The organism is Pseudomonas sp. GM102 (assembly GCF_000282555.1).
In the GTDB taxonomy this organism is placed as follows: Bacteria; Pseudomonadota; Gammaproteobacteria; order Pseudomonadales; family Pseudomonadaceae; genus Aquipseudomonas.
The window spans coordinates 1-57671 of sequence record NZ_AKJB01000118.1 but is presented as its reverse complement, the minus strand read 5'-3'; the positions used below and the strand labels follow the sequence as shown (position 1 = coordinate 57671).

Here is a 57671-nt window from a genome sequence, read left to right as displayed (position 1 = left end):
GGTGAGCCGACCTGCTCGACGCGACCACCATTGAGCACGACAATTTTGTCGGCCAGGGTCATCGCTTCAACCTGATCGTGAGTGACGTAGATCATGGTCGAGCCCAGCCGATCATGCAGCCGGGCGATTTCGTTGCGCATCTGCACCCGCAACGAGGCATCCAGGTTTGAGAGCGGCTCATCGAACAACAGAATGTCCGGCTCCCGCGCCATGGCTCTGCCCATGGCCACACGCTGACGCTGCCCACCGGACAGTTCCTTTGGCTTGCGTTGCAGCAGTTTGTCCAACTGCAGGATTTGCGCGGTTTTCAGCACGCGCTCGCGCAGGCTGGTCTTTTCCGTCTTGGCCAGTTTGAGGCCAAAGCTGATGTTGTCGTAGACGCTCATGTGCGGGTACAGCGCATAAGACTGAAACACCATGCCGACGCCACGCTCGCGCGGCTCCAGGTCGTTGACCCGACGCCCGTCGATCAGCAGGTCGCCGCCGCAGATCGAATCCAGTCCGGCGATCAGTCGTAGCAGGGTCGACTTTCCGCAGCCCGAAGGGCCGACGAACACCACGAATTCACCCGCGGCGATTTCCAGGCTGACGTCGCGAAGAATCCGCGCGCCGCCCAATTGTTTGTTCACGTTGTCCAGTTTCAATTTGATCACGATGCTGTTCCTTGTCTTTGTTGGGCATCAACCCTTTAACGCGCCGGCAGTGAGACCGGAAACGATTCGGCGCTGGAAGATCAGCACCAGAATCACCAGTGGGACGGTGACCAGCACCGATGCGGCCATCAACAACCCCCAAGGCAACTCATGAGGGCTGCCGCCGGAAATCAAGGCGATGGCGACCGGCACCGTGCGTTGGGTGTCGGTGAGGGTGAAGGTCAGGGCAAACAGGAACTCGTTCCACGCGGCGATAAAGGCCAATAAGCCAGTGGTGACCAGTGCGGGCCAGAGCAGCGGCAACAGCACTCGGGTCAGCGTGACCCAGGGCGACGCGCCATCCATGATTGCCGCTTCTTCCAGTTCATGGGGCAGCTGCCCCATGAACGTGGTCAGCACCCAGACGGTGAAGGGCAGGGTGAAAATCGTGTAGCTCAGGATCAACGCCCAGGAGGTGTTGTACAGACCCAGGGCGCGGATCACTTCGAACAGCCCCGACAGCACCGCGACCTGGGGAAACATCGACACGCCAAGAACCATCATCAAGACCGTGCCACGCCCACGAAACTTCACCCGGCCCAAGGCATAGGCGGCGGTCAGGCTGAGGAACAGCGCCAGCGTGACCACGCACAGCGCGACCACCAGAGAGTTGCCGATAGCCCGCAGGAATGAGGCTTGATGGAGCACCGCCGCGTAATTGGAGAAGTCGGGGTTTTCGATCCAGTAGCTCACCTCGAACAAGGCGCTGGACAGCTTCAGCGACGTCACGATGGCGTAGTAGAAAGGGAAGACCGCATACAGCAGCAGAACCCCGATCAGGCACCAGAATCCGAGACGCAACAGCGATTTTTTCAGTAGGCGCAGGTTCATGACCGGACCTCCAGTTGACGGCGTCCGAGGTAGAGATAAAGCATGGCGATGACCGCAACCACCAGAAACAACAGCGTCGAGGCCGCGCTGCCGTAACCGACGTCCTGGAACTCCACCAGGTGCTGGCGGGCATACACCGACATACTCATGGTGCTCGATGAGTTCGAGGTCAGCACATAGATGACGTCGAATACCCGCAGCGAGTCGAGGATGCGGAAGATCGCCGCCACCAGCAGTGCGGGCATCAGCAGAGGCAGCGTGACACGCCAGAACACCTTCAGCGGATGAATGCCATCGACCCTGGCGGCTTCGTAGCAATCACTCGGCAACATCTGCAAGGCCGCCAGCATCAGCAGCGTGACAAAAGGCACGGTCTTCCAGACGTCGACGATGATCACTGCCCACATCGACAGATCCGCATCCGCCGTCCAGGCCAAGGGTGCGTCAATCAGGCCGAGGCTCAGCATCAGGTGATTGATGATGCCGAACTGGTCGTTAAGCATCCATGACCAGATCTTCGCCGAGACAATGGTCGGAATCGCCCACGGAATCAGAATCAACGCACGCACCAGCGAGCGGCCGGTGAACTTGATGTTCAGCAACAACGCCACCAGCAGTCCCAGTACGACTTCCAGTCCCACCGACACCACGGTGAAGTGCAAGGTGTTGCGCACCGCGTTCCACCATTGTGGATCGACCAGGATGCCCGACCAGGTGGAACCGTTGTGGAACAGATAATTGCTCAAGCCTATGAAGGTTCCGCCGCCGGTGTCCGCCAGGTTGGCGTCGGTCAGGCTGAACCAGAATGTGCGCAGTAGCGGCCAGGCTGCCACCAGGGCCAGACACAGCAACATCGGCGTCAGAAACAGCCAGGCAGCGCGTACTCGGCGACGTTGTACGGGCGTTTCCCTGGTGAGCAGGAGCTCGTCACAGGGGGCATGGGTAGAAGAGACAGACATGGTGATTTCCTTCCTTGTGGCTTACCAGTTCCGGCGTTTGATGCGCGTGAGTTCGCTTTCCAGTTCGGCCAGCGCCTGATCGACAGGCAACTCGCCCGCGAGCACGCCATGCACTCGATCGAAGAACGCATTGGAGACCCGTGGATAACGATCGGCAGTGATGGAGGCGGGGCGCATCACCCCATCGTTGAGAATGCTGTGCAACTGAGCGTAATAAGGCATGGCCGCGAGCAATTCGGGGTCTTGATACAGCGACTCGATAACCGGGTTATAGGCGCCTATCAGGGCACGGTGTTTTTGCTCTTGGGCACTGGTCAGATAGCTCACCAGCTCGGCGGCAAGTTTTGGATGGGCGCTGTAACGCGATACCGCCAGACCCCAGCCACCGAGGGTGGATGCATGGCTGCCGGCCTCGCCGCCGCGGGGCAGGGGAGCAACCCCGACCTTGTCTTTTACGGCACTGTCCTGGCTTTGGACCAGGGCCCAGACATACGGCCAGTTACGCATGAACAGCGCATTGCCCGACTGGAACACGCCACGGCCTTCCTCCTCGGTGTAATTGAGTACGCCACGCGGGGAGATGTCGCCGACCCAGCTTTTGGCCAGGGTCAACGCTGTTCTTGAAGCCTGACTGTTGACCACGATGTCGCCTCGTGAATTGACCAGTCCACCTTGCGGTTGGCTGCTGATCCACTCCAGCGCATTGCACGTCAGGCCCTCGTAGGCGCGCCCTTGAAAAATGTAACCCCACGCATTGGGATTCCCGGCAGTGCGCTCGGCCTGTTGAATATTCCTGGCAGTAGCGGTCATTTCCTCCCAGGTCTGGGGAACCTGCTGGTTGTACTTCTCGAGCAAGTCCTTGCGGTAATACAGCAGGCCCGAGTCGGTGAACCACGGCATCGTCACCAGCCGCCCGTTCACCGTGGCGTTATCCACCTGTGCCTGGAAGTAGCCTTGGGTCGCGTTGGCGGGAAGCACCTCGCGAAGATCCATCAGATGTTTGGCGAGCATCCCCGGCCACACCATATCGATTTGAATGATGTCGATGTCGGCGGACTGCGCACTGAGGATCTGTTGGTAGAACGACAATCGCTCGGTCGCCGAGTTAGGCGTGGACACCACCTCGACGTTGTTGCCGGTCTGTTTCGACCAGGCCTCGACAGCCTCTTTGCAGAGTTGTAACTCCGCACCTACCGCCCCACACGAGATCGTCAAATCAGCTGCGCTCGAGAGGGATGGAAGCCCGGCGCAGAGGGTAAGCAGTGCTGCTGGAAGAAGAGATTTGAGGTGTTTCATAAAGCCCTCTTTATTTTTGTTTTTAGAAAAGTTAACGTTAACATCGCCAAATGTAGCAGCGTATTTGCGATGAGGCATCCTTTTTTTCGTGGATTTTGACAATTAACAATTCATGAAAAAAAGGCCGGTCGCAGGACAGAAAAATAAAAACAAAACAGGAAATCCCCCATGCAGAAAGCATCAAGCTGGCTACTCGCAGGCGTACTCGGCACCTCGGCGGCCACCTCTCAGGCCGCGACCCTGGAACAACGAATGGCCGCGTTTGAAGCGCGTGCCGCCGCTGCGGAAAAACGCGCCGCCGCAGCCGAGCAGCAAACCCAGGCACTCGCCAGGGAATTGCAGCAGATCAAACTGGCGACTCCCGCCTTGCAGCCGGCGGCATCTACTGCAGCCGCCACTGCGGCGCCCACTTTGGACACTCGACTGGCAAAACTCGAAGCCCGTCAGCAAAGCATGGAAAAGCAGGGCAGCAGTGGACACCTGACTGACGGTTTCAGCTTCAAGGGCTACGCCCGCTCCGGATTGCTGATCAACGATGGGCTGGGTGGTGGTCGTGGCGGCCCTTATACAACCCCGGCCGGTTCAGTTGGTGGTGCCGTCGGGCGACTCGGTAACGAAGACGACACCTACATGCGCATAGACCTGTCGAAAGAACTCTATGCGCAGAACGGCACCCGATCCAAATTCACCGTGTCCATCGCCGACGGTGTGGAAAGTTCCAATGACTGGACCGCCGACGAGAGCAACCTGAACGTGCGTCAGGTATTTACCGAACTCGATCATCTCGCCGCCTTCAAGGGCAATTCAGTGTTCGAAAACTCCACCCTGTGGGCAGGCAAGCGATTTGACAGGGACAATTTCGATATCCACTGGCTGGATTCGGACGTGGTCTTTCTGGCCGGCACCGGGGGTGGTATCTACGATGTGCAGATGAACAAGGATTGGCGCTCGAATTACTCCTTGATCGGACGCAACTACGGGGATTTCAGTGAGGGCGGTGTCAATGCCGATGTGGAAAGCTACATCCTGACCTCCAACCAGTTCTTCGATAATGGTCAGTGGCAGTGGATGTTCAATGGCATTGGCTCAAAGAAAAACGACTTTGGCACTCGCACCAATGAAGCGGGCCTGACGCCTGCGGATTCCGGTTTGCACAGCATGGTCGCGAATCATCAGAAAAACTTTTTCGGCAGGGAAGGCTTCTTCAAAACGGCGCTGCTCTACGGGCAAGGTCTGGGGGCAGAGGTCAAGAACATCGGTTCGGATGGCGAGCTGATCGACGACGCCCGGGCGCTGCGCCTGGCGCTTTATGGCGAGACCCCCATTGCACCCGGCTGGCGCATCGGCCCCAGCTTGTTGGCCGAACAAAGCAAGGACAGGTACGTCAAGGGTGACGATTACCGCTGGATGACCCTGAACGTGCGATTGGCCAATGAAATCAACAGCAATTTCGAGATGGCCTACGAAATGAGCTGGCAAACCATGGACCTCGACCCCAAGGGCTACATGCAACGTAATGCGGTCGACGGTAACTTCTGGAAATTCACCATCGCCCCAACCTTCAAACCCGACGTTGGAGACTTGCTCACACGCCCCGAATTGCGAGTATTCGCAAGCCTCATGAACTGGTCTTCGGACCTGGACAGATACAGTTCCACAGACAACTTCGGCAAGTCGGACTTCAATGCCGGCGGTGTATGGCAGTACGGCATACAGATGGAAACCTGGTTTTAATGTGAGAGCGGGCTTGCTCGCGAAAGCGGTGTGTCAGTCAACATCAAAGCTGAATGACACACCGAATTCGCGAGCAAGCCCGCTCCCACAGGGTTTGCGTCAGGCAGCTCCTACACGTCCATCCTTACCTGGACTTCAACACCTTCGGATTGGAATTACCCCAGATCGTATAGAGGTCGGCCAACAACGCGCCGTTGATGGTCTCGAGCTCAGTCTGGGTAATTTCTTCATCACCCTGTTTGCCATACAGAACCACTTCATCCCCCGCCTGCACGCCCTTGATCCCACTGACGTCAACCATCAGCGTATTCATGGTGACCTTGCCGATCACCGGTGCACGCTGGCCGTGAATCAGCACTGAGGCTTTGTTGGAGAATGCCCTTCGATAGCCGTCGGAGTAGCCAGCCGGGATGTTGGCGATCAGCGAGTCTTTGCTCAGGGTAAAGGTGCGGTCGTAGCTGATGGTGCTGCCCGCCGGGTAAGCGTTGACCGCCGCGACCCGCGACTTGAACTGCATCACCCGTTGAAACTCGTTATGCCCGCCCACTGGATAACCATAAAGCGCAGCACCCGGGCGAACCATGTCCAGCCAGCCTTCCGGCACTTCAAGGGTCGTGAAGGTATTGGCGCAGTGCAGGGTGATCAGGCTGCGGTCCAGTTTGGCGTGCTCGATCAGCCAGACGGACTGCTCCTTGAATGTGGCCAGCCCCCGGAGAACATCCTCGCGTTCCTCGACCGGAAAGTGAGTCATGATCCCGACGATATCCAGGTGATCCAGCCGCGTCACATCCACTGCCTGTTGTTGCCCCTGCGCGGTACTCATTTCCAGGCCATTGCGGCTCATGCCCGCCGAATTCAGCGCCAGGTGAACGGGCAGCTTCACGCCCTTGCGGGTGGCCAGTTCGTTGAGTTGACGTGCAACCTCCAGGTTACCGACCAGTTCCTCAATGTTGTAGCGCAGTGCACTCTCGACTTCATCAACGGTAGCGCTGCGCAAACGCATCAGGCGGCCCTTGAAGCCTTTTGCCCGTGCAACACGTGCCTCCTCGTTGCTCGCCACGCCGATGCAGGTGATGCCCATCCTGATGGCGGAGGGGATCAGTAAACCAATGCCGCTTCCATAAGCGTCGGCTTTCATCACGGCGCACATCTGGCTTTTACCCGCCAGCCGTTGCTGGAGCTTGGCGATGTTTCCTTCGAAGGCGGCCTGATCAATCTCAAGCCAAGTGTTGGCCTGGCCTGATTGATTGTCGGCGCGAGGATGTTCGGGTGTGGGATCGAGTAAAGGGGCGGCATCGACCACAGGCATCATTGCCGAGAAAGCCAGTGCGAGTGTCAGCGTGCTGAGCATAAAACGTGGCATATCGAGTCTTCCATACTGGATGAGGAAAGGCCCCATGCACACATGGATCTGGCATCAGTCAGTTCCCTGTGGCATCGAGCGAACAGCCATGGGATTTTTCAGCAAAGCCCTCGTTTGTTTATGTGGAGTGACAGGCCTGACACAGCGGATGACGCTGTTAAACGGGACCAGACAACCGAGAATCCATCGGCACACTGGCAAGCACGGAATCGGCTGCCGAGGTGAAACTTTCAGCATTCTGAGTCGAGCGGCAATGGGATAACAGCCGAGTCGGCCGCTTGAGTGGAGGGAGAATAACCGCACTCACTTCCCATTCTGGAAAGGCTCCCATGCAAACGACTAATACGATGTTGATTCAGCCTTCGCGGTTCTCCGACCTGCAAAAGCCGCAGGAGGAGGCGGTCGATCGTGGAGATTTCGATCGTGTCATGGTCCCCAACTACGCACCTGCGCCGTTTATCCCGGTCCGCGGAGAAGGATCGCGGCTCTGGGACCAGAGTGGTCGTGAGCTGATCGATTTCGCTGGCGGGATCGCCGTTAATGTGCTCGGCCATGCTCACCCCAAACTGGTCAGTGTGTTGACGGAGCAAGCGAACAAGCTCTGGCACATCTCCAACGTATTCACCAACGAGCCCACATTGCGTCTGGCGCGCAAGCTGGTGGATGCAACCTTCGCCGACCGCGCGTTCTTCTGCAACTCGGGTGCCGAGGCGAATGAAGCGGCGTTCAAGCTCGCGCGACGGGTGGCCCATGACCGTTACGGCGAGGAAAAATTTGAAATCATCGCCGCGGTGAACAGCTTCCATGGTCGAACACTGTTTACCGTGTGTGTGGGCGGCCAACCCAAATACTCCGACGGCTTCGGCCCGAGAGTTGAAGGGATCAGCCATGTACCGTTCAATGATCTGGCGGCATTGCAGAACGCAATCTCGGATAGAACCTGCGCGGTCGTCCTTGAGCCGATACAGGGCGAGGGCGGTGTGCTCCCGGCTGAACGTGCTTACCTGGAAGGTGCCCGCACGCTCTGCGATCAATTCAATGCGCTGTTGATCTTTGACGAAGTGCAGACAGGCATGGGGCGCAGTGGAGAACTGTTCGCTTACCAGCATTACGGCGTTGAACCGGATATTCTGACCAGTGCCAAGAGCCTGGGGGGCGGGTTTCCGATTGGCGCGATGCTGACTCGCGAAGCGCTGGCTCAACATTTGGTGCCGGGCACCCATGGGACGACCTATGGTGGCAACCCTCTGGGTTGCGCGGTGGCCGAAGCGGTGTTTGACCTGGTGAACGATCAGGCCCTGCTCGATGGCGTCAAACAACGCGCAGAGCAGTTCAAGTCTCGCCTCGCGCAAATGGCCGGGCAATATGGCGTGTACAACGAGATTCGTGGGTTGGGGCTGCTCATCGGTTGCGTGCTCAGTGACGGCTGGCGCGGGCGAGCAAAGGAAATACTGAATGCGGCCGCCGGGCAGGGGCTGATCTTGTTGCAAGCCGGTCCCGATGTTCTGCGCTTTGCCCCCAGCTTGATTGTGACCGAGGCGGACATCGTCGAAGGGCTGTCCCGGTTCGAGCGCACGCTTGAGCTGCTGACCCGGACTGCAAATCAGCCATGAATATTCACCTTAAGTTCAGCCACAAAATCCTGCTGGCCGTCTCGCTGATTGTCGTCGCCGCGTTCGCGTTGTTCACCGCCTACAACGACTATCTGCAGCGCAGCGCGATTCGTAAGGACCTGGAGAGTTATCTTCATGAAATGGGCGATGTCACCGCGAGCAATATCGCCAACTGGCTGAACGGCAGAGTGTTGTTGATGGAGACCCTTTCACAGTCGGTGGCGATCAACCCGACCCCGGAGAACATCGCGCTTTTGCTGAAGCAGCAAGTCCTGGCGTCGACGTTTATCGCCACCTATGTAGGGGATAAAGAGGGTAAGTTCATGACTTTTCCGGATGCCAAGATGCCGGAAGGTTACGACCCGCGTGCGCGCCCCTGGTACAAGGATGCCGTCAAGAGCAATGGCCCGACCATCACCGAGCCGTACCTTGACGCCACGACCGGTAACCTGGTGATCACCGTCGTCGACGCCGTCAGCAAGGCCGGGCAGACCCTGGGTGTCGCTGGCGGTGATCTGGGCCTGCAGGCCATTGCCGACAGTATCAATGCGCTGGACTTCAACGGGATGGGGTATGCCTTTCTGGTCAGCAGCGAGGGCAAGATTCTGGTTCACCCGGACAAAGCGCTGGTGATGAAGACGCTCGCCGATGTCTATCCGCAAGATACCCCGCGCATCAGCAGCGATATCAGTGAAGTGCGGGTTGATGGCAACACCCGCATCGTTACCTTTGCACCAATCAAAGGCTTGCCCTCACTGAATTGGTCTATCGGTTTGTCCGTGGACAAGGACAAGGCGTTTTTGATGCTCAGTGAGTTCCGTGCTTCAGCACTGGTCGCCACCTTTATCGCTGTGCTGATTATCATCGCGCTACTCGGCCTGCTGATTCGCCTCCTGATGCAGCCGTTGCGGGTAATGACCGGGGCGATGCAGGATATCGCCGAGGGTGAAGGCGATCTCACCAAGCGCCTGACCATCCAGACCCAGGATGAATTCGGCATCCTCGGTATGGCGTTCAACCGCTTCGTCGAACGGGTTCATGGTTCGATCCGCGAGGTCTCCTCGGCCACCGAGCAGGTCAACGAAGTCGCCCTGCGGGTGGTCAGTGCTTCCAATTCGTCAATGCTCAACTGCGATGAACAATCCAGCCGGACGAGAAGCGTGGCGGCCGCCATCAATCAGCTTGGCGCCGCCGCGCAGGAAATTGCCCGCAACGCAGCGCAAGCGTCGCATCAGGCCAGCGATGCCCGGGGGCTGGCTGAAGACGGTCAGCAGGTGGTCGATAGAACTATTCAGGCGATGAACACGTTGTCCGACATGCTCAGCACCTCCAGCGTCAATATCGAAACCCTCAATAGCAAGACAGTGAATATCGGGCAGATTCTCGAGGTGATCAGCAGCATCTCCCAGCAGACCAATCTGCTGGCGCTCAACGCCGCCATCGAAGCTGCCCGCGCCGGCGAGGCCGGGCGCGGTTTTGCCGTGGTCGCCGATGAAGTCCGTAACCTGGCCCATCGCACCCAGGAATCGGCACAACAGGTGCAGACCATGATTGAGGAGCTGCAAGTCGGCGCCCGCGAGTCGGTCAGTACCATGGGTCAGAGCCAGCGCCACAGCCTGGAAAGCGTGGAGGTCGCCAACCTGGCCGGCGAGCGCTTGAATAGCGTGACACTGCGCATCGGTGAGATCGATGGCATGAACCAATCGGTCGCCACCGCTACGGAACAACAGACCGCTGTGGTCGAGTCGATCAATGCCGACATCAGGGAGATCAACACCCTTAACCGGGACGGCGTGGAAAACCTCCATTCGACCTTGCGGGCCTGCTCCGATCTGGAGCAGCAGGCGGCTCGTTTGAAGCAATTGGTGGGCAGTTTTCGGATCTGACCGGATGCTGATGTCAAGTGCAATCCATGTGGGAGCGAGCCTGCTCGCGATAGCGGTCTGGCAGTCACCGGGATGTTGAAGGTGCCGGCCTCATCGCGAGCAGGCTCGCTCCCACATTTATTCGGTGTTGTGCGCGAGCGTTGTGACCGGCTTGGGTTAATTGACGAATCTCCCTCCTTGTAGCAGCTGTCGAGCACCGCGAGGCAGCGTTCGGCTGCGCAGCAGTCGTAAAACCAGACATTGGTGCGCATCAGGCAGACCGCATTAGCCGGATTCACGACGGCTGCGCCGCCGGACGCTGCCTCGCGGTGCTCGACAGCTGCTACGCAGGGGCGTGCTTTTCAGAGCTGCACCCGTCGCAGTCTGCCGCTCAACGGGACGACGTTGTTGTCTGGCGTGGGCAGTGGCCGGCCGGTTAATCCCATGCCTTCGCTCACCAGTACCGCATCCTGCAACAGGCACAGGTTGGAAGGGGTATCCAGGCCGCGAGCGAGCACGGCGACCTGGGCTGTTTGCAGGTTGCAACTCAGCAGTCGACCGGTGAAGCGGGTAAAGCCGCCATGGAGCGGTTCGCCGTTCCAGTCAGACGGCAAGGGTTGCTGCAGGCGGTTGCAGAGTTCCAGGACCAGCACGTTGCCCTTCGGACACAGCGCCAGTCCGGTGGGCAATTGCAGGCCGCGAATCAGGATCTCGATTTGCCCGCTGGCCGGCCAGGCCCGAATCACTTGGCCTGCCTTGTCGGCAAAGTCGATGCCTTTGCGCGTCGGGTCGCCTTGTAGTTCTCCGGAGAACAGGCTGATCAGTACGGCGTCTGTCGCCGGTTCGTACACCAGGGTCACGGGAACGGCTTCCTGGCCCTGGTCCAGTTCGGGTAGCTGAACCAGCACGCGTTCGTCCTGGCCGCTGGTGAACTCCACCAACTGATTGGTATCGGGTTTGACCGCCAGCCAGCTGTGGCGAGTGGGGTGGTAACACAGCGCATTCAGATTGCCACGGCTGTGAAACACCGGCTCGGGCGGGGTGTATTGCAGGTCCAGCAGTTTGGAGCCCTCGACGTAATCGGTCTGGCTGACCAGGCAGCGCCCGTCACCGCAGGCGATGTCCGACAGCCCCATGATTTCATCGCGCAGCATGCGGGCCTGCATGTTCATGGCGCGGAAACCTTGCGCCAGTGTTTCGCGGGGCAGGTAGGCGCCGGGTCTGTGCGGATCCGGCCGCAGTCGGCTGATACGGCCGCTGAAGGGCTGGTCCGGCAACCCCGAACCGGCTTCGGTCAGCAGCAGGCTGCCATCGCTTTGCAGACAGACGCCGCGAGGGTTCAGCAGGCCCTCGGCGATGATCGTGCTTGGGCGCAACGTTTCAGTCGGTTGCGCCGGGATATGAACGGGAACGGGCATAGGGTCTCTCTCCATGGACAAGGGGCACGACTACTGCGGCGGTTGCCACGGTTCACCGGTGAGAAAGGCTCGAAGCAGCGCCCGCTGGCAAGGCGACATCGAGCGCACCACGGGCATGAACAGCGTGGTGCCTTTGTAGGCGTCCGAGGTTCGGGCGAGGATGGGGTTCTTGGCGGCCATGATCGCGTCGCGCTGATTGAGCGGGATGTAGCGCGACATGGCGGGGAAGGCCAGGTAGTGAAAACGCAGGACGTTCGGATACATCAGCTCCCAGGTAATGGTGGTGCCCGCGGGGATGCCGAAGTCGGTCTGTGCGTATTTGCGAAAGCTGGTGAAGTAGCCACTGCTAGGAAGGCCATTGGCCGTGCAGGTCAGGGCGACAAAACCGGCCTGGGCGGCACTGCCCGGTTTGACGGTGACGGGGAAACTGACGGCGAGCTGGCCGGCGTCCACGGTCAGCGAGGCAGGGAAGTCGAGGAAGTCCCAGTATTGCGGTTCATCGTACACAGCAGGAGCCGCTGCCTGCAGGTCGATTTCGGTGGTGCTTTGGACCGGACCGCCCAGATACCTGACCTGCAGGGTGAGCGACAGGCCATTCGGATAGTCTTCCAGATAAACGTTGCGCTGGTCGGCATACACCCGATAGGTCGATTCGGTGGCTTGCAACGTGGTCCCGGCGACTTTGCCAGGCGCGTTGATCGCCAGGGCGGTGGTCTGTACCGCCTGCAGTTGGTTGGAGGTCAGCGGCAGGTCGACGATGCCGCCATACACGTAGTAGTCGAATAAAAAGCGGTTGGTCGGCTCCAGGGTGGCCAGTGTGGTGGTGCCTGCGGTGATGGTGACGAGGCCGTAGTTCGCGTTGGGCCCGATAGGGCTGGTGATGTCGTCCCTGACAGCCCTGAAGGTTTCCTTCGGAATGACGTTCACCATGTCGATGCTCAGGTAACCGTTGTTGCCCAGGTCGGCATAGCCGGCATTCCCCGTGCTCTGATTGACCAGTTGCCGGCCCGGCTGGCAGTTCAGCGGCTCATCGGCGAAGGCCGGGGCCAGCGTTCCGATGACCCGGCCGATGCTCGGGTTGGGGGTGTATCGACCGGCGGCATAATCGGCATCCAGTTGTTCAGTGGTCATCGTGGGGCACATTTCGAACATGACGAAGCGCAGTACGATGCCTGTCGCCCCAGGTGCCTGGATGATCGACCGCAGGCCAGCGCTGTTCTGGTTCCAACTGACGACGCTGCTCAGGGGAAAGGTCAGTTGAAACGTGCCGCTGGCGTGGAAGGAGCCCGGCGCGTCCATTTTCGCGGGCAACAGCACACGCCCCGCGACGTCGAAACTGCTGCACACGGTATTGCTGCGAATCAGCAATTGGATGTCGCTGTTACCGCCGATTTGCAGACCGCCGACGAAGATCTGGGTGGTCGTTGAGGAGGTGGGGTCCAGGTCCACCATCATCGGGCCGGACACAGGCCCTTGTCCGGTCACCGGGTCCACCGAGCCGAGCAGATAGACCGGCTGGCCCACCATGTCGCCGGTGGTGCTGATGCCGCCTGGATTACCCTGGGAACTGATCAGGGCGTTCTGCATGTCGACCACATGCTGCCCGTAGTGATTCCAGCCGCCAGCGGTGTAGTAGTCGCCGTCAGGCGCGTTGATCATGTTGTTCAACTGATCGTCGGTGTAAGACTGGGCACCCGGCGCCAGGGTCGAGGTGGTCAGGTCGAAGAGCGGCCATTCATCATTGCCGTCGTAGGGAATGGTAGGGGAATTGTTCGGCAGGCTGACGTCCGTGCGGATGCCGCCCCAGAAATTCAGTCGTGGTCCGTTCAGGATGCTCATGATTTATTCCTCGTCCTTGATGGTTTTGCCGACAGGCGCATTGGCGAATTTGAACAGGTAGGAGTAATCGGACTTGTAGGGGCTCTTGACCGGTGTCGCCATGGAGTGGCAATTCATGCAACTGCTGTTGGGCTGGATGTAGCTCTCCATGGTCACGTTGGCCGAGAGCGCCGGTGTCGGCTGGCCCAGCGGATTACTGGGGTTGTCCGGCATCAGCGGGCGCTGGGTGGTGATGAGCTGGTAGTACTTCAACACGCTTCTTTGCAGGTCCGGGTCGGTGCGGTATTGGGTGTTGACTCCATTGGTGACCTCGGCAATCGGGGTGAACCGGTTCAACGGGTTCGGCGTCTGGAACGTGGTGCCGGGTTTGGGCACGCAGACCAGATGCGCGCCCTGAGTCTGCCAGTCGCACGGCGACTGGTTGAGGGTGGCGGCGGGGGCGGTGGAGTTGAAATAGGAATAGGCCGTGCCGGATGTCGGCTGGTCGACCCACTGGCCGTTCACCAGCACCTTGGGCGGAACGTTATCGATCTGCTCGAAAGTCGACCAGATCCACTGCGGGTAACCGTTCGCCTTGGTGATGATGTGCAGGCCCACCAAACCCAGGTAAGCCTCGGTGACACCGGTGCGCTGGCCTTGGTCGTCGAACGTGGCCACACGCGCGAGCATGGTCAGGTAGCGGCTGGCATTGTCACGGGTGGTGAGAATGCGCCAGCTCGATTTAACCTCGATGACCCCATAGGGGAAATTGATGTTGTTGGCTTTGGAAACCACATCAGCGTTATAGAAGCTGTTGGCGACGATGTAGTTGTAGGAGGTCTCGTTGGCCGAGATGTCGTAGTACGTCGGGTTACCGGCCTGGTCGATCAGCCAGCCGCCGACGGCCTGGTCGACGGCATTCACCTGAGAGCTGTTCTTCAGCGCGGCAATGTTGATGATGCCCAGGCTTTTGGCGGCTTGCTGGGTATTCCACGGGCCAGGATCGGCCCCTTGCGGCAGAAAGATTTCCTCCACGGTCTTGTAGGTCTGCCAAACGGTGTAGCCGGGATCCCCAGGCTGCTTGCTGCAGTCGGGATCACCTCGTTGCCCGTTCTGTGCAGGCCAGTTCAAGGCGATGAACATCTGCCAGCTGTACTGATCGAACAGGTCCTGGCTGGCCGTGGCGGCCGGTGCGGTGCTGGGAGGCTGGCAGCTCAAGCTGGTGGCCAGCGTCGACAGCATGGCTTGTTCCCGAGCCAGCCCCGGCAGACTGGCCAGGCCCAGTAACATCACGGTGAAACGGAGTGTGGTTTTCATGGCGATCCTTCGTCATTGTTCAGGGTTTGCGCTGCATGAGCTTGTTCCACTGCGCCTTTTGGCCGTTGCTCTGTGAGGCCGGTGGCTCGAACAATTGGCAGGGCGGCGGATTCGCCGGGCACATCGCGGCCACTTGCGCCCAGGTCTGGGCCGGGTCCGGTTTGGCGATGCGAAAGTTGGTGTAGTTCTGGCTGACGATGGGCGCATTGGCAACGCTGGTGTCACCGGAGAAAAAGAACGACTGGGGATGCCGGTAGGGCGGTTGTCCTGACAGTTGTTTGAAAAAGGCGTAGCCGAACAGGATCGGACCTTGCGGTGATTCGAGGTCCAGTGCATAGGCCTGCACGCTGCCATTGAGGTTTTTGCTGCGCTCGGCGCTGTAGGGCAGGTGCTGGATGAAGTCTTGGCGCGGCGGATGATTCATCGGCGAAAACATGCAACAGGCCGGTATGTCCTTGGGGCGGTCTTGCGGGTAAGTCAGGAAGTACGCTTTGTTGCCCAGGGACACAAAGGAGCAGGTGTAGTTGTTGTTCTTGATCGGGAAGATCGGCAGACAGTACTTCTCGTAGTGCTCCATCATGGCGCCGAAGCCGTCGCCATCCGGTGGAATATAGGCGGTGTCGTAATAGCTGGTGCCGCGGGAGACGGTGTAGTCCGCCGGGGTGAGGGTGGTGGGTGGATTGCTGTAGGGCGGCGGGTTTTTTTCGTAGTTGTGCATCACCCGGTACATGGTCCAGTCGCTGATCCAGAACGCCGGAAAAAACGGATCGGAAGGGTCGCCCGGTGCGCGTTTGGCGATGCAGTTGCCGTTCTGTTCGTTGCACCCCTCGGTGTTATGCACCCCCATGGTGAAGTAGACGGCGCCGCTGTCCGCCTGGGCGAATAGAGCCGGGATGAGCAGCAGGGTCAGCAGCAACAGTCGGTTCAAGAGGCTGGCTTTCATATGACACTCCTGTGAAGTGCCGGGTGACAGGCTCGTCACCCGGTGGTCCTGCTTGAAGCGTTGTGGTTTTAGCCTTGTTCGTAGTCGCTCATGCTGAGCGGGACGGGTGGGTAATTGCGTTTCACCAGCGACTGTGCCCAGAGCTCCAGTACTGCGCGTCGGCTTTGCGACATGTCACGGGTGATGGGCATGGCGAGCGTGCTTTCCTCCTGGTACTCCTTGCTGATCAACACAATCAGTTGGTCAACGGCGCCTTCGATCCGCTCCAGGGAATTGAGTGGCATGTATTTGCTCATGATCGGGTACAGGTAATAGAAGGGTTGCAGGATGCGTGGGTAGATGAAGGTCTCCCAGATCAGGACCCGGGCCTCGGTTTTCGTGTAGATCTGGTTCCACTCGTTGACGAAGTCCTCCTGCAGTTTCGGTTCCAGCGGCAGCACACGCAAAGGCGCCATGAAGTCGGTATAGGCATCCGTGTAGTTGAAGCTGAAAGGGATCTCGGGAGGCTGTTCACCTTCCTGCACGAAGAAACGCAGGGTCGGGAAACCAGGAGCCCGGCCTTTGACGGTCAATCGTGCGATGCCCTTGGCGTCGGTCTGTATGTGCGTCACGCAATAGTTCACGGTACTGCTTTGAGGATCTTGCAGTTTGCCTTCCATGGCGATGGAGTTACTGAAGCCCAGGCTGGGGGCCAGGGCGACCGAGGCGGGTGTCGACAGGTATTGTTGATAGGTGACGGGGATCGACACATCGGCTGGCGCGTCGACGTGTAACGCCATGAGCCGGCGGCCACTGCCCGTGCTTGCCAAGCTGTGTTCGCTGGGGCTATCGATAAATTGCGGCAGATTGGATTTGTTGTTTTTGCGGTTAAGGGGATAGTCGTGGAACAACGTGAAGTCGGCCTTGTTGCTGAACGCCAGGTAGTAGTTGCTGGTACTCAGCATGAAGGCGTTGTCGTACTCCGCTACCCAGAGCACGGTGCCGGCCGGAGCCGGAAGACCGTCGTATTGCACCATGATCTGCAGGGTTCTACTGTCGCCCACATCGATGAAGCTGGCGCTCTCCACTACTTCGGCCGTCCACATCTGCTGGGCGGAGGCTTGCACCGGTGTTGTGCCTTGCAGTTGCAGTTCCAGCGATCCGGTTTGCAGCTTTTTCTGCGCGTCGGCGCTCAGTGGCAAGTCGAGGATCCCGGAACGTTTGTCGAACGCCGCCTGTCGATAATCCTCAAAACCAAAACTGGCCAACGGGCTGAATTGCCCGTCCTGGCGTATCCCCAGTTGGTAGTTGCCGGCATTGTATTTTTCCGCCACCGGGATGTCGGCAGTCTTGTCGAGCGGATAGAACGGGAAGGTGTTGGAAAGGTCCAGCGACAGGGTATCGGCATGCGCCTGGACCGAGATCACACCCAACGTCATGTTGGTGGGGGGGGAGCCGGGTTTGCAAAGCGGAACGGAACCGCTCGGAACGGGCACCAGGCGCCGACCAGCCGGTGCGGTCGGGAACTCATCCGCAAACCACAGACCCAAGGTGCCGGCGGTGCGACTGTAGGCCGGGTTGAAGAAAATATCGGCAACGTTATCCAGGCCTTTTTGATACATCGCCTGCACGTTGGCCTGTACCTGCGGGTCTGTGGAGTGGGTGTTGATGGGTGGGTAGTTATTGAATATGCCGTTTCTGTCGTAGCAGGTCAGGTAGGTGGAGAACCTGAACATCAGCCCCTGAGCTTGTTGTTGCTCCATCTGGTCCTGAAGATCTTTCAACAGTTGCGAGTTGCCGATCACCCACTGCAGGTTCTCTTTGGGAAAGCAGGTCTGCCAGGTCGTGGTGACATAGAACAGGCCACCCAACGCCCCCCAGTTGAAGTTCAGGAAGCGATCGAGCATCCGGTGTTGACGTTTGAGCGTCAGGCCGCATTGATCGTCACCCAGCACCAGCTTGTCGAAGTACAGCGCGGTGAACGTATTCTGCCAGGGGCTGACGTCGACGAACCGGGCCGGAGTGGGGTTAGTGCTGCCAAGGGGGTTGCCGAACAGCTGGTAACCCTTGTCGATCAGCGCATCCTGGTCGACGTATCCACCGCCGGGCAGCTCGCCGCCGATGATTACCGACCGGGTCTGGTCATAGTTGACGGTGCCGCAGGCGTTGTCGCCGAACAGGTCCCATTCGGCGGGAATCATCGGATAGTTACCCGGATCGGCGTTGCCCGGGACTTGCTGGGCATAGGCCGGTACATCGCTTAGCGGCAAGGGCGCGATGGTCCAGGGCATCAAGCGGCTGGCGGCGTTCTCGGGATTGATGCCGTACTCAGCGAGAAACCGCCAGTTCATCTGCATCTTGACCGCGTCATAGAGTGGCAGCACATCGTTGTTGTTGGCTGTCGGCGGGTTCCAGAACATATGGCCGTTGAGGTAGATACGGGGGAAATTCAATACGCTCATGTCATGCTCCTTAGCGTTGCCACTGGGCGCGTTTGAGCGACCAGACAAAGTCCAGTTTGTTGTAACCGGCAAAGGCCGAGTCCGGCAGAGGGGCGGTGGGGTAGACGATGCCGCCCTGTTCTTTCATGGCGAAGTTGAAATAGCCCTTTTTCGCTGAGTAGGCCGCGGTGTCGTGGCAGGCAAAGCACGACGACTGGCTCTGAAAGGCGGACTCCAGCTGAGAGTTGGCCAGCAACGTCGGGTTGGTTCTGGACTGGACGGCGATCAGCTCGTACTTCGACAACCCGGGGTATTGGGCCTGGAATTGGCTATTGACGGGCTTGGCAGCGGCAATCGGCCCGGTACTGTTGGTCATCGGAGTGCCCGGGTAGCCGGTGGTGACGGTGTACTTGCTGTTGTTGATGTTTTCGAAGGTGGTCCAGACCCAACCGGGATTGAGTTTGTTGATGATGTGCAAGCCGCTCAGCGCTGCATAACCGACCTGGTACTTGCCGTCTTGCAGGTAATAGGCCTGGGCGATGTAGTAACCGTCGTTTTCCAGTGTCTGTTTGTAGGTCGCGTCGGAGCCGATCCACAGCCAGGCGGATTTCAACTCCCAGGCGATGGAGGGGAACTCCAGATTGCTGGTCAAGGCGGCCTGGCCGTTCATGTTGTAGACCTGGCGTTGCACCACATAATCGAAAGTGCCTTCGCCCATCAGCAGCTGAAAGCGCACGGGTTTGCCTGTTTCCGACGCCGGCACCGCACCGCCCATTTCCAGAATCATGCCATCGACCTGTTGCGTGGCATTGAGGTTATGGAAGGTTCGGGAGAGGTCCATTCCCTGCGCCTTGGCTTGTGTAAGCACGGCGTCCGGTGGCGGCACGGACGTGCCATAAGGGGCGGGCTTGGCGCCATTGGCCAGGTAGACCTGGTCGGAGGGCTTCATGGATTCCCACTCACGGTTGGGGCTCCCCGCGGCGGCAGGTTGGTTCAAGCAGACGAACCAGTTCCAGGCCAGGGTCTCGGGGCTCTGGACAAACGTGGCCCGGGTCTTGTCGACGTCTCCTCCAAACTGCAGGAAGTTGCTGCAATCAAAGGTGTTCGGGCTCTGAGCCTGGGCCAATCCGGCCAGGGCACTCAGAACTGTTATAGAAATGGCTCGCCGCATGGAAGCTCCTTGGCATTGGCCGGGTCGGTGTGTGGGTGCCCCAGGAAGTGTTCGAGGAGCAGTTGCTTCACCGCCGTGGCAGCAAGACGCTGCGGCAACGGCAGATCGCAATTGGTGATGAGCAGCGGCCCGGTTTTCTCGCTGGCGGGCAGGCGGCCATGGCTGCCACGGACCAGACTGGTGTCCAGCGGAATCAGGTCCATGTAGTAGCGAAAGCCGAGCTTTTTCTGCAGCAGGCGGCGCGCCACTTTCAACTTGGGAAAACGAATGGCCGGGTCGATGAACAGCTCCAGCGGGTCGTAGCCGGGCTTGCGATGGATGTCCACGGTGCGGGCAAAGTCGGGGGCCTTGCGATCGTCGAACCAGTAGTAGTAATCGAACCAGTAACCCGGTGCCGCCACGATCACCAACTCGCCGCTGCGCGGATGATCCAGTTGCCAGGCCCGTTGTTCGGCTTTATCCAGCACCTGCTCGATGCCGGGTTGGCGCTGCAACAGCGCTTTGACCCGAGGGATGTCTTGCGCCTGCTTCACGTAGATGTGCGCGATCTGATGATCGGCCACGGCAAAAGCCGCGCTGGCGCCGGGGTCGAGCAATTCCCAGCTCAGCGATTGGCGCACTTGCAACAAGCCTTCCGAGCGCAACAAGCGGTTGATGGATACAGATTGCTGGACGGCTTCGATCCCGTATTCGGACAGCAGCATCACCGCCGCGCCTTGCTCCTGGGCAAAGGCCAACAGACGACCCACTTCACTGTCGATGGCCCGCACCTCGTCGGCAATCGACGGATGATCGGGGCCCAGACGCTGCAGGCTGTAATCGAGATGCGGCAGGTAAACCAATTGCAGGTCGGGTCGATCGAGCTGGAATTCGGCGATGGCGCAGTCGACGATCCAGCGGCTCGACGCGATGCCGGCCGCCGGGCCCCAGAAACCCGGAAAGGGGAATTCGCCGATCTGCTGCTCGATACGCTCGTGCAACGCTGCCGGTGACGAATACAGACCGAACATTTTGCGGCCATCGGCCGGGTAGTGAGGGCGTGGGGTAATGGCGGCATCCACGTCCGCATACATGTTGTACCACCAGAACAACTGGCTGCAGCGAAACCCGGGGATCTCACGCTTGAGCTGCTGCCAGACCTTTTCACCCTGGATCAGTGCATTGGGTTGCAACCAGAAACGTACTTCGGCCTGATCGCGAAAGTACCAGCCATTGCCGACGATGCCATGCTCCGACGGCGACAGACCGGTGAGGATCGAGGCCTGCACCGTAGACGTGACGGCCGGAAACACCGGTTGCAGGCTGGCCATTTTTGCCGTCTTCAACAGGGCATTGATGTGGGGAGTCGCCGCTCCCAGCAGCGACGGTGTCAGCCCCACCATGTTGATCAGCAGCAGCGGTTGACGCGGGTGATCAGAGGGCATCGGCGTACGCCTCCCGCACTTGGGATTGCAGCAATTGGCGCTGCCGCAATTGGTTTTCGACCCAGTGCAGTTCAGCGGCGATCCCCTGGAGTTGGGCGTGCTCGGTAGTGGGCCGAAGCGTGGCGGGCAGGACGCCCCAGCTATAGGTTTCCACTTCCAGCACGGGACGAAAATCCGCATGGTCTGCCAGAAAGTCGAAGGTCTGCGACAGGGCGATCTGACTGCTGCTGAGCTCGGGCAGCAGCAAGTGTTCGCTGAACAGCGGAATGTGGAAATGAATCCTCAACTCGGGGTATTGCCCCGGGCGCTTTGCGCAATCGTCGAGGGCGGCGGGAAGGTCCGCCCAGCTCAATAATCGCTCTTGCGTATCACGGGCTTTCACTTGGTGCAGGTAGGTGGTTTCGGCAAAGTCGCTCAATGTCTTGAGCACGTGTTCGCGCCGGTTATCGTCTTGGGGCAGGCGACAAATCAGCGCGTTGGACAGCTGAATCTTGCCCACGGGCAGCCGGGCCTCGCGCAGCCTGTGCAGCGATTGATAGCAGTCTTCAAACATCACGGCCTGGTGGCAGACATCAAAACACAGTGCCAAATGTTCATGGTGCGGGTCCGTGGCTTGGCAGTGGTGGAAGAAGGCGATCGCCTGGTCGGTATTTTCCAATACGCAGTCCGGCTCCATCTCCAGGCAGAACACGATCTTCTTGCCCGTCTCCCGATGCAGCCTGGTCAGTGAGGCCGTGAGCTGGCGCAAATGATGCTCGGCACGCTGCTGTAACTGCGGACTCCAGCTGGCGGCATAGCCCAGCGGCACAGTAGAAATCACTCCCTGATCACAGTCCGCCGGCAAGGCGTCCGCGAGGACCCGGGCCAGATTCAGGCTGTACGCCAGCCGTTTCGGGTCGGCCCAGCTGGGCAGATAGACATCGGCTTTCACCGCGCCCTGATGAAACTGGCCGTAGGGAAAGCCGTTAAGCGAAGTCAGGCGTAGGCCGCTGCGTTGCAGCAAGCTTCGGAAGTCCTTGCGAGCCGATGCCTCCTGTAATTCGGATGCGGCGAGGGCGCTGATCCACAGTCCACTGTCCTGCTCGTTCAGTCCACGCAGGGTTCGCACGCCCTGAAAATGCTGTTCGATGGATGACCGTAGCCCAGCCAGGTCACGGGTCGGGTGCACGTTGCTGCAATAACCGACCTGCGCGGCAGCCCAACCCGTGCCGGCATTCATTTGATCACCGGTTCCTGCCCGCGCAGCGCGGAATTGTCCTGCCACTGCCGACGCTGATCGATGGGCAGCGGGGTGCTGACCAAGGCTTTGTCCAGTTGGCCGCTTTGGGCAAAAAAGTCCACCGGGTTGTGGAACAGCACCTGTTCGACCTGGGCCTCGCTGAAGCCGGCGGCCAGCATCGCCTGGCCGGTTTTGGGTACTTTGAGCGGATCGCTGATGCCCCAGTCGGCGGCGCTGTTGACCACCATTTTCTCAGTGCCGTACTCCTGCAACAGGGCGACCATGCGCTGTTCCGACATCTTGGTGTTGGGGTAGATGGAGTGGCCGCGCCAGCAGTCGCTGTCCAGCACCAGCGGCAGGGTCAGTTCGTTGAGGTGGTCGATGATCACCAAGTGCTCGGCAATCCCCACTTCGCGAATCACTGCCAGAGTGCGTTTGGTGCCACCGATCTTGTCGCGGTGCGGGGTGTGCACCAGCACCGGCAAATTGAATTGCCTGGCCAGCTCCAATTGCGCGGCGAGAAAGCGGTCTTCCTCCGGGGTGATGTCGTCGTAGCCGATTTCGCCGACCGCCACCACGCCGTCTTTCACCAGGTAGCGCGGCAGAATCTCCAACACTTCATTGGCCACCGACAGGTCATTGGCCTCCTTGGGGTTGAGGCCGATGGTGCAGAAGTGATGGATGCCGAACATACTGGCGCGAAAACGCTCCCAGCCCAACAGGGTGTCGAAGTAGTCGATGAAACTGCCGACACTGGTCCTGGCCTGGCCCTGCCAGAAGGCTGGCTCGATCACCCCGGTGATGCCGGCGGCGGCCATGTTCTGGTAGTCATCGGTGGTGCGGCTGACCATATGAATATGCGGGTCGAAGTACTTGAGCATGGTGAATCCTCGTCAAGGGGAGGGGGTCGTTGAACATCAATTCGGTGAGGTGCCGGCCAAGTAGTCACGCCATTCCGGCGGCAGGCGTTGCTGTTGATTCAGGCCGATCAGGCGCTGGTGTTGCGCCGGGCTGAGGAGGTTGAAGGCAATCACTCGGGGCAGCCCGGCGGACACCGTTCGTTCCGCGGCGAGCTGTTCGTCCAGCAGGTCGAGGGCCAGTTGGTTGAGGGTGACGCTGTGTCGTTGCGTCAGGCCGATCAGGCGTCGTACGTCGAGCCCCATGCCCAGTGCTTTGAGCACCAGTTGGTGGAAGGCCCGTTCGCTGTAGTGACGCGACGGGTAGAGGGTGTCCAGGGCGAGGGCGGCAAACACCTGACTGTTGCTGGTGCGCCCGGCCTGCAATGCCAATTCCACGCACAGCCCACGGCTATCGAGCCAGTCGAGGGCCTTCAAGGTGGCGATTTTTTCCTGATCATCGCCCCATAAAAACAACTGGCGCAGCAAGGGCAGTTGTCCGGCGAGGGGTTGTTGCTCCAGCACTTGAGCCAGCAACAACGCTCGCGCCAGCTGGACGTTGCTCCAGCCACAATTGTTGGGCACTGCAGGCTCCTTGAGGCTGCGCTTGCACTGGCTGCTCAATAGCGCAGCAGTGTTGGCGTCCGGGCGTTGGTCAAGCCGCTCCTGTGCCTGACGCCACCACTGCAGCTCAGTGTTATCGAGCTGTTGGGTGAAGGCCTGGCGTTGTTCGGCGAGGCAGTCGTGGCGCATGTCGAGGGCCGCCGATGGCGGCGCGGTGACGTCCATGTTCATGTCGGTTTGATCCAGCGCTGGAAGTGTGGAAGCAGGAAAAACACCAGAACACATAACAAACTGCCCAGAGGCTGGTTGGCCACAGCCAGCACCAGGGCATCGAACAGCGGCAGCGCCGCCAGGCCAGCGCCGATAAAGGCACGGACCTGCCGTTGCTGCGGGTTGGCCAGGTGGTGCCAGTAGTGCCAGCCCAGCCAGCCAAGCCAGAGCAGCAGCACCGGCCAAAACCAGACATTGTCGGAATAGATGGCCAATGCCAGCGGGCTCAGCATCAGGATCAGTGGGAGGCGGCTGAGCAATTGATTGCGGTGTTCCTGGCGGGCCAGGTAAGTCAGGCCGCTGATGTAGACGCCGAGCAAAATGGCGCAGAGCCAGATCGGCTCCGGTGGCACCGCCAGGCTGGCCGCCGCCGTGAGGTAGAGCGCCGAGCGGCAGGCCCCCATCAGCCAGACGCTGTGGGCGTATTTCTTGTGCAGCAGGTTGTAGCCGAGGATGCAGCCGACCAGCAGGGTGGCGCTGCCCAGCAGCCACTGCGGCTGGTCGATCAACCGGCTAAGGCCCAGCACCGACGCCGTGGCCAGCATCAGCAACAGCGCAGTGACCAGCCCCACCTGTTGTCGACTGACCAGGCCGAGGGTGATGGGGCGAGGGTTATCGTGCTGTTGGTCCCAGTCGGCGTCGAGCAGGTCGTTCAACAACATGCCGGCCAGATACAAAAGCGACAGTGCGGCCAGCAGCAGAATCCACACCAGCGACGACGGCGGCGCCAGGGCACCGGCGCTGCTGGCCAGCAGGGCGGCGGCCAGGGTGTTGGTCCACACCGTGGGCAGGTTGGATACCCGGCCCAAGGTCATCCAGGTCTTCAGGTTCAGCGGTGTCTGGCTCATTGCGCGCAGCCTTCGCTCAAGGTGAGCGCCGGACTGCTGCGGGTGGACAGTCGTTGCAGCGCCTGCTCCATCCGCGCGGTATCGATTTCATGCAAGTCCACCGACTCGCCGATCCGGCTGAGCATGGGGATGGAAAGTTGCCCACCCAAATGCTGGCGGAATTCCTCCAGCCCGAACAAAACCTGTGAGCGCCCCTGGGCATTTTTCAAGGTCAGTTCCGGTGGGCACAGGTTGAAGCCGAGCTTGAGCAACAGGCTCAGCACACGTTCAGTGTCGGCATCGCTCAACAGCCCGAGGGCATTGGCATAGAGTCCATCCAGGGCCATGCCCACTGCCACGGCTTCACCATGGCGCAGCCGGTGGTGGCTGAGATTTTCCAGTTTGTGCGCGGCCCAGTGCCCGTAATCCAGTGGTCGCCCGTTACCGCGTTCGAAGGGGTCGCCAGCACCGGTGATGTGCGCCAGGTGCAGTTCGGCGCAGCGGCGGATGGCGTAGCGGCTGGCCGGGTGATCGAAGTGGGCGAGGGCGTCGGCCTGTTGCTCCATCCATTGGAAAAACGCCTGGTCCTTGATCAGCGCCACCTTGACCGCCTCGGCCAGCCCGGCGATTTGGTCGCGACGGGTCAGGCTGGTCAGCAGCTGGAAGTCGTTGATCACCGCGGTGGCGGGGTAGAAGGTTCCCAGCAGATTCTTCTGGCCGAAGGCATTGATGCCGTTTTTCACACCGATGCCGGCATCGTTCTGGGCCAGCACGGTACTTGGGATACGAATCAGGCGAATGCCGCGATGGAAGGTGGCGCTGGCGTAACCCACCGCATCCAGCACCGCGCCACCCCCCAGGGCCAGGACATAGCAATGCCGGTCCAGCCCATGTTGCAGCATGTCGGTGTACAGCTGCTGCAGCACCTGTGAATCCTTGCTCCGCTCGCCGGCCGGAACCGCAATCGGCGCGGCCAGCAAATGCAGATCCGCCGCATGGGCGGCAAAGTAGGCATCGATCTGTTCCAGCAATTGTGGAGCGCTTTGCAACAGTTGTTCATCAGCGAAAACCAGCACCGTCACCGGGCCCCGGTGCTGTGGGGTGAGTCGTGCAGTGAGCTGGCGGTGCAGGCAGGGGTTGGACAACTCGAACAGGTGATCGGTGAACACCACCGGGTAGTCATAACTGACCTCGAAACGCCCGTGCAGCGGTTGCTCCGCGACTTGTTTGCGCAAGGTCTTGAACAGGCTGTACCCGGCGATAAACAGTGCGGGCAACACCATGCTGGCGAGGAGGGTCACCAGCAGTGCGTTTTGCTCGACGAGGAAGGTGCCGATGGCGCTGTAGGCCAGTGCCAGGCCGGCATTGGCCAGGGTGGTGACCAGTAAAAACGCGCGCAGCGGATAACGCTGCATGCCGGCGGCGACCACTGAGGTTTCCGCCAGTACCGGCACACCGCGCAGGCAGATCAACGATAGCGTGCCCAACCGATACGCCAACTGCCCCGGCTGGCGCTGATGCAGACCCAGGCGACCGGACAGCAGACGAAAATAGCCGGCTCCCAGCGCATAACCCAGCCCGGCACCCAGGCACAGGCCAATGAAAATCACCAGGTAGCCACCGAGACTGCCCAGCATGGCCACGGCCAGCAGCGCGACCATGCTCGAAGGCACCGGCAGCACCACGTCCAGCGCCAGCAGGGCGATCAGCAACAGCGCCAGGTTGAGTTTCTGGGTGGGCGTAGACGGCAGGTACAGGTTGAGATGGGTCAGGAAGTCCTGGAGCTGTTGTTCGAACAACAGAAAGCTGGCGATCACCAGGCCTGAGAAGCAAAACAATGACAGCCAAAAATGTTCGGCTGGCCCTCTTTGCGAGAACGCACGATACCCACGGCTGCGCTTCATCAAGCATCCCTCTTGTTATTTTTGACTGATTCCGTGTCAGTTATCAAAAGCAGCGTCTGGTGTGTTTTAGGTCAATAGACTCTCTCGCCTGAGGGGCTGGTTGATGGGCGATTGATTGCGCCTGTGAAGTTAGTCTTGAACTTAGACGGTCATGGTGTTTTTGCAAGGTCGCCTGATGGCAATCTGACCTTTTCCGCGATGCCCTCTGAAAACACCGGTATTCAGCCGCCTGGGTAATGCCTGTCAGTCAAGCGCGATCCATGTGGGAGCGGGCTTGCTCCCGAAAGCGGTGTATCAGGCGACATCAATGTTGATTGTGCTGGCGCCTTCGCGAGCAAGCCCGCTCCCACAGGTTTTGCGCAGCTAGCATGTTAAAAAATGTTATTTTAAAAAAGACTTCACATAATCCGTTCATTGGGGGATTATCTGCTCAACCTGTATGACAACCTGATAACAAGACAAAAACAGGATGGCTACGATGTTCGACAAGGTCCCGACTCACGTGCTGAGTGACAGCGTCGCTCAGCAGCTGCTGGACAAGATTGAGAACGGTGTGTTCGCCACCGGCAGCAAACTGCCCAGTGAAGCGATGCTCTCGGAAGCCTTCGGTGTCAGTCGCACCGTGGTCCGCGAAGCCATTTCCCGTCTCAAGAACGAAGGCGTGCTGCAGCCCCAACAAGGGCGCGGCATCTTCGTTACCGCCAACGCCAATATCCGCCCGCTGCGTATCGATTACGCCGAAGCCAATCTGCCCGGCAGTGTCTTTCACCTGTTGGCGCTGCGACGTGCCATCGAGGCGGAAATCGCTTGCGAGGCGGCGCTCAATCGCAGCGAGGCGGATCTGGTGCAGATTGACGAGGCGCTGGCACACATCGATGAAGAGGTCGATGAAGGGCTGGACGGTGTTCGCGCCGATGTGGCGTTTCATCGCGCCATCGCTCAAGCCACGGGCAATCCCTACTTTCTCAAGACTCTGGAATTCGTCAGTCAGTACCTGGAGGCCGCCACCCGCATCACCCGCACCAACGAGGCGGGCAGGGCGGATTTCTCCCGTCAGGTACACGAAGAACACCAAGCGATCGTGGCGGCCATTCGGCTGCGCGATCCGCTCGCCGCCGGGAATGCCGCCCGTGCCCATATCTACAACGCGGCCCGCCGCCTGCGCCTTGCCGGCGTGGAATAGGCCGCGGTTTTCCTCATAAGCCGGTCACTAAGGAGTACCCCATGAATAACAAAAATGTCGGTGTTGTCGGTCTGGGCGCGATGGGCCTGGGCATTGCCCGCTCACTGTTGCGCAGCGGCTTCAATGTGCATGCCTGTGATGTGCGTGCGGCGGTAACGGAACAGTTTGCCGGCGAGGGCGGTGTGGCGTGTGCTTCACCCGCGCACATGGCTGCTGAGTGCGACGTGATCATTACCGTGGTGGTGAACGCCGAGCAGACCGAAACCGTGTTGTTTGGCGAGGGTGGTGCCGTCGCTGCGTTGCGCCCTGGCAGCCTGGTGATCGGTTGCGCCACCGTGGCGCCGACCTACGCCGTCGATCTGGGCCAGCGCCTGACCGCACAAGGCTTGCTGTATCTGGATGCGCCGATTTCCGGTGGCGCGGCCAAGGCCGCTGCCGGTGAAATGACCATGATGACCTCTGGCCCGGCCGATGCTTATGCCAAGGCCGAAGCGGTCCTCGCGGGCATGGCCGGCAAGGTCTATCGCCTGGGTGACACCCATGGCCTGGGCTCGAAGGTCAAGATCATCAACCAGTTGCTCGCCGGGGTGCACATCGCTGCGTCTGCCGAAGCCATGGCGCTGGGTCTGCGTGAAGGGGTCGATGCCGATGCGCTTTACGAAGTGATCACCCACAGCGCCGGTAATTCCTGGATGTTCGAAAACCGCGTGCCGCACATTCTCAAGGCCGATTACACGCCGTTGTCCGCGGTGGATATTTTCGTCAAGGACCTGGGCCTGGTGCTGGATACCGCACGGGCCAGCAAATTCCCGCTGCCGTTGTCGGCCACTGCCCACCAGATGTTCATGCAGGCTTCCAGCGCAGGTTTCGGTCGTGAAGACGACTCGGCGGTGATCAAGATTTTCCCCGGCATCGAGTTGCCGACTGCCAAGACTGAGCCGGTTTGAGGAACGCCCAATGAACACCACCACCGCACGCCCTTTGCTGGGTTGCATCGCCGACGATTTCACCGGCGCCACGGACCTTGCCAACATGCTGGTGCGCGGCGGTATGCGCACCGTGCAAAGCATCGGCATTCCGAGCAGCGAAGTGGCTGCCGGGCTTGATGCCGATGCGATTGTCATCGCCCTGAAGTCGCGCACCATTCCCGTCGCCGAAGCGGTCGAACAGTCCCTCGCCGCGCTGGCCTGGCTGCGTGAGCAAGGCTGCGAGCAGATCTTTTTCAAGTACTGCTCGACGTTCGACTCTACCGCTGCCGGCAACATCGGCCAGGTCAGCGAAGCGCTGCTGGCGGCGTTGGGCAGCGATTTCACCTTGGCGTGCCCGGCGTTCCCGGAGAATGGCCGGACGATCTTTCGCGGCCACTTGTTTGTGCAGGATCAACTGCTCAGCGAGTCGGGCATGCAACATCACCCGTTGACGCCGATGACTGACGCCAACCTGGTTCGGGTATTGCAATCGCAGACCAGTCTGAACGTCGGTTTGTTGCGCTACGACACCATTGCCCAAGGGGCCGAGCCGGTGCGTGAGCGAATCAAAGAGTTACGGGCTCAAGGTGTCGGCATGGCGATTGCCGATGCCTTGTCGGATAGCGATCTGTACACCCTCGGGGCCGCTTGCGCCGATTTGCCGTTGCTGACCGGTGGTTCGGGGCTGGCCCTGGGTCTGCCGGAAAACTTCCGTCGCGCCGGCAAATTGCGAGACCTCGATGCCTCGAAACTCCCGGCGGTGTCCGGTGGAGAAGTGGTGTTGGCCGGCAGCGCTTCGATCGCTACCAATGGGCAAGTGGCGGCCTGGCTCGAAGCCGGTCGGCCGGCGCTTCGGATTGATCCGTTGGCCCTGGCTGCCGGGGAGCCGGTGGTTGCCCAGGCCTTGGCCTTCGCCCGTGACAACGAACAGACCGTATTGATCTACGCCACCAGCACCCCGGACGAAGTGAAGGCGGTGCAACAGCAACTCGGCGTCGAACGGGCCGGTACCTTGGTGGAGAATGCGTTGGGTGAGATCGCTCAGGGCCTGCGCCAGAACGGCGTACGACGCTTCGTGATCGCTGGCGGTGAAACCTCGGGTGCTGTGGTTCAGGCGCTGGGTGTGCAATTGCTGCAGATCGGCGCGCAGATCGATCCGGGTGTGCCGGCGACGGTCAGCAGCACGGATGAGCCTCTGGCCTTGGCACTCAAATCGGGCAACTTCGGTGGTCGGGATTTCTTCAGCAAAGCCTTGAAGCAACTGGCCGGGGGTGCTCAATGAGTGACGAAAACGCTCTGCGCGAAGAAATCTGCCAGGTTGGTCGCAGCCTTTATGAGCGCGGTTACACCGTTGGCAGCGCCGGCAATATCAGCGCACGTCTGGACGACGGCTGGTTGATCACACCGACTGACGTCTGCCTCGGTCGCCTCGACCCGGCGACCATCGCCAAGGTTAATCTGGCGGGCGAATGGGTCTCTGGTGACAAGCCTTCGAAAACATTGGCGCTGCATCGCCAAGTCTACGACCGCAACCCGGGCGTCGGTGGCGTGGTGCATACCCATTCCACCCATCTGGTGGCGTTGACGCTGGCGGGTGTCTGGCAGCCGGACAACATTCTGCCGCCACTGACGCCGTATCAGGTGATGAAAGTCGGGCCTATCCCGTTGATCAGCTACCAGCGTCCCGGCTCGCCGAAAGTGGCCGAACAGGTTGCGCAACTGGCCAACAGCGTTCGCGGCGTGATGCTCGAACGGCTGGGGCCGGTAGTTTGGGAAAGTTCGGTGTCCAGGGCCAGCTACGCCCTGGAAGAACTCGAGGAAACCGCACGGCTGTGGCTGATGAGCAATCCCAAGCCCGAGCCGCTCGATCAGGCAGCACTGGACGAGCTGCGAGTGACCTTCGGCGCGCAATGGTAGCGCTCTGATTTTTTAACACGATAGAACACGATAGACCGATAAAGCAGGCCCTGTTCGGAAGACGCGCAGCGACTTCCCACGACCCCGGCTTGCCTGAAAAATACAATAACAAGAGGACATCCAGGCATGATTCACCTTCACTGCGGCATTTTCAGAAAAACCCTTTCGTTCACCCGGCGTGGAGGGCTTTTGAAATGAGCCCGTTAATCTTGATGGTTACCGCGGGGCTAGGGATCGCTCTGTTGTTGTTTCTGGTGCTCAAGTACAAGTTCCAGCCTTTCGTGGCCTTGATGCTGGTGAGCATTCTGGTGGCGCTGGTGGCTGGGGTTAAACCGGCTGATCTGGTCGCCACCATCGAAGGCGGCATGGGCAAGACCTTGGGCCATATCGCGATCATCATTGCCTTGGGCGCGATGATCGGGCGTATCATCGAACTCTCCGGCGGCGCCGAGGCGCTGGCCAAGACGCTGATTACCCGTTTCGGCAATCGCCGCACGCCACTGGCGCTGACGATTGCCGGGTTCATGGTCGGGGTGCCGGTGTTCTTCGAAGTCGGCGTGATCATCCTGATGCCGCTGGCCTATGGTGTCGCTCGTAGTGCGCGTAAACCGTTGTTGGTGTTCGCACTGCCGATGTGCGCTGCGTTGCTGACCGTACATGCTTTCCTGCCACCGCACCCGGGTGCGGTGGCAGCTGCCAGCCAGTTGGGCGCCGACCTCGGTCGCGTGCTGATGTTCGGTCTGCCGATCACAGCGTTCCTTTGCTATGTCGGCTACCGCGTGGCCGGGCGCATGACCCGTCGGGTGTACCCGATGACCGACGATATTCGTGCCGAGGTCTATGGCCCCCATGTCACCAACGAGGATCTGGCTGCCTGGTCCAATGGCAACGACAAGAGCCCTGAACGAGCGGCCGTGGCTGCGTCTCACATGGGCCTGGAAGAAGCCACCAGCAGCATCGTCTCCAAACTGCCGCCGGCACCGCCACCGGGTTTTGGCCTGATCGTCAGCCTGATTGTGTTGCCGATCATTCTGATTCTGCTGGGAACGCTGTCCACCTCGTTGCTGCCTGCCGACTCGGTTCTGCGCGGCATCATGACCGTGCTCGGCGCGCCGCTGGTGGCGCTGCTGATCGATACTTTGCTGTGTGCCTGGTTGCTGGGTTCGCGTCGGGGCTGGAGTCGTACTCAGGTGTCTGACGTGATCGGTTCGGCCTTGCCTGGCGTGGCCATGGTGATCCTGATTGCCGGCGCCGGCGGTGTGTTCGGCAAGGTGTTGGTGGATACCGGAATCGGCGCCGTGGTCTCCGATATGCTGCGCACCACTGGTCTGCCGGTACTCGCGCTGGGCTTTCTGCTGACCATGCTGTTGCGTGCGGTCCAGGGTTCGACCACGGTGGCGCTGGTGACCACCGCCGGCATCATCAGCCCGCTGATCGCTACCCTCGATCTCACGGCGAATCACATGGCACTGTTGTGCCTGGCCATGGGCGGTGGCGGGTTGGCCATGTCCCATATCAATGATGCCGGTTACTGGATCTTCACCAAACTCTCCGGGCTGAACGTGGCCGACGGCTTGCGTACCTGGACGGTCTTGACCACCTTGCTCGGTACGTTGGGTTTCGGTATTACCTTGTTGATCTGGCCGTTTGTCTAACGAAAATTGTCGACGCGATCGAACACCTGTAGGAGCACGGCTTGCCGGCGAAAGCGTCCTTGAGATCGCCTTCGCCGGCAAGCCTGGCTCCTACAAAAACATAGATAGGAGCTACCATGCCTCGTTTTGCCGCCAACCTCAGCATGCTCTATCCGGAACATGAGTTTCCGGACCGCTTCGCCGCCGCTGCCGCCGATGGTTTCGAAGCCGTGGAATACCTGTTTCCCTACGACTACAGTGCTCAGGAACTCAAACAGCGCTTGAGCGACAACGGCCTGGTGCAGGCACTGTTCAACGCGCCGCCCGGCGATTGGGCGGCGGGCGAGCGCGGCACGGTGTCGTTGCCGGGGCGGGAGAGTGAATTTCGTAGCGGTTTCGATCGCGCGCTGGAATACGCCGCGGTGCTGGGCAACTCACGCATCCATGTGATGGCCGGGCTGCTGCCGTCGGAAACTGATCGCCCACGGCATCACGGCGTGTACCTGGAGAACCTGGCTTATGCCACCGCGCAAGCCGCCAAGGCTGGCATCACGGTGCTGCTGGAACCGATCAATACGCGGGACATGCCGGGCTTTTTCCTCAACCGGCAGGATCAGGCCCAGGCCATCTGCAAGGAAGTGGGCGCCACTAACCTGAAGGTTCAGTTCGACTGCTACCACTGCCAGATCGTCGAAGGGGACCTGGCCACTAAACTGCGTCGGGACTTCGACGACATCGGCCATATCCAGATCGCCGGCGTGCCGGATCGACATGAGCCGGACCTGGGAGAAGTCAATTATCCCTATCTGTTCGAGTTGATCGACCAGTTGGGTTATGACGGCTGGGTAGGGTGCGAATACCGGCCGCGTGGTAACACTTCGGCCGGCTTGCAGTGGCTGCGGGACTGGAAGGCGCGCTAAACGCCTTACACGTTGTTATCGCCGGGCAACAGCAGTTCCACACCCTGCTTGCGGATGCTATCGGCCGCGGCAGGGGTCAGCGCGTCGTCGCTGAGGATGATGTCGAACTGTTCGAGCCCGGCGATCCTGTACATGCTGAACGTGCCGTACTTCGAACTGCTGGCCACCAGCACTACTTGCGAGGCCGATTGCATCGCGACTTGCTTGACCTCCACCTTCAGCGCCGAAGGCGTGGTGAGGCCGCGACGTAAATCCCAGGAGCTGGTGGAGATGAAGGCGACATCAGTGACCACCTGACGCAAGGTGGCCACCGCCAGACCGCCCACGCACGATTGATTGGAATGATCCAGCTGCCCGCCGGTGTGAATCACCGTGACATGGGGCGCATCGATCAGCGCCTGGACAATCCCGAAGTCGTTGGTCACCACGGTCATGCCCGACAGCGCCTTGATGTACGGGACGATCTCCAGCGTGCTCGTCCCCGCATCCAGATAAACCGTCATATCGGCATGCAATAGCCGCGCGGCCAGCTTGGCCATCGCCTGCTTCTGCGGCAACTCGACCACCGCCTTGATCTGATGGCTGGGCTCGCTATGGAGCTGGCTGGCGATTCGCACGCCACCGGTGACCGAGTAAGCACGGCCTTCCTGTTCCAGCAGCGCGATATCGCGGCGAATGGTCATGTGCGAACAGTCGAACATTTCCATCAATTGATGAACGCTCAGCACCTGATGCTTGCGCAACTGGCGCAGCATCAACTCACGGCGCTGTTCAGGGATCATCGGTGCGCCGCTTTCGGCGGCGATGTCCTTTTGACTAGGCATTCGGGCTCCAGAATGAAGAAAACCGCAGACAAGGAGAGCGGGGGCAAACATAGTAGCGAATCTACGGTGAAGGGACGAGGTGTTGCGGATCACTGTTCCCATGAGGAAACCCGCCAGCGTTAGTTCATGAATTTCTGAACTAACTATTTGCTGCAGCCTATTCAATCGTTTGTCGCCGTAGCCTTAGGATTCGTCGCACGGGACCGCAGCCATCAGAGCAGCAGCCCGCAGCATCCCCTTTCGACTGCCCAGTAATGCCACCAGCCCCATCCGCTAGTGGCCCGACGCAGCCGAGAGGAATGCATGAAGCTAGAGATTTTCCGCACGTTGTGGGGCTATACCGCCAGCAAGGCACAGGCCCTGGATGAATTGCTCGCCGCCGGCTTCGATGGCATCGAAGCACGCCTGCCGCTGCAGGCCAATGAGCGTGGCGAGTTCGGCGCTTTCCTGCGCAGCAATCGGGTTCCCTATATCTGCACGCTGTTCAGTGCCTACGATGTATTGCCCGACCAGAACGCCACACCCGCCCAACACTTGGCCGACATTGATCGCAAGCTGGGCTGGGCCACGGAGCTGACCCCACGTTTCGTCAATCTGCTGGCCGGCAACGATCGCTGGCCGCAAGCATTGCAGGTCGAGTTCTTCGGCCAGGCCATGGAACTGGCCGCCAGGCATGGGGTGTTCTGCAGTTTCGAGACTCACCGCGCCCGTTCCCTGTACAGCCCATGGGTAACCCTGGAACTGATCCGCCAACTGCCGGGACTGCGTTTCACCAGTGACATCAGCCATTGGGTGGTCTGCTGTGAGCGATTGCTGGACGACCCGGCCGACGATCTTTCGACCTTCGTCGAGCGTGTGCATCACCTTCAGGCCCGGGTCGGCTATGACCAGGGCCCGCAAGTCCCCCATCCCGCTGCTCCGGAATATGCCCGTGAACTGGCGTTTCATCAGCGCCACTGGGAGGCCGTCTGGGCCTCTCAGCTTCAGCGCGGCTATTCGGTCAGCACCCTGACGCCGGAGTTCGGTGCCGACGGTTATCTGCATCACTTGCCCTTCACCAACATGCCGGTGGCCGACCTCTGGACCTTGAACCAGTGGATGGCCCGGACCGAGCGCGAACACTTCGACCGTTTCACCCGTGAAGGAACCCGCCATGAGTAATACCTCATCAACCCAGGCCAACTTCAGCAGCATCCCGGTGGTGAACATCGCCGGACTCTTCAGTATCGAACTGGAGCACCGCCTTGCAGTGGCCGAGCAACTGGGCCGCGCCGCCAGCGATGTGGGCTTTCTGTACATCACCGGGCATGGCATCGATCCGGCGCTGATCGAGGGCCTGCGCCAGGCGGCCAGGGATTATTTTGCACAGCCGCTGGAAGCCAAGATGCGCCACTACATCGGCGCCTCGCAAAGCCATAAGGGGTTCGTGCCCGAAGGTGAGGAGGTGTATTCCAAGGGCAAGCCGGATCATAAAGAGGCCTTCGATATCGGCTTCGAAGTGTCAGTGGATGACCCGCTGTTCCTCAACCGTACGCCGCTGCTGGGGCCGAACCACTGGCCCGACGTACCGGGCTTCCAGGGCGCGGTACAAAACTACTATCAGGCGGTGTTTGCCCTTGGCCGCCGGCTGTTCGATGGCTTCGCGTTGGCCCTGGGGCTGAAGGAGGGCTACTTCGATGCGCTGGTGACTCGCCCGCCCTCCAAGCTGCGGCTGATCCATTACCCCTTCGACGCCGAAGCCGTCGACGCTCCGGGCATCGGCGCACATACCGACTACGAGTGCTTCACCATCCTGTACGCCGATCAGCCGGGGTTGGAGGTGCTTAACGATCAGGATCAATGGATCGATGCACCGCCAATGCCCGGGGCGTTCGTGGTGAACATCGGCGACATGCTGGAAGTCATGACCGCAGGTGCCTTTGTCGCCACCGCCCACCGGGTGCGCAAGGTTGCTCAGGAGCGCTACAGCTTCCCGCTGTTCTACGCCTGCGACTATCACACGCTGATCAAACCGCTACCGGCATTCGCCAAGGATGCCGGGGATTACGAGGCACTGGCGATTGGCGAACACATGTGGAGCCAAGCGCTGCAGACCTACCAGTACCTGCGCAAACGCGTGGAAAACGGCGAGCTTGAGCTGCCGTCCCGGGCTCGAAAGCCATCGAGCTTCGGCCGCCTGAAAAACACCACCACTCATTCCTAAAAAAACAACCAACGGAGCTTCCCACGATGAAAAACCACTACGCCCTGAGCAAACTGAGCCTGCTCGCCGCCGGCCTGTTCTGCGCCAACGCCGCCTTCGCCAGCACCGCGACCCCCGGTGTGTTGAAGGTCGGTATGGAAATCACCTACCCGCCGTTCGAGTCCTACGACGCTGACAAGAATGTGGTTGGCTCCGATCCTGAGTTGGCCCACTCCCTGGCCAAGGCGATGAGCGTCAAGGCCAACTTCGTCGATACCAAGTTTCCCAATCTGATCAATGGCCTCAACGCCGGGCATTACGACGCGATCATTTCCGGCATGTACATCACTCCCGAACGCCAGCTCCAGGCCCGCACCATCGCCTATGCCAACACCGGCGCCGCGATCATGGTGCCCAAGGGCAGTGAGTTGACCCCGCAGGTTCCCGAGGACTTGTGCGGCCTGAAGATCGGTCTGGAGCAGGGCACCACCTGGGTCGCCAAATTCACCCAGTTGTCCAAAGACTATTGCGTACCGAACAACAAAGGCGCCATCACCGTCAACGAGTACCCCTCGGCTCCCGAAGTGACGCAGGCGCTGCTCTCGAAGAACATTCAGGCGCAGGTGGAAATCGCCGGTGCCGCGCACATGATCGCCCAGCGCACCAACGGGCGGGTCGTGGTCAGTTCGCAGAAGCTGGTTTATCCGCAGACCTTGGGCATCTACGTGAAGAAAGACGCCGACGCTACCTATCAGGCGCTGGTCAAAGCCTTGGCCGACAGTAAAGCCAACGGTGAGTACGCCGCCATTCTCAAAAAATATGATCTGGAACCGGTCTCCGAGTAATGGCTGAAACCGCGCCCTCGGTCGAGGGCGCGGCTCGCACGAGGTGTCTATGCAATTCGACTGGTCTTACTTTATTTCGCTGTTCTCCAAGACTGACTTCTGGGCGGCGAGCCTGACCGTCATCGAACTGAGTGCCCTGGCCTGGTTCCTGGGGATGGTGCTGGGCTTCGTTCTGGCATCAGCCAAGTTGTCCAGCTTGCCCTGGCTGCGCATGCCGGCGTCACTCTACATCTGGTTCTTTCGCAGCATTCCACTGCTGGTATTGGTGGTCTTCATCTACAACCTGCCGCAGCTGCTACCCGGTGCCGGGCCGATCCTGTCGGTACCGTTCTATTCCGGCCTGTTGGCGCTGGTGGTCACTGAGGCCGCGTACATGGCCGAAATTCATCGTGGCGGACTGATCTCTGTCGCCAAGGGTCAGAAGGAAGCCGGCCGTGCCCTGGGTATCGGCCTGTTCGGCCTGCAACGGTTGATTGTGATTCCCCAGGCGTTTCGCATCTCACTGCCGACGTTGATCAATGAGTACATTACGGTGGTCAAACTGACCTCGTTGATCTCGGTGATTTCACTGACCGAGCTGCTGACAGTGGGTCAGCGCCTGTATGCCCAGAACTTCCTGGTGATGGAAACCCTGGCGGCCGTGGGCGTGTACTACGTGCTGATCGTCACTGTGTTCGGCTTCGCCCTGCAGCGTCTGGAGCGCTACCTGGACCTCAACCTGCGGACACCGCAAACCCTCGATAGCGCCTCGGCAAAAGTGCTGCGTGACAGTCTGGCGCCTGTCGCAACGAGCACGCTCAAACCCCCGGCCAAAGGCGCCGCCCCGGCCCTGCAACTGCAGGGCGTGCACAAACGCTACGGCGATCATCATGTGCTCAAGGGCATCGACCTGAAGGTGCAAAGTGGCCAGGTGATTTCTATCATCGGCCCGTCGGGCTCCGGCAAGACCTCGCTGATTCGTACGATCAATGGCCTGGAGCACATCAATCAAGGCGAAATCCTGTTGTTCGGGGAAAGCTTCATTAATGCCGGCGACAAACCGGATGGCCGTCGGGTTCGTCAGGGCGTACGGCGCATCGGCATGGTGTTCCAGAACTTCAACCTGTTCCCGCACCGGACACTGCTGGACAACATCAGCCTCGCTCCCCGTTATCATGGCGTCGGCCGCGCACTGAGCGAACAACGCGCCTGTCAGCTACTCGACAAGGTCGGCCTGTTGGCACACGTCCACAAATATCCGCATCAACTGTCCGGTGGCCAGCAACAGCGCGTGGCTATTGCCCGGGCCATGGCCATGGACCCGGACATCCTGTTGTTCGACGAACCCACCTCGGCGCTGGATCCGGAACTGGTCGGCGAGGTGCTCACGGTCATCAGCAATCTGGCCCGGGAAGGCATGACCCTGCTGATCGTCACCCATGAGATGGACTTTGCCCTGTCGATTTGCGACCGGGTGATCTTCATGGACAACGGCCACATACAGCTGGATGCCTCGCCACGGGCGATCCGCGAGGAGCCTGAGGCTCATAGAGTGCGGCGGTTCATGGGGTTGCAGGAGCCAGAGGAGGAGGGATGCCTGTCTTGAATGCGTTCGGCTGAGCGCCATCAGAACTCACCCGTCAGATTGGCGCGGCGGGTACTTTGCGGGCCTGCAACGGGCCCGTGACTGATCGATATGATCAATCCTGGCAGCCGATATCGGACATAACGTTATCATTTGAGCAGATGGCGCTGTAACGGCCCATCAGCGAGATGGCTGGCCAAAACGTTGTTGCTTCGCTTGAGCCTCCACACCAGAGCCTTCATCCTCTAAAAGACCACACATCAAAGGAAATCGGCATAGCCCTTGCTTCGGCGTTCTGATTCATAGGGTCAGTCAGTCAAGCAATTACAGCCGCGCCGTACTCTTCGCATTACGGCTTAACTGACCGGTCGATCAGATATTAACTTGCTCCCGTTTCGCAAAATCTCCTCTCGTGCGCATCGCGCGATGCCTGAGCATAGAGAGAGTTTGCCTGTTCTGGTTATTGAATAAACACAACCACTCAATAGGTAATGTTCATGATGAGTGCCGATGATTTTGGCGGTAGGGTGATCGATTATAAGTGCCTGGCTTGTTCCTGATGAACAATGTTGCTCGTCAGGTCAAGAAAACTTGGCTCGATCTGAATGGACGGCGAGGGGGGAAGACACAGGGTCATTTAAAAAAATGCTGACAAAAATTAACGCTTATTCACCCATTCAAGCGCGACGTCCATTTTACTTCTTGAGACGTTTGTCTTTTTTGCGGATATCAAGACGCCGGGAAGAGAATCTGATTTATTGACGTATTTATTCGAGCCGGGAGTTGAGTTGGGTACGACGCTGATTTTACGAGAATTAATGAGGTGGCGATTGTTGCGGTAGGTTAGCGTACGTAACTGTATCTGTCGTGAAGGGTTGGGGTATAGATTGAAGTTTGCTTATCATGTTCCCCTGCTGCACACCCGAGAAAGATAAATGGACTGGGTTTGCGGCAGTTAAAGCACACGATCGTATAAAAAAAGCCCAGGCGGAATAGGAGTGTTTGTCATGGTTAATGAAAAGGATGGCGGGGGGCGATATGGAAAATAACCATCCACAACAGGTGCATGAAGTACTAGACATTTGGGGAGCGTTACAGTCATTCATCCGAACGGCCGCTCCACTCAAAGTGGATATGATTCTTGAAGGAGAAACCGGTACCGGGAAAGACACGTTGGCGCGCCGTGCCCATCAACTCTCCGGACGATCAGGGCCGTTTGTCGCTCTGAACTGTGCCGCAGTGCCCGAGCAACTGGCGGAAAGCGAGTTGTTCGGGGTGATGGCAGGGGCTTTTACCGGGGCGCATAAATCTCGATCCGGTTACATCGAGGCTTCTGACAAGGGCACATTGTTTCTCGATGAAATCGACAGTATGCCGCCGCTATTGCAGGCAAAACTGCTCAGGGTGTTGGAGATGCGTGGTATCGAGCGATTGGGTTCTACGCGTTTCGTGCCCTTGGATCTGCGAGTTCTTGTAGCAACGCAAACGCCACTGAAAACGCTGGTCGAGCAGGGTAAATTCCGTCGCGACCTGTATTTTCGCTTGAATGTCATCACCATCAAACTTCCCACTCTGCGCTCTCGACCCGACTTGATATTGCCCTTGTTCGAACGCTTTGCCGAGGATGCGGCATCCAAGCACACCAAACCCATGCTTGAAGCCCCGGCCGAGTTGCGCAAGCAACTGCTCAGCCATCATTGGCCGGGTAATATCCGAGAGCTCAAGGGCGCTGCTGAACGCTTCGTTTTGGGAGTTTCGCCCTTGCAGGGAGAGCATCATGCCAGCGGTGAAAGCACAGTATTGCTGAGGCCTCAGTTGCGTTCGTTCGAGAAAGCCCTCATTCAGGACTCGCTTTTTCGCCACGCCAAGTGCATCGAGGCGGTGGTCAGTGAACTGGGGATTCCCAAGCGTACCCTTTACCACCGCATGAAAGCGTTGGACATCACCTCTGCAAGCGAGTGGATGGGGGTGTAGTGGGTTTCTGAGCGATTGCCGGCACAGCATCGAAAATCGTTCTTGCACTGTTTTGGTTCTAAAACCTGGTGTTTATCAAACTCCCATTAGAGGAGTTCTGGAACCCCCCATGGGATATGACAATCGTTGGAAATGCTTTTTCTGACGGGATGAATAAGGCGTGCAGACGGGAATCACCCTGGCACGCATTGATCGTTGGCCCGACCAGATGACCTGTTCGATGGCTGATGAGGGAGGAAAGTGCCCTGGCGGATTATCGGTATTTTTGTCTCTGAGAAACTTTGGAACCATTTTCTACGCACCTCCACTCATTAAGCGAATGTCATGTCGATGTTCAAAAAAACCTTCAATGATCAGGAGTAATAACTATGGCTGGTGGTGCTTCCCTTGGCGCTTCGATGGCTGCAATGACTAAGATGGACGCAACTTCTGCTGCGACCACCACAATGAATGCTGAAGCGCAATCCAACAAAATGATGACCGATACCGTGAACGGCATTTCCAGTGCCTATCAGGATTCGGCAACTAAAGCCCAGAACGCGATGCAGCAAACCGGTAAGGCCATCAACTACTAAGTTGACGACAGCCCTGCCCGTGTCAATGGGCAGGGCTGTATGGGTCATCACTTTCAAGGAGTAGAGCATATGATTTCTTCTTCGCTTAGTACCACGCCCAGTGGCTTCAATAATGTTGCCGAGTTCGACAGTAAGAGTAGCGATACGGCCAGTAGCATCGCTTCTTTGCTGAGTGACGTGTTACTTGAAAAGAAAGGCAGCGGCGCGAAGTTCGATCAGAAAAATCCGCTGGTCGCCATGGTCGCGGAACATATGGACAAGAACCCGGAAAAGTTCGGAAAGCCCGACGATGCCAATGGCAATGTGAACGGCTGGAAGGATGAGCTGGGCGAGGATGATTACCTCAGTGGCGACGAAAAGAAAGCCTTTACCAAAGGGCTGGAGAGTCTGATTCAAGAGATTCTCGGCGGTGGCGTGGGCAACGACTCCGGCGGTTTCGGCAGCAACGGCACGCAGAATTCCTCAGGCTCGCTGGACACCAACGACTTGTTGTCGGCCTTGCTCGGCGATCTGGGTGAAGAGACGCTCGACAATCTGCTCAAGCCGACTGGCGATCCTGCACGCGACAAGCGTGGAGAGGTGGCGTTCGACCCTGAGGACAAGGATGTACTCAAGGAAGTGGCCCGTTTCATGGATATGCACCCGGAAGAATTCGGCAAGCCGGACGGCAAGTCGAAGGACTGGATGGGCGAGCTGTCCGAGGGCGATACCTACATGTCCCGTGCCGAAGGCGAGCAATTCCAGAAGGCCATCGACATGATCAAAGGGCAGGTCAAAGACAACGCTCAAGGTAACTCCCTGGCGGCAGACATGCCGAATGCCGGGCAGAACTTCTTGAACGGTGGCGCTGGCAATACGTTGCAGACCGACGCCAGCATTGCGGCCGGCAACGTACTCTCAGTGCTGGTCCAGCAGTCTTCCACCAACGCCCGCGGTTGAGGGCAACACCCATGCCTTGGCAGGAGGAGCGTGATGGCGATTACACGCATAACAGGTAGTCATGCAGATGTATCCGGTTCTGCAATAACGCCAGACGATGCTCCTGCCAAGGCAGACATCGCTTGGTTCAACGCCACCTTGCATCGGGCCGCCGAGAAACCGGCAAGCGCCGATCAGGTGGCGATCCCTGCCTCGCAGGCCTCGCTGTCGCTACAGCGTTTCAGCGATCGGGCCGCACGGGATCTGGATCGGGCGTCGAGGTCCATTGACCCGCAAGACGCGATGAAGGCCAACCGCTCGTTGTCCTCGTTTTATCTGGAGAGTTTGCTCAGCGCAAAAATCGTTAGCAAAGCCGCACAGAGCGTGGAAAAACTCACCAGTCTGCAATAGGCATGAATATGCGTCTTAGAGTAGTGAGACTGGCAAGCGTCCTGCTGTTGTCGATGTCGATGGCTGCCTGTGGCGACCGCATGGAATTGCATCGTGGCCTTTCCGAACAGGATGCCAATGAAGTACTCGCCGAGTTGTCGAACAAGCACATCGATGCACAAAAGCGCGTAGACAAGACCAGCGTGGCGGTTCTGGTCTCTGCGCAAGATATATCGCGCGCCGTCCGGGTGCTGAGTGCCGTGGGTTTACCGCGCGACTCGCATTCGAGCCTGGGCGATATTTTTCGCAAGGAAGGGGTTATCTCCTCGCCGCTGGAAGAACGGGCACGCTATATCTATGCGCTGTCGCAGGAACTGGAGCGCACGCTTTCACAGATCGATGGCGTGGTGGTCGCGCGGGTGCATGTCGTGTTGCCTGAGCGCATTGCACCGGGAGAGCCGGTACAACCTGCCTCGGCGGCGGTGTTTATCAAACACCGCGAGGATTTTGATCCGGACAGTGTTGTACCGCGCATTCGCAGCATGGTCGCCAGCAGCATTCCGGGTATGGCGGGAGCCGATGAAAAGAAACTCTCGGTCATTTTCGTGCCTGCTGAAACCTATCAGGCGCAGCCGGACATGGTCAGTTTCGGGTTGTTCGTCATTGCACGTGATCGGCTGGAATTCTGGCAATTGATTGCGCTGCTCAGCGCGGTGGGACTGTTGCTGTTTCTGATCGGGCTATTCGCGCTGAACCCCGGCTGGCGTCAAACCATTGTTGCCCGACTCAAGTCCGGCAAAGAACCCTTGAGCGACCCTCGATGAACGTCGCAACAAGTGCCGAGCAGTCGCTCTACTGGTTGCGCTGGTGGGCCTATGGATGGTCGAACGCCCATCCCAGCTGGCATCTGCAAGCGCGTATCGGGCTGGATCCCGAGCTGGCCGCGACGGTTGGCAAGATTCGCTATTCATGGCTGAGCCACAGGCTGGATGTTATTGCGCTGCCGGCACAAGAACCGCGTCCGGCTTTATTGCGCTTGCTCCAGCTTGCGCCGGAGGGCCGACAACGGGCCCTCGATCTGGCGATTGCCATCTGCAGCGGGGGAGCGTCGGGCCCGGACCTGGATGAAGCCGGGCACACTTGGTGTCGACGCATGGCCAAGGCTTTGCAGCCTGGCTATTGGATGCCCGAAGGGTGGCGCCAGTACCCGCCCGAGGAGGCGGGGCTGTTGTTACTCAAGGCCTGGGTCGCAGAGCCCACTTGGAGAAAACTGCGCCTGGGATTTCCTCGGCCTGCCATCGAGGCGGTCGAGCGGATCACGCTGCCAGCGATGCCGTCGCCCAGGCTGGATGCCGTGTGGGAGGCGGTCAGTTGGCATGTCTTTAACGTCATGGAGTAAGGGGATTTTGACATGCTGGCCGTTCGCAAACTCACACTGGCCGGTGATCGCCAACTCATCGGCGAGCCACTGTTGCGTCGCGAAACGATAGAAGACTGTTTGCTCGCCGCGCAGGTCCTGGAGGTTGCCCGAGAACAGGCACAAAGTCTTCTCGACGCCGCATTCACACAAGCGCAAGCGTTGCGCGAGGACGCCGCCGAGCAAGCCCAGGCGCAAGTCTGGGGGCAGGCTCAAGCGCTGTTCGACGACTGGCAAACGCAGCGCGAGCAGATGTGGGAAGGGCTGAATGAAACGGCGCGGCAGTTGCTCGACGAGGCATTGCGCACGTTACTGGGCGAAGTCCCGGAGCCGACTCGTATCGATTCCTTGCTGCGCCATCTGAAGGCTGCCCAGCCTGCTGACGAAGCCAGTGTGCTGCATTGTCATCCGGACCTTGCGCAAGTGCTTGCCGAGCGCTTGCGTGTGCTTGGCCATTCGAACTGGACAGTGCGCGCCGACCCGCAACTGCCCGCGCAGGGTTTGAGCCTGCGCACCGGCAGCGGTGACTTCAATCTGAGTTGGCAGGCCCTGCAGCGCTGGATTCTGCCGGAGCAAGAGCGTCTCGAGAGCTGCGCTTGAGTTTCGGCTGATTGATCGAACGTTCGACGGAACCGAAGTGCGTGCCGTACCACTCATCAGAGAGTCAAGGACCAGGAGTATCACCATGTTTTCTTTGGAAGCAATCCGACACCGTCTCGATAGCAATTTCGAGCGCACGCAACAACAGTTGGACAAATCTGCCGTAGAGATGGATGGCCTTTCCCCGGATGACTGGCACGCCTTCAACACCGCAATGCGTCAGACATCCACCGCCTCCTGGGCGGCGAATCAGGAGGTTGTGGTCAAGCACAACCTGGCCAAGGCCATTATCAATGAAATCCGCTGAGCTCAAGCTGACGGTCGAGCGTTGGCTGGACAGTGGCGAGCATGAGCTGAGCCTGGCGGTCGATGGTGCCCGGATGTCCTTGCAGCGCCGTGGGGGCGGTGTGCTGTGTTGCGCGATGCTCAGCACTGTCTGGCGTGGCGACGATGCTTCGCTTGAAGCTGCGCTGCGTCTTTGCGGCCCCAGCCTTGGACGCTTTGCCGGTGCACTGGCGCTCGATCCGCAGGAACGTCGTCTCTGCCTTTTACTGCGTCTGATGAGCGATGACAGTTCGGCAATCATCCGTGCACTGGAGTCATTGGCCAATCAGCGCGATATCTGGCAATCGTTGCTCACTGAAGCCAGTGCGCCAACCCCTCGACGGCCCGAGCGACCTACCTTGATGGGGAGACCTTATGTTTAAGCGACTTTGCTGGTTACCCCTGCTGGGTGCCCTGGCGCTACCGGCGTTGGCTGGCGTCCCGGAGGATTGGCGCCAGTCGGCCTACGCCTATGAAGCGGTTGAAACGCCCTTGTCGACGGTGCTTGCCGACTTCGCCGAGTCGTTCGGCGTCAAGTTGAGCCTGCATGGGGTTAACGGTGTGGTGAACGCGAAGATACGTTCAGCCAACGCCGAAGAGTTTCTCAACCGGTTGGCGCTGGAACATCAATTCCAGTGGTTTCTCTATAACGGCAAGCTGTATGTGAGCCCTCAGGCCGAACAGGTTTCTCAGCGCCTGGAAATTTCCGCCGATGCCGCTCCTGACTTGAAACAGGCCCTGACGGACATCGGGTTGCTGGATAAACGCTTCGGCTGGGGCGAGCTGCCCGACGAAGGCGTGGTGCTGGTCAGCGGCCCCTCGAGTTACATCGAGTTTATCCGCGGCTTCAGCAAAGAGAAGGTCAAGCCTGAAGAGAAGCAGCAGGTCATGATGTTCCCTTTGCGTTACGCCTCGGTGGACGATCGGGAGGTTCGTTATCGCGACCAGAGCCTGGTGATTCCGGGCGTGGCCAATATGCTGAACGGTTTGCTCGACAGCCGACGAATTCCCGTTTCGCCGGTGGGTTTTCAAGACAGCATTCAGGCCTACCAGGGCCTGGCAGACATGGCCCGGGGGAAAATCCAGAGCCTGGCGGGCGAGCGGGAACCGGTCAAGCCGCGATCCGTCGGCGTTTCGGCGAGTAAGTCGAACAAAAAAGTGGTGGCTGACTCGCGCAACAATGCGCTGTTAATTTATGACGATCCGCAGAAGCGCGATGTCTATGAGAAGCTGATCGAGCAGCTGGATGTTTCGCGTAATCTGGTGGAGATCGATGCGGTCATTCTGGATATCGACCGCACTCAGTTATCGCAGCTGGAGTCGCGCTGGAGCGCACAGGCAGGGTCAGTCGGTTTCGGCAGTTCATTGCTGACGGGCGGTACGTCGACCCTGTTTATCAGTGACTTCAAGCGTTTCTTTGCCGACATACAGGCGCTGGAAGGTCAGGGCGTCGCGTCGGTGATTGCCAATCCTTCAGTGCTGACGCTGGAGAACCAGCCGGCGGTGATCGATTTCAGTCGCACCGTGTACATCACTGCCACCGGCGAGCGGGTGGCGAACATTCAACCCGTCACCGCTGGCACCAGTTTGCAGGTGATCCCGCGAACCATACCCAATGGCGCGCAGAACCGCTTCCAGTTGATCATCGATATCGAAGATGGCCAGATCGAACAGAGCGCCGACAGCACTACGCCAGGGATCAAGCGCAGCAGTGTCAGTACCCAGGCAGTTATCAGCGAGAATCGCTCGCTGGTCATTGGTGGGTTCCATGTCGATGAAAGCGGCGACCATGAAGACCGGATTCCGCTCCTGAGTGATCTGCCGCTAGTGGGGCCATTGTTTTCGTCCAAGCGCCGGGAAAACTCACGACGCGAGCGGCTGTTCATCCTGACCCCGCGGCTGATTGGCGATCAAGTGGACCCGGCGCGTTACCTGGCGGCGGAGAACAAGCCACAGTTGGCTGCGGCGCTGGCGCACACAACATCGCCGGGCAAGGACGCACTGTTGCGTGATGTGCTGGGCACTGCCATGGGTGAGTTGGTCAAGGGGCGTATTCCTGCCGGAGTCAACGCTCTATCTTCCGGCGTGGCAGTACGGGATCTGTGCAAGGTCGGGGACCAGCCTTTGGCGTTCAGACCCGAAAAGGGGCAGTGGTTCGCGGGTATCGACTACAGTGTTGCAGTGGGTGTGGTGCGCAACACCGGCAAGCGGCCACTGCAGTTCGAAGAACAATCCTGTGCTGGCCCGCAGACGCTTGCGGTGACGGTCTGGCCGGATACGTTGTTGCCGCCTGGCGAGTCCGCTGAAGTGTTTATCGCCTTGCGTCCCATTGCCATTACTGGAGTGCCGGCAAAACCATCGAGAATGTCACTATTGCCGCTTTGAGCAGAGAACAATATTGAGTTAATTAATTAATCATGATTCTCTGTTGCTGCCTGTCTGATGGAGGCTTCAATCATTAGTCTTACTATTGCAGGCGGCAGGGAGCGATGAAGGTAAGGGATATAAGTATGAACGTTAATTATTTTTCTTTTTTATTGATCGGGAGTCAGTTGCTTTTGAGTGGGTGTTCCGCCACGGGTACAACGAACTGCAATTCATCTGATTGCGCAAGACCTGTGTCTAATGAGCAGCAGTTGAGTGTTTGGTGGTCACCGGCTTTACGCAACGGACAAAGTGATTACAGTAGGGTGCCGCTGCATGAATGAAGTGATTATCCGCAGTACCGATCAACAGGACTTCATGACCCATGTCGGTGAGGGACGAGCCAGTGTCTGGCAATGGGCTCCGGGTATTGAACTGGCCTTTCGCGAGGAAGGCGTCGGTTGGGGCATTGCTTTGAATATTCAGCGCAGTGCGCAGCGACCGAATCTTTTTTCCGATACGTTGAAGCGCCGTTTTGAGGACATAGAATCCTTCGACGGTTATTACATTTGTCTTGATGGCCAGCATACGTTCGTGATCTGGCATGCGCTGCCCGACGAGTTGCGCTCCAGCGATACGCTGGAACAGATTTTGACTCAGGTGCTGGAACTGGCAGGTCTGAAGCACTGAGTCTGGCTCGGTTCCACAAGGAACCGCATGCCATTGTTTTTCCACTCATGAAGTGAGCCAGGCGAGTGCCTGGCAGATGCTCACATGAGAGGGTTAAAAATGGCGGACTCCAATAAAACTATCCAGCGCTTTCTCGACCGAATGGGTGAACGGTTGGGGCTCCCCTTGGCTTTACAACAGGGCGTATGTGCACTTTATGATAGCGACGATAATCAAGTGGCTGTTATTGAATTTCCGGAACACAGTGAAAATATCGTACTTCACTGTCGGCTCGGAACTGTTCAAAAACGCGCTGATAATTTTCAGCGCTTGCTTGATTTGAACTTCGACGTCTCGGCCTTGCGCGGTTGCTGGCTCGCGCTGGATCAGGGTGAGGTGCGTCTGTGCACTCAGCGCGAACTCGAGTATTTGAATGAAGACCACTTCTGTCATTGGGTGACCGGTTTTATTGCACAGGTCAGGGAAATCCGTACTTCGCTTGGGCGACTGTTGGCGTAATACAAGTAACAGGGAACTGGCTGTTATTGCGCGCCACTTAGCGAGGGATGGTTACAGTCCGTAACTATCCCATTCACTTTCAAGCGAGGCTACAGATCATGGCAGATTCAAGTATTTCGCAAAGTTCATTGGGCTCTTCCGGCCTGGGCGGTCTTGGCGGCGCGGGTGACACAGGGCTGGGCCAGACTGGCCTGGGAGGCGGTCAATCCGCTGGTTCATCGCTGGAGGATCTGGCGGGTGCACTGTCCGAACTGCTGCTCAAGTCGTCCGAGGGTTCGGGCCAACAAGGCGCAGGTGGCACCGGGAGCGGCAGTGGTGCGGGCTCGGATGCCCTCAGCAAGTTGCTGGATCAGTTGAAGAGCGGCACTCAAGGCGCCCAGGACAGCGGTCAGAGCGACGCGTCCAACAAGGATGCGCAAACCAAGGGCGGTGAAGACGCGTCAGCGCAGGACTTGCTCAAACAGCTTCTTCAGGCGCTCCTCAAACAACTGCAGGGCGGTGAGAGTGGTGACAGCACCGGTCAGAGCAAGGGTGTCGATGGCGCAAGTGGAGCCGGCGGTGCCAGCCCGGGTGGGGCGAGTGGAGCAGGCGGCCAAGGTATTGAAGAACTGCTCAACACCTTGATGAAAAGCCTCGGTGACAGCTCCTTGTCGAAGTCGGTAGCACCGACTTCCGATGGGGGTGGTCAGGTCAGCAAGGACGGCACCTCGCAGGAGACGTTGGGAATGGTCGGCCAGCTCATGGACACCTATCCGGAAACGTTCGGCACGCCAGGCCAAGGCAATGGCGGGACTTCCGGTTTGGGCGACGCGCCGAAAGTCTAAAGCGCCTCCGCAATACGCGGAAGCGTTGGCGAGTGTCACTTCTTGTTATTGATCGATGAGGCTAAAAATATGGCGGACTTAAATATCACAATAAACCTTGGCCAAAGTGCTTCCGGCGCCAATGGTATCGGCACTCAAGGCGACACCGGGCTGGGGCAGACTGGCGCCAATGGCAGCCAGTCCGGTGCTTCAGCCCTGGAGGACCTGGCAGGCCTGCTGTCTGAGATGCTGCTCAACTCTTCTTCAGGGCAACAGGGCGCAGGCAGTGCGGGCAATGGCGATGGCTCGAATGCCATCAGCGATCTGCTGGAAAAGCTGAAGAGCGGCAACAACAATGTCCAGGGCGGCGGTCAGGGCGGTACGTCCGATAAGGGCGCGACTCAAGGTGGTGACGAAGCAGCGGACAAAGAGCTGCTCAAGCAGGTGCTGCTGGCACTCTTCGAGAAGGTCCTGGGTGGCGATAATGCCGAAGGCTCGAACCAGGGCAAGGGCAGCGACGCCCTGGGTGGTGCGGGTGCCGGCGGCAATAAACTGAACGCGCTGGGCGGCACCAACGAGTTGGCTGGTGGCACGGGCGTGGGTGGTACCAGCGGATCAGGTGACAGCCAAAGCACTGAAGAGCTGGTCAACAACTTGATGAAGAGTCTTAGCGACGGCTCCTTGAAAAACTCGGTATCGCCGACCGCCGACGGCGGTGGCCAGGTTAACCAGGATAGCAACCTGAAAGAGCTGCTGGAGTTGATCAGTCAGTTCATGGACAGCCACCCGGAAACCTTCGGCGACGCGGCGAAAGGCGCTGATACATCGTCCGGCGGCGGCACTTCGCCGGTCTCGGCGGGCGGCAGCCCATCGCCGGTTTCCGGTGGCGGAGGAGGGGGCGGTGCTGCTCCTGGGGCCGGTGGTTCCGAGGGGGGCGCGCCTACGGTCACCGGAGCTGCAGGCGGTGGTGGTGGCGGTGCATTGGCGCCGACGGGCACTGACTCGAAAGGTCTGGCGCCGTCCTCCAATGCGACTTCAAGCACAGGCGGGGCTTCGAACATCGATTTCCCGACCGCATCGAGCAATCCGACAGTGGTCAACGAGACCATCAAGGTCGGTCCTGGCGAAACCTTTGACGGTGGCGGCAAGACCTTCACCGCAGGTTCCGCCCTGGGTGATGGCGGTCAAGGCGAGGGGCAAAAACCACTGTTCGAACTGGCCGAGGGCGCCACCCTGAAGAACGTCGTGATCGGTGAAAACGGCGCGGACGGCGTTCACGTCAAGGCCGGGAGCGAGAAGGCGGTCAACGTCGATAACGTGCACTGGACCAATGTCGGCGAAGATGCGCTGACCGTGAAGGATGGCGGTGCCAAGACCACCAACCTGAACATCACCAACAGCACCGCCCAGGGCGCGAACGACAAAGTCTTCCAGCTCAATGCCGATGCCAACGTGAAAGTCGATAACTTCAAGGTCAAGGATTTCGGCACCTTCATGCGCACCAATGGTGGCCAGCAAGGTAACTGGAATCTCGACCTGAACAACATCAGTGCCGAGAACGGCAAGTTTTCGTTCGTCAAAAGCGACAGTGAAGGCCTGAACCTCAAGACCCACAACATCGATCTGCAGAATGTCGAGAATGCCTACAGCAAACTGCCTGAATCGACCAAACGGGAGGACGTGTGATGGCAGCCGGGCAGACAGAGGATCAAGTTCCTGTGAGCTGGAAGAGTCTGGTGCAGGGTGACGGCTACCTTTCGCCGGAACAACGCAAGGCGTTCGAATATGCGATCGAGCTGGTGCTCGAGCGTTTGCATGCAACACTCGATCAACCGACTCAAGACAGCGGGCGCTTTCAGTTCGACCGCTATGTCGACGGTCTGGAGACCTTGTTCTTGCGTGATGCGGATGCTCAAGACCTGCAAAGCGATGCCGCAGTGACAGCCTTCTGGATCGTTCGGCTATTTGCCGACAGGATCCTGCGGGCTGGCGACGCGAGACCCAGCATGCACTGATATACCGCTGGAATCAGGCCCGGTCATTTGACGGCAATGCAGTTCACTAAGAGAGTCTTGAGTCAGAGAAACCTGTGGCGAGGCAGCTTGCTCCCGCTTGAGTGCGTAGCACTCACAAAAATCGGCAGTGGTTGTCAGATTTTTGGGGCCGCTACGCAGCCCAGCGCGAGCAAGCTCGCTCGCCACAAAGGTAGGCATGACCCAAGAGCACGCTTAAGTGAACAGCATTGCGGTCATTCGATCGGGCTTTTTCGTTTCGGCTGTAGATGATGTGCGGTGCCTGCGGCATTCAGCGGCTGGCCATTCTGGCTTTATCGAACTCAAGGTAAAGAATGGTGCGCTCGACCTCCGAGGCGTTGACCACGAAGTGATCGAGCGAACCATCGAAGATCACGGCTTCACCCATGCGATGCTGATGAAATTCACCATTGACGTTGAGGTAGGCGTAATTGCGCTCATCCGCTGCGCTCAAGGTGATGTGCATTTGTAGCAATCCCTCGGTGAACACTTCCGGATGCCGATGGCAGCTCAGGAAACTGTGAGCGGCCAGACGTGCCAGGGAGCACACCTTGAGGCCATCAAGAGCGTCGAGCAGCTTGAGCGTCTCGGGAAAAAACGCCCGGGCGGCCTCGATCGGCTGGTTCTGCACCTGCAGGGCAAATTGCACCCAGTCGCGATTCCCGCCGGCCTGCCCCCAGCCTTTGAGCCAACCGTAGTCACCGCCCTGAAGCATGTGCTGGTTGAGTTCGGTGAAGACCTGAGCATGGCTCTTGTCGGTCCGGTCGATGTCGAGCAAAGGTGCCTGCAGACGCGATAGTTCATCGCGAATGATCTGCCAGTTGTTTTTCAGTTCAAGCAGCGGTTTGAACGAGTCCAGCGGATAAAAGGAGGGGCGCACGGCGAGGTACTCCAGATAATCGAATAATGAGAGAGGCGCGATTGTCAGTGGCCGTCTCAGGCGTGTATTCGTGCGAATACACGCCTGGCGAACGGCTTAACTCTTGAGCTGCAGACCGGAGTCTTTCAACTCGGTCAGAAGCGCTTTGGTACCGGCATCGGTCTTGGCGATGTCGCCGGCGAGGGTGTAAGCCTTCGGCACGCTCTCGTCTTCGCCATAGGTGAAATTGACCTGGCCTACGGTCTTGGTGATGGTCAGGGCCGCTCCACTGCTGGCGCTGAGCAGTGGGGTGGGGGTGGTGAAGCTGTCCGGCTGGGTGGCGGAGTGATAAACGGTGATCGACTTGAGCCGCATGTTGTCGCGGTTATCGAGCATTTTGGTCAGGTCGCCATGGGTCAGGGTGCCGTTCCTCGAACCGATATCCACGCTGTCGCTTGGCCCGTCCTTGAGCTCCAGGCGGACACGGGCGAGGGTGCCCATGGAGGATTTCAGGTTCCCGATCAGTGCTTTGAGTTTGGGATCCTGCTCCATGAACCCGGCGATTCGCTCGGCATTGCTCTGCACGTGGTTTGGATTCAAACCCATGGTCAGTTGGGTCAGCAGGCTTTTCTCATCCAGGCGCGACATATTGGTGTAGGAGCTTTCGAAACGGGCGCTGTCGAGCATGTTGTGATGACTCTTGGCTGCAGCATGCTGATGGCCGGCTCGGGTCAACGCACGCTTGGCCGCATGTTGCTCATCGTTCAGTGGCGTCTTGTCCGCGAACAGACTCTCTAGCCCCTCCAGATGTGCGTCGATGGCCTTGTCCGGATCCGTCGCCGGCGCTTTCGCTTGCTCGCCAAGCTGCGTCAAGGCTTTTTCGGTGGCTTTATCCTTGAAGGCGCTTTTCAAGCCATCGGAAATTTTGCCGACGTCCGAGTCTTTCAACGGCAGCGCCTCGCTGAACTGGAATTTCATGCGCTTGGTGGTTTTCGATTCCACCGTGACCGATTTGCTGTAAGCGGCCGGCAGGTTGATTCCCAACGCGCCGGCATCGGCGGTGCTACCTGTGGGCGGTGGAATATCCTGACCGCCCACCAGTTGACCGCGAAAATGGGTGCCGGCGGTCAGGCTATTGAGAAAACGTGGGCGGTTCATGCCACCTTCGCGGCGCACGCGAGTGTCGTCGGAGGTCGACTTCAGCGAGTAGTCGCTGTAGTTCATCAGGTTGACGCTGACGCTGGCGCCACCGGTCAACCGCGCCGCCGAAGACAGCGGCGTGCTGCCGTCTTCGCTGAGGCCGATCCCGGCGCGGCCATCGGCGGTAGCGCTCAGGACGACATCGAAGTTGAAGTTCCGGCCCTTTTCCACCTCATGGGCATAACCGCTTTTCATTAGATCCATGGGGGTGGTCTTGCCGGAGATCATGCCGTCGACGAATTTGCCGAGGTCTTCATCGGCGATGTTGAACACCAGGGCATTGCGTTCGCGTCCGGTGCCTGTCGCGCTCAGTTCACCGTCCAGACGAAAGGCCGGCAGGAAACTGCGGTCGGAATCCGTCGGCAATTTTTTATTGTTGGATTCCTTGCCCGTCATGTCGAGCAACAGGTTTCTGCCCGCGCCCAGCCCCCCCGAACCTGTGAGCGATCCCTCGCGAATCATATAGACCTTGACGCCCTCGCCATCACGTTCGGCATTCAGGGTGTAGCTGCGCGAGGCGCCCACGCCACCGCTGGGGAAGGGGCCCATGGGTTTGCCGACGGGTGCGATGAAGGGCGTGCTGAGGTTGGCGCCATAGCTGCGCTGAATACTGATTTCATCATCGGAATCGAGCTGTTTCAACGCGGACGTGAGCGTGCCGGCCAGTTCCTTCTGGGTGGTGCTGCCGGTGGCGGCGCGCAGGTTGGTGTTGATGGCATGGTCGGTCTTGCTGAAACCGTTGATGAAGGCCTTGATACCGTCATAGGTCGATTCCAGGCTGGCATGCCCACGGAAGCCCATGTCGGTGACCTGCTTGACCGGGTGTTCTTCGTACTGCACATCGCGCAGTTGCAGCAACCCGTCGCGGTACTCCATGAGTTGCGCGGTGCGCATCCGCGGTGGTTCATGTTGAGCCTGTTGCGGTAGTGGTTCCTGTGCCTGCTTTTGCTCGTTCTCGATCTTGCCCACCAGGTCGGACAAATCCTTGAGGGCCACCACATCCAGCGCCAGCCGTGCCTTGGTCAGTGCCAGGTCGTCGCCCGGATTGCGCCGACGGCCCAAGGGGATCTCTTCCTTCTGGTGAGAGATATTCATGCCCTTTTCTTCAAGCTTGCCCAGCAGTTCGCCAGTGCGGTTCTCATCCGAAGGGGCGATTTTCTTCAGGGCGCCTTGCAGCTCTTGCATCAGGTTATGGTCGGAACTGTTGATGTTGAGCTTACGCGCGACATCGGACAGGCCCATGCTCAGAGCCGTTCGTGTGGACGGCGGATTGAATTCCCCATGCTGATTGAGCAGACCTTCGAACTGGCGGAACGGCACCGCTTTGAGCTGGCCATATTCCTGGCCCAGATGCACGGTGCTCTTGTACGCATGGTTTTCCAGCTCACTGCGAAACCCCTCGAGTTGCTCGACCAGGCCCTTGCCTTCCGGGCCCAGGTCGAGCCTGGCGATCCGTGACTTGAGGTCTTCGCCTTTGGCCGGCACTGGCGTGTTGGCGTCAGCGATGGCCTCCAGGCGTTTGAACACCTTGCCTTCGGCCTGGTAAACATCATTGAGACCGTCCCGGCCCTTGGCGGTATGTACCAGGCTGTCGCCCGTGGCTTTCATCCAGCGCGGCATTTCCAGCGTGGGTTTGAACACGTGGGCGGTGATGAACTCACCCGAGCTGGTGCGGTTCTTCGATTCCATGCCTCCCCGGCCCAGCACGGTGGTGCTGAACTTGGCGATCAGGCCGGTTCCGGGAATGCGCTTGCGTACTTCGCCGTCACTGATGCGCCCGTGCAGTTCGCTCAGGGTATCCTTGGTTTCTGACGGTTCTACCGCTTTCCAGTCATGGTTGTTTTGCCGGGCCAGCGGCTTATCGTCGCCATGCAACAGGGTGACGTTCAATTGCTGGTCATCGCCGGTGCGCAGCGAGCCCAGCGGTTCGTCGTCCGGCGTGGCAATTTTTTTCCATTGCGCTTCGGGACGCGGTTTCGCCTCGGAGGCCTGCCAGTCTTCCTTGTCCAGCTGGAAGGCTTCACCTTTATCGTTCAGGGCGTACAAGTCTGAATTCTGGTCCAGGGCCAGGGACTTGATCGACCCGTTCAAGCCCTCGGTGCTCAGCTCGGTCATCGCGCCTTTTTCGTGGTGGGCGGTGAGTTTGCCGGTGTCGTCCAGGGCCACGAAGTGCTCCGGGTTGATCATGGCAAAACCGGTGATGGTGCGCCCCTCCAGCCCGGCGATATCGCTGCCGGCGCTTACTTGGGTGGTTTGGGTCGCCTGGGACAGCGCATAGTCTCGGTCGAAGGATTGCGGAGCCGGGGCCTGGCTCACCTCGAGCTTTTTCAGCGTGCCGTCCTGAATCATGTAGGCCCGGCTATCGAGGCCGATACTCAGATGGCTGACATCCTTGATCTCGGTATGCCCCCAGGCGCGGGTGGCCGCGTCCCAGCGCTGGACTTGCTGGTTCTCCAGGCCGACTTTGCCGTGGCGGCCGAGGTCGAAGGTATTATTCTGGGTCGGTGTGACGCTGGGCAGGCCGCGGGTGTTGTTCAGCACCATGGCGTCGGTCAGGTTCCAACCGGCCTTGAGCGAACTGCTGGCGGTATCGACCGGGAGGGCATGGGTGTGACCGGCCGGATCCTTGATCATTGCATGGACCTGGCCCTGATCGTCACCGATCAACGCTTCGGCATGGTGGGTCACCCCCAGGTTCACGTCCGGGTGCGTGATCGCCTGCTCTGGCGTCAGCGACAGTTCGGTGCGGCCATCGCTCAGTTGCTGGCGATCGACATTGTATAGCCGTCCCTGAGTATCGCTGAGCAGCAGGGCGTCTTTGGTCAGGGCGATGCTGGTGATGTCCGCGTCATCGGCGAGCTTCAAGTCGATGCTCGCGGTGAGCGCCGTGGCCGGATTGGCGCCCAGATCGATCAGCCCGAGGCTTTGCTTATCGTCCTTGACGTTGAGCAAGGCGGCTTCACCCTCGCGGCTGACGGAAAAGGCCTTGATGTTACTGGCCGGGTATTGCCGAGGACCTTCCGAACTCAGGTCGACCACCGCATTATCGGTCAGCCCATAGGTCCGGCCATTGCCTTGGGTGCTCAGCGCGCTGAACGTCTGCCCGGCAAGCTCCGGGTGCGCTTGCCAGCCCTTGGTGGCCGGGTCGAAGCGATAGAGTTTGTCGTCATGCAGCCGCAGTTGCTGCCCATTGTGGTCTTCGTGTACGCCGGTCAAATGGCTGAACTGGGCCTTGCTGGGTGCGCTCAATATCTCCTTGCCGATCTGGGTGTTTTGTCCGTACAGGCCCAGGCTGCCGTTTTGATTGCGCAGTTGCGGGGCGGCATCGCTGAAGTCCTTGAGGAACTGATGGGCGTCGCTGGTTTGGCTGCTGCGCAGCAAGGTGGTCGCGGTATCGGATTGCTTGAGATGGAGCAGGTTGCCCTTGTTGTCCAGCAGCACATGTTCGTGGCTATCGGCCCCGGATTCGCTGTGCAGGGCGACGAACGAATTGTTGGCGGTCTTGAGCTTCGACTGGACGATGTCGGCGAGCGCCGGAGGGTCCATGCGCCCCACCTGGAGTTGGCCGTCGCGGTCCAGGCTCAGGGGCCGTTTCGGGTTGTTCTGACGTTCCAGCAACTCGGTGCCATGGTCGAAGCGCCCGGCATTGCTGCGTGACAGCTTTGGCCCCGGCTCATTTGTCAGCGATGCTGCACGGGTCGTCTGCGCCAGTTGATCGTTGATCGAACGGCCGAGACCGTCACCTCCCTGCAACCGCCCACCTTCCCGGCGACTTTCCTTGAGTGCTGATTTGATCGCCTGTTCATCCTGCTCCGGGGTTTTTCCGGTTGGCGAGTGATCTTCCTCGCTGAAACCGTGCAGCCCCGTGTCTTCGCCGATCTCTTCGATCTCGCTGACGCCACTGGCCGATGTCCCTGAAGTACTGGCCTGGGTTGTCTGATGTTGCGGGCCTGCGTCGTCGGGTTTATCGCCGTCGGTATCGACCGGTTTTGGCTCTGGTGCCTGCTGCGCAACCTTCTTCGGTTCCGGAGTACTCCGGGCGAGCGCATTATCAAGGTCTGACTTGCTTCTGAACGGTACGGACGGGGTGTTGGAAAAGTCTTCCGGAACCGACTCCATCTTGACCTTCATCCGTTGCTTGGGTTTGGCGCGGTAGGGTTGCGACATCACCAGTTCAAAAGTTTCATGGTTCATCAGTTTTGGCAGAGGCTTGGTCAATTCTTTCGAGGCTTTGCCTGTACTCCCGGAAGTCGAAGCCTCGTCGCTCGCTGGCGAGATGGGCGTCTGGCCCTGGGTCAGCGGTTTTTTACCAGCGGCGGCAATCTCCTGCCGGCGCGCGCGCTCAAGTTGTGTGCCTAACGAGTTGCGGCGTAATGGTCTGGTTTCGGCGGGGGTGGCCATGGCTGGCGCGTTGGCTGCGGTAGAGGCGGTGGAGCCAGAAGCCG

49 protein-coding genes and 2 pseudogenes (1 of these 51 running past the window's edge) are annotated in these 57671 nt (G+C 59.4%); 31 read left to right on the top strand and 20 right to left on the bottom strand.

The genetic code is table 11. From position 1 onward, the window contains the following. The 4 genes in view from PMI18_RS03985 to PMI18_RS04000 are tightly spaced (at most 27 nt apart) and all read right to left on the bottom strand, a layout consistent with a single transcriptional unit that may run on beyond the window. On the bottom strand, nt 1-653 hold the 5' portion of the coding sequence (locus PMI18_RS03985; protein WP_007906207.1) for an ABC transporter ATP-binding protein. Its footprint begins 472 nt before the window's first position; 653 of the gene's 1125 nt are visible here — the first part of the coding sequence; the start codon lies at nt 651-653; the stop codon falls past the left edge of the window. A 27-nt stretch (nt 654-680) separates the two neighbouring features. Further along, nucleotides 681-1523, bottom strand: coding sequence for a carbohydrate ABC transporter permease (locus tag PMI18_RS03990; RefSeq protein WP_007906206.1), 843 nt, complete (start codon nt 1521-1523; stop codon nt 681-683). After that, nucleotides 1520-2482 carry a carbohydrate ABC transporter permease gene (locus tag PMI18_RS03995; RefSeq protein ID WP_007906205.1) on the bottom strand — a complete coding sequence of 321 codons (963 nt, stop codon included), beginning with the start codon at nt 2480-2482 and terminating at the stop codon, nt 1520-1522. Before PMI18_RS03995 ends, PMI18_RS03990 begins: the two co-directional genes overlap by 4 nt. A gap of 21 nt (nt 2483-2503) precedes the next feature. Continuing rightward, a complete protein-coding gene (locus tag PMI18_RS04000) occupies nt 2504-3778 on the bottom strand; it encodes an ABC transporter substrate-binding protein (RefSeq protein WP_007906204.1) in 1275 nt (424 codons plus the stop codon). 168 nt (nt 3779-3946) lie between these two features. Between PMI18_RS04000 and PMI18_RS04005 the strand changes: the two genes are divergently transcribed. After that, nucleotides 3947-5512, top strand: coding sequence for a carbohydrate porin (locus tag PMI18_RS04005; protein WP_007906203.1), 1566 nt, complete (start codon nt 3947-3949; stop codon nt 5510-5512). A gap of 124 nt (nt 5513-5636) precedes the next feature. Here PMI18_RS04005 and alr read toward each other — a convergent pair whose 3' ends face one another. Then, on the bottom strand, nt 5637-6875 hold the full coding sequence (alr, locus tag PMI18_RS04010; protein WP_007906202.1) for an alanine racemase: 1239 nt from the start codon (nt 6873-6875) through the stop codon (nt 5637-5639). Between the two features lie 347 nt (nt 6876-7222). Here alr and PMI18_RS04015 point away from each other — a divergent pair, with 347 nt between their 5' ends. From PMI18_RS04015 to PMI18_RS32015, 3 genes and pseudogenes are all read left to right on the top strand, one after another. Then, entirely contained in the window at nt 7223-8488 is a 1266-nt protein-coding gene (locus PMI18_RS04015; RefSeq protein ID WP_050548159.1) for an aspartate aminotransferase family protein, read from the top strand. Next, nucleotides 8485-9516, top strand: a pseudogene (locus PMI18_RS32020) (HAMP domain-containing protein); the annotation flags it as partial. The gene PMI18_RS04015 and the pseudogene PMI18_RS32020, both read left to right, overlap by 4 nt. Then, nucleotides 9496-10374, top strand: coding sequence for a methyl-accepting chemotaxis protein (locus PMI18_RS32015; protein WP_443200880.1), 879 nt, complete (start codon nt 9496-9498; stop codon nt 10372-10374). The pseudogene PMI18_RS32020 and the gene PMI18_RS32015, both read left to right, overlap by 21 nt. A 341-nt stretch (nt 10375-10715) precedes the next feature. Here PMI18_RS32015 and PMI18_RS04025 read toward each other — a convergent pair whose 3' ends face one another. The 12 genes from PMI18_RS04025 to PMI18_RS04080 form a co-directional block, all read right to left on the bottom strand. Further along, entirely contained in the window at nt 10716-11771 is a 1056-nt protein-coding gene (locus tag PMI18_RS04025) for a hypothetical protein (protein ID WP_007906192.1), read from the bottom strand. Between the two features lie 30 nt (nt 11772-11801). Then, nucleotides 11802-13610, bottom strand: coding sequence for a hypothetical protein (locus PMI18_RS04030; RefSeq protein ID WP_007906190.1), 1809 nt, complete (start codon nt 13608-13610; stop codon nt 11802-11804). A gap of 3 nt (nt 13611-13613) precedes the next feature. Continuing rightward, the gene (locus tag PMI18_RS04035) at nt 13614-14906 is read right to left on the bottom strand and encodes a hypothetical protein (RefSeq protein WP_007906188.1); all 1293 of its coding nucleotides are present in this window, start codon (nt 14904-14906) and stop codon (nt 13614-13616) included. Between the two features lie 19 nt (nt 14907-14925). After that, nucleotides 14926-15849, bottom strand: a complete 924-nt coding sequence (locus PMI18_RS04040; RefSeq protein ID WP_007906186.1) for a hypothetical protein — start codon at nt 15847-15849, stop codon at nt 14926-14928. Nucleotides 15850-15917: 68 nt separating this feature from the next. After that, nucleotides 15918-18290: a hypothetical protein gene (locus PMI18_RS04045; protein WP_007906184.1), complete on the bottom strand. Its 2373-nt coding sequence runs from the start codon at nt 18288-18290 to the stop codon at nt 15918-15920. A gap of 10 nt (nt 18291-18300) precedes the next feature. After that, the gene (locus tag PMI18_RS04050; protein WP_007906183.1) at nt 18301-19440 is read right to left on the bottom strand and encodes a hypothetical protein; all 1140 of its coding nucleotides are present in this window, start codon (nt 19438-19440) and stop codon (nt 18301-18303) included. Further along, a complete protein-coding gene (locus tag PMI18_RS04055; RefSeq protein ID WP_007906181.1) occupies nt 19419-20864 on the bottom strand; it encodes an alkaline phosphatase family protein in 1446 nt (481 codons plus the stop codon). The genes PMI18_RS04050 and PMI18_RS04055 overlap by 22 nt, the downstream gene beginning before the upstream one ends. Continuing rightward, nucleotides 20854-22083, bottom strand: coding sequence for a metabolite traffic protein EboE (gene eboE, locus PMI18_RS04060; RefSeq protein ID WP_007906172.1), 1230 nt, complete (start codon nt 22081-22083; stop codon nt 20854-20856). The genes PMI18_RS04055 and eboE overlap by 11 nt, the downstream gene beginning before the upstream one ends. Continuing rightward, nucleotides 22080-22964, bottom strand: coding sequence for a TatD family hydrolase (locus tag PMI18_RS04065; protein ID WP_007906170.1), 885 nt, complete (start codon nt 22962-22964; stop codon nt 22080-22082). The genes eboE and PMI18_RS04065 overlap by 4 nt, the downstream gene beginning before the upstream one ends. Before the next feature lie 36 nt (nt 22965-23000). Beyond that, complete coding sequence (locus tag PMI18_RS04070; RefSeq protein ID WP_007906168.1) at nt 23001-23774, bottom strand: EboA domain-containing protein; 774 nt, start codon at nt 23772-23774, stop codon at nt 23001-23003. Further along, nucleotides 23771-24661 carry a UbiA family prenyltransferase gene (locus PMI18_RS04075; RefSeq protein WP_007906166.1) on the bottom strand — a complete coding sequence of 297 codons (891 nt, stop codon included), beginning with the start codon at nt 24659-24661 and terminating at the stop codon, nt 23771-23773. The genes PMI18_RS04070 and PMI18_RS04075 overlap by 4 nt, the downstream gene beginning before the upstream one ends. Then, complete coding sequence (locus tag PMI18_RS04080) at nt 24658-26544, bottom strand: 3-dehydroquinate synthase (RefSeq protein ID WP_007906165.1); 1887 nt, start codon at nt 26542-26544, stop codon at nt 24658-24660. The genes PMI18_RS04075 and PMI18_RS04080 overlap by 4 nt, the downstream gene beginning before the upstream one ends. 478 nt (nt 26545-27022) lie before the next feature. On the opposite strand from PMI18_RS04080, the gene PMI18_RS04085 reads away from it, so the two are divergent. From PMI18_RS04085 to otnI, 6 genes are all read left to right on the top strand, one after another. Next, entirely contained in the window at nt 27023-27727 is a 705-nt protein-coding gene (locus PMI18_RS04085) for a FadR/GntR family transcriptional regulator (RefSeq protein ID WP_007906164.1), read from the top strand. A gap of 41 nt (nt 27728-27768) precedes the next feature. Next, nucleotides 27769-28674, top strand: a complete 906-nt coding sequence (gene ltnD, locus PMI18_RS04090; RefSeq protein ID WP_007906163.1) for an L-threonate dehydrogenase — start codon at nt 27769-27771, stop codon at nt 28672-28674. A 10-nt stretch (nt 28675-28684) separates the two neighbouring features. Then, complete coding sequence (gene otnK / locus PMI18_RS04095; RefSeq protein WP_007906162.1) at nt 28685-29977, top strand: 3-oxo-tetronate kinase; 1293 nt, start codon at nt 28685-28687, stop codon at nt 29975-29977. Next, complete coding sequence (gene otnC, locus PMI18_RS04100; protein ID WP_007906160.1) at nt 29974-30612, top strand: 3-oxo-tetronate 4-phosphate decarboxylase; 639 nt, start codon at nt 29974-29976, stop codon at nt 30610-30612. Before otnK ends, otnC begins: the two co-directional genes overlap by 4 nt. A 194-nt stretch (nt 30613-30806) precedes the next feature. After that, on the top strand, nt 30807-32267 hold the full coding sequence (locus tag PMI18_RS04105; RefSeq protein ID WP_007906158.1) for a GntP family transporter: 1461 nt from the start codon (nt 30807-30809) through the stop codon (nt 32265-32267). A gap of 116 nt (nt 32268-32383) precedes the next feature. Beyond that, complete coding sequence (gene otnI / locus PMI18_RS04110) at nt 32384-33166, top strand: 2-oxo-tetronate isomerase (RefSeq protein ID WP_007906156.1); 783 nt, start codon at nt 32384-32386, stop codon at nt 33164-33166. A 5-nt stretch (nt 33167-33171) separates the two neighbouring features. Here the strand turns inward: otnI and PMI18_RS04115 are convergent, their stop codons facing one another. Beyond that, nucleotides 33172-33990 (bottom strand): DeoR/GlpR family DNA-binding transcription regulator, encoded by an 819-nt coding sequence (locus PMI18_RS04115; protein WP_007906154.1) that lies wholly within the window; start codon nt 33988-33990, stop codon nt 33172-33174. Between the two features lie 303 nt (nt 33991-34293). Here PMI18_RS04115 and PMI18_RS04120 point away from each other — a divergent pair, with 303 nt between their 5' ends. The 21 genes and pseudogenes from PMI18_RS04120 (at nt 34294) to PMI18_RS04205 (ending at nt 51149) form a co-directional block, all read left to right on the top strand. Next, nucleotides 34294-35151 (top strand): sugar phosphate isomerase/epimerase family protein, encoded by an 858-nt coding sequence (locus PMI18_RS04120; RefSeq protein WP_007906151.1) that lies wholly within the window; start codon nt 34294-34296, stop codon nt 35149-35151. Beyond that, the gene (locus PMI18_RS04125; protein ID WP_007906149.1) at nt 35144-36193 is read left to right on the top strand and encodes an isopenicillin N synthase family dioxygenase; all 1050 of its coding nucleotides are present in this window, start codon (nt 35144-35146) and stop codon (nt 36191-36193) included. The genes PMI18_RS04120 and PMI18_RS04125 overlap by 8 nt, the downstream gene beginning before the upstream one ends. A gap of 26 nt (nt 36194-36219) precedes the next feature. After that, on the top strand, nt 36220-37017 hold the full coding sequence (locus PMI18_RS04130; protein WP_007906147.1) for a transporter substrate-binding domain-containing protein: 798 nt from the start codon (nt 36220-36222) through the stop codon (nt 37015-37017). A 49-nt stretch (nt 37018-37066) separates the two neighbouring features. Next, nucleotides 37067-37660: pseudogene (locus tag PMI18_RS32010) on the top strand (amino acid ABC transporter permease); the annotation flags it as partial. Continuing rightward, nucleotides 37640-38602: an amino acid ABC transporter ATP-binding protein gene (locus tag PMI18_RS32005; RefSeq protein ID WP_443200879.1), complete on the top strand. Its 963-nt coding sequence runs from the start codon at nt 37640-37642 to the stop codon at nt 38600-38602. The pseudogene PMI18_RS32010 and the gene PMI18_RS32005, both read left to right, overlap by 21 nt. Nucleotides 38603-39619: 1017 nt before the next feature. After that, a complete protein-coding gene (locus PMI18_RS04140) occupies nt 39620-40555 on the top strand; it encodes a sigma 54-interacting transcriptional regulator (protein WP_443200878.1) in 936 nt (311 codons plus the stop codon). Nucleotides 40556-40923: 368 nt separating this feature from the next. Next, nucleotides 40924-41130 carry a hypothetical protein gene (locus PMI18_RS04145; RefSeq protein ID WP_007906141.1) on the top strand — a complete coding sequence of 69 codons (207 nt, stop codon included), beginning with the start codon at nt 40924-40926 and terminating at the stop codon, nt 41128-41130. 69 nt (nt 41131-41199) lie between these two features. Next, nucleotides 41200-42069, top strand: coding sequence for a DNA-binding protein (locus PMI18_RS04150; RefSeq protein WP_007906139.1), 870 nt, complete (start codon nt 41200-41202; stop codon nt 42067-42069). Nucleotides 42070-42102: 33 nt separating this feature from the next. Beyond that, nucleotides 42103-42459: a type III secretion system inner rod subunit SctI gene (sctI, locus tag PMI18_RS04155; RefSeq protein WP_007906137.1), complete on the top strand. Its 357-nt coding sequence runs from the start codon at nt 42103-42105 to the stop codon at nt 42457-42459. Nucleotides 42460-42467: 8 nt separating this feature from the next. Next, the gene (gene sctJ, locus PMI18_RS04160; protein ID WP_007906135.1) at nt 42468-43262 is read left to right on the top strand and encodes a type III secretion system inner membrane ring lipoprotein SctJ; all 795 of its coding nucleotides are present in this window, start codon (nt 42468-42470) and stop codon (nt 43260-43262) included. Further along, nucleotides 43259-43837 (top strand): hypothetical protein, encoded by a 579-nt coding sequence (locus PMI18_RS04165; RefSeq protein ID WP_007906133.1) that lies wholly within the window; start codon nt 43259-43261, stop codon nt 43835-43837. Before sctJ ends, PMI18_RS04165 begins: the two co-directional genes overlap by 4 nt. Before the next feature lie 12 nt (nt 43838-43849). Beyond that, nucleotides 43850-44455 carry a type III secretion system stator protein SctL gene (gene sctL / locus PMI18_RS04170; RefSeq protein WP_007906131.1) on the top strand — a complete coding sequence of 202 codons (606 nt, stop codon included), beginning with the start codon at nt 43850-43852 and terminating at the stop codon, nt 44453-44455. Between the two features lie 85 nt (nt 44456-44540). Further along, nucleotides 44541-44762: an HPr kinase gene (locus PMI18_RS04175; protein ID WP_007906128.1), complete on the top strand. Its 222-nt coding sequence runs from the start codon at nt 44541-44543 to the stop codon at nt 44760-44762. Further along, entirely contained in the window at nt 44749-45162 is a 414-nt protein-coding gene (locus PMI18_RS04180) for a type III secretion system chaperone (protein ID WP_007906126.1), read from the top strand. Before PMI18_RS04175 ends, PMI18_RS04180 begins: the two co-directional genes overlap by 14 nt. After that, nucleotides 45155-47164 carry a type III secretion system outer membrane ring subunit SctC gene (gene sctC / locus PMI18_RS04185; RefSeq protein ID WP_007906124.1) on the top strand — a complete coding sequence of 670 codons (2010 nt, stop codon included), beginning with the start codon at nt 45155-45157 and terminating at the stop codon, nt 47162-47164. Before PMI18_RS04180 ends, sctC begins: the two co-directional genes overlap by 8 nt. A 104-nt stretch (nt 47165-47268) precedes the next feature. Beyond that, a complete protein-coding gene (gene hrpT / locus PMI18_RS31770) occupies nt 47269-47487 on the top strand; it encodes an HrpT family type III secretion system protein (RefSeq protein ID WP_338009755.1) in 219 nt (72 codons plus the stop codon). Beyond that, nucleotides 47480-47833 carry a hypothetical protein gene (locus tag PMI18_RS04190; protein ID WP_007906122.1) on the top strand — a complete coding sequence of 118 codons (354 nt, stop codon included), beginning with the start codon at nt 47480-47482 and terminating at the stop codon, nt 47831-47833. The genes hrpT and PMI18_RS04190 overlap by 8 nt, the downstream gene beginning before the upstream one ends. Nucleotides 47834-47932: 99 nt before the next feature. Further along, nucleotides 47933-48331: a type III secretion system chaperone gene (locus tag PMI18_RS30745; RefSeq protein WP_007906120.1), complete on the top strand. Its 399-nt coding sequence runs from the start codon at nt 47933-47935 to the stop codon at nt 48329-48331. Between the two features lie 98 nt (nt 48332-48429). Beyond that, nucleotides 48430-49155, top strand: a complete 726-nt coding sequence (locus PMI18_RS04195; RefSeq protein ID WP_007906118.1) for a hypothetical protein — start codon at nt 48430-48432, stop codon at nt 49153-49155. A 69-nt stretch (nt 49156-49224) separates the two neighbouring features. Then, complete coding sequence (locus PMI18_RS31765; RefSeq protein ID WP_007906115.1) at nt 49225-50820, top strand: pectate lyase; 1596 nt, start codon at nt 49225-49227, stop codon at nt 50818-50820. 32 nt (nt 50821-50852) lie between these two features. Continuing rightward, nucleotides 50853-51149, top strand: a complete 297-nt coding sequence (locus tag PMI18_RS04205; protein WP_238542624.1) for an HrpW-specific chaperone — start codon at nt 50853-50855, stop codon at nt 51147-51149. 289 nt (nt 51150-51438) lie between these two features. On the opposite strand, the gene PMI18_RS04210 is transcribed toward PMI18_RS04205, so the two are convergent. Together PMI18_RS04210 and PMI18_RS04215 are read right to left on the bottom strand one after the other, a co-directional pair. Further along, complete coding sequence (locus PMI18_RS04210; protein WP_007906112.1) at nt 51439-52047, bottom strand: aspartyl/asparaginyl beta-hydroxylase domain-containing protein; 609 nt, start codon at nt 52045-52047, stop codon at nt 51439-51441. A 96-nt stretch (nt 52048-52143) separates the two neighbouring features. Then, on the bottom strand, nt 52144-57627 hold the full coding sequence (locus tag PMI18_RS04215) for an AvrE-family type 3 secretion system effector (protein ID WP_050548158.1): 5484 nt from the start codon (nt 57625-57627) through the stop codon (nt 52144-52146). Between the last annotated feature and the right edge of the window lie 44 nt (nt 57628-57671).

What these genes read in the sequence shown, in the direction of transcription:
- PMI18_RS04025 (WP_007906192.1), bottom strand. Translation starts at nt 11,771, where the DNA reads ATGCCCGTTCCCGTTCATATCCCGGCGCAACCGACTGAAACGTTGCGC.
- PMI18_RS04180 (WP_007906126.1), top strand. Translation starts at nt 44,749, where the DNA reads ATGAAATCCGCTGAGCTCAAGCTGACGGTCGAGCGTTGGCTGGACAGT.
- PMI18_RS04040 (WP_007906186.1), bottom strand. Translation starts at nt 15,849, where the DNA reads ATGAAAGCCAGCCTCTTGAACCGACTGTTGCTGCTGACCCTGCTGCTC.
- PMI18_RS04030 (WP_007906190.1), bottom strand. Translation starts at nt 13,610, where the DNA reads ATGAGCATCCTGAACGGACCACGACTGAATTTCTGGGGCGGCATCCGC.
- PMI18_RS04125 (WP_007906149.1), top strand. Translation starts at nt 35,144, where the DNA reads ATGAGTAATACCTCATCAACCCAGGCCAACTTCAGCAGCATCCCGGTG.
- PMI18_RS04140 (WP_443200878.1), top strand. Translation starts at nt 39,620, where the DNA reads ATGGAAAATAACCATCCACAACAGGTGCATGAAGTACTAGACATTTGG.
- PMI18_RS04115 (WP_007906154.1), bottom strand. Translation starts at nt 33,990, where the DNA reads ATGCCTAGTCAAAAGGACATCGCCGCCGAAAGCGGCGCACCGATGATC.
- PMI18_RS04105 (WP_007906158.1), top strand. Translation starts at nt 30,807, where the DNA reads ATGAGCCCGTTAATCTTGATGGTTACCGCGGGGCTAGGGATCGCTCTG.
- otnK (WP_007906162.1), top strand. Translation starts at nt 28,685, where the DNA reads ATGAACACCACCACCGCACGCCCTTTGCTGGGTTGCATCGCCGACGAT.
- PMI18_RS32015 (WP_443200880.1), top strand. Translation starts at nt 9,496, where the DNA reads ATGGCGTTCAACCGCTTCGTCGAACGGGTTCATGGTTCGATCCGCGAG.
- PMI18_RS04120 (WP_007906151.1), top strand. Translation starts at nt 34,294, where the DNA reads ATGAAGCTAGAGATTTTCCGCACGTTGTGGGGCTATACCGCCAGCAAG.
- PMI18_RS04070 (WP_007906168.1), bottom strand. Translation starts at nt 23,774, where the DNA reads ATGAACATGGACGTCACCGCGCCGCCATCGGCGGCCCTCGACATGCGC.
- PMI18_RS04075 (WP_007906166.1), bottom strand. Translation starts at nt 24,661, where the DNA reads ATGAGCCAGACACCGCTGAACCTGAAGACCTGGATGACCTTGGGCCGG.
- PMI18_RS04045 (WP_007906184.1), bottom strand. Translation starts at nt 18,290, where the DNA reads ATGAGCGTATTGAATTTCCCCCGTATCTACCTCAACGGCCATATGTTC.
- PMI18_RS04195 (WP_007906118.1), top strand. Translation starts at nt 48,430, where the DNA reads ATGGCAGATTCAAGTATTTCGCAAAGTTCATTGGGCTCTTCCGGCCTG.
- PMI18_RS04050 (WP_007906183.1), bottom strand. Translation starts at nt 19,440, where the DNA reads ATGCGGCGAGCCATTTCTATAACAGTTCTGAGTGCCCTGGCCGGATTG.
- PMI18_RS04175 (WP_007906128.1), top strand. Translation starts at nt 44,541, where the DNA reads ATGTTTTCTTTGGAAGCAATCCGACACCGTCTCGATAGCAATTTCGAG.
- sctI (WP_007906137.1), top strand. Translation starts at nt 42,103, where the DNA reads ATGGCGATTACACGCATAACAGGTAGTCATGCAGATGTATCCGGTTCT.
- PMI18_RS04065 (WP_007906170.1), bottom strand. Translation starts at nt 22,964, where the DNA reads ATGCTCAAGTACTTCGACCCGCATATTCATATGGTCAGCCGCACCACC.
- PMI18_RS04055 (WP_007906181.1), bottom strand. Translation starts at nt 20,864, where the DNA reads ATGCCCTCTGATCACCCGCGTCAACCGCTGCTGCTGATCAACATGGTG.
- PMI18_RS31765 (WP_007906115.1), top strand. Translation starts at nt 49,225, where the DNA reads ATGGCGGACTTAAATATCACAATAAACCTTGGCCAAAGTGCTTCCGGC.
- PMI18_RS04005 (WP_007906203.1), top strand. Translation starts at nt 3,947, where the DNA reads ATGCAGAAAGCATCAAGCTGGCTACTCGCAGGCGTACTCGGCACCTCG.
- PMI18_RS32005 (WP_443200879.1), top strand. Translation starts at nt 37,640, where the DNA reads ATGGAAACCCTGGCGGCCGTGGGCGTGTACTACGTGCTGATCGTCACT.
- sctL (WP_007906131.1), top strand. Translation starts at nt 43,850, where the DNA reads ATGCTGGCCGTTCGCAAACTCACACTGGCCGGTGATCGCCAACTCATC.
- otnI (WP_007906156.1), top strand. Translation starts at nt 32,384, where the DNA reads ATGCCTCGTTTTGCCGCCAACCTCAGCATGCTCTATCCGGAACATGAG.
- alr (WP_007906202.1), bottom strand. Translation starts at nt 6,875, where the DNA reads ATGCCACGTTTTATGCTCAGCACGCTGACACTCGCACTGGCTTTCTCG.
- PMI18_RS04035 (WP_007906188.1), bottom strand. Translation starts at nt 14,906, where the DNA reads ATGAAAACCACACTCCGTTTCACCGTGATGTTACTGGGCCTGGCCAGT.
- eboE (WP_007906172.1), bottom strand. Translation starts at nt 22,083, where the DNA reads ATGAATGCCGGCACGGGTTGGGCTGCCGCGCAGGTCGGTTATTGCAGC.
- sctJ (WP_007906135.1), top strand. Translation starts at nt 42,468, where the DNA reads ATGCGTCTTAGAGTAGTGAGACTGGCAAGCGTCCTGCTGTTGTCGATG.
- PMI18_RS04165 (WP_007906133.1), top strand. Translation starts at nt 43,259, where the DNA reads ATGAACGTCGCAACAAGTGCCGAGCAGTCGCTCTACTGGTTGCGCTGG.
- PMI18_RS30745 (WP_007906120.1), top strand. Translation starts at nt 47,933, where the DNA reads ATGGCGGACTCCAATAAAACTATCCAGCGCTTTCTCGACCGAATGGGT.
- PMI18_RS04190 (WP_007906122.1), top strand. Translation starts at nt 47,480, where the DNA reads ATGAATGAAGTGATTATCCGCAGTACCGATCAACAGGACTTCATGACC.
- PMI18_RS04000 (WP_007906204.1), bottom strand. Translation starts at nt 3,778, where the DNA reads ATGAAACACCTCAAATCTCTTCTTCCAGCAGCACTGCTTACCCTCTGC.
- PMI18_RS04015 (WP_050548159.1), top strand. Translation starts at nt 7,223, where the DNA reads ATGTTGATTCAGCCTTCGCGGTTCTCCGACCTGCAAAAGCCGCAGGAG.
- PMI18_RS03990 (WP_007906206.1), bottom strand. Translation starts at nt 1,523, where the DNA reads ATGAACCTGCGCCTACTGAAAAAATCGCTGTTGCGTCTCGGATTCTGG.
- PMI18_RS03995 (WP_007906205.1), bottom strand. Translation starts at nt 2,482, where the DNA reads ATGTCTGTCTCTTCTACCCATGCCCCCTGTGACGAGCTCCTGCTCACC.
- PMI18_RS04215 (WP_050548158.1), bottom strand. Translation starts at nt 57,627, where the DNA reads ATGGCCACCCCCGCCGAAACCAGACCATTACGCCGCAACTCGTTAGGC.
- PMI18_RS04150 (WP_007906139.1), top strand. Translation starts at nt 41,200, where the DNA reads ATGATTTCTTCTTCGCTTAGTACCACGCCCAGTGGCTTCAATAATGTT.
- ltnD (WP_007906163.1), top strand. Translation starts at nt 27,769, where the DNA reads ATGAATAACAAAAATGTCGGTGTTGTCGGTCTGGGCGCGATGGGCCTG.
- PMI18_RS04130 (WP_007906147.1), top strand. Translation starts at nt 36,220, where the DNA reads ATGAAAAACCACTACGCCCTGAGCAAACTGAGCCTGCTCGCCGCCGGC.
- otnC (WP_007906160.1), top strand. Translation starts at nt 29,974, where the DNA reads ATGAGTGACGAAAACGCTCTGCGCGAAGAAATCTGCCAGGTTGGTCGC.
- PMI18_RS04080 (WP_007906165.1), bottom strand. Translation starts at nt 26,544, where the DNA reads ATGAAGCGCAGCCGTGGGTATCGTGCGTTCTCGCAAAGAGGGCCAGCC.
- hrpT (WP_338009755.1), top strand. Translation starts at nt 47,269, where the DNA reads ATGAAGGTAAGGGATATAAGTATGAACGTTAATTATTTTTCTTTTTTA.
- PMI18_RS04145 (WP_007906141.1), top strand. Translation starts at nt 40,924, where the DNA reads ATGGCTGGTGGTGCTTCCCTTGGCGCTTCGATGGCTGCAATGACTAAG.
- PMI18_RS04085 (WP_007906164.1), top strand. Translation starts at nt 27,023, where the DNA reads ATGTTCGACAAGGTCCCGACTCACGTGCTGAGTGACAGCGTCGCTCAG.
- sctC (WP_007906124.1), top strand. Translation starts at nt 45,155, where the DNA reads ATGTTTAAGCGACTTTGCTGGTTACCCCTGCTGGGTGCCCTGGCGCTA.